At 74.6% G+C, this 55,594-nt stretch carries 55 protein-coding genes (2 of these 55 running past the window's edge); 23 read left to right on the forward strand and 32 right to left on the reverse strand.

The window, feature by feature from the left end; translation table 11 throughout:
- Positions 1-756 carry the 3' portion of a carboxyl transferase domain-containing protein gene (locus tag GQ466_RS21055; RefSeq protein ID WP_161104705.1) on the forward strand. It extends 672 nt beyond the left edge of the window, so only the last 756 of its 1,428 coding nucleotides appear in the window; the start codon falls outside the window, past its left edge; the stop codon is at positions 754-756.
- Positions 757-817: 61 nt separating this feature from the next.
- Here GQ466_RS21055 and GQ466_RS21060 read toward each other — a convergent pair whose 3' ends face one another.
- Positions 818-1,312 (reverse strand): DUF3145 family protein, encoded by a 495-nt coding sequence (locus GQ466_RS21060; protein ID WP_161104706.1) that lies wholly within the window; start codon positions 1,310-1,312, stop codon positions 818-820.
- 416 nt (positions 1,313-1,728) lie between these two features.
- Here GQ466_RS21060 and GQ466_RS21065 point away from each other — a divergent pair, with 416 nt between their 5' ends.
- Genes GQ466_RS21065 through GQ466_RS21075 form a run of 3 tightly spaced genes read left to right on the forward strand, consistent with a single transcriptional unit; the run spans position 1,729 to position 4,936 of the window.
- A complete protein-coding gene (locus GQ466_RS21065) occupies positions 1,729-2,232 on the forward strand; it encodes an RNA polymerase sigma factor (RefSeq protein WP_337193564.1) in 504 nt (167 codons plus the stop codon).
- Positions 2,229-2,648 (forward strand): hypothetical protein, encoded by a 420-nt coding sequence (locus GQ466_RS21070; RefSeq protein ID WP_161104708.1) that lies wholly within the window; start codon positions 2,229-2,231, stop codon positions 2,646-2,648. Before GQ466_RS21065 ends, GQ466_RS21070 begins: the two co-directional genes overlap by 4 nt.
- Positions 2,648-4,936 (forward strand): CHAT domain-containing protein, encoded by a 2,289-nt coding sequence (locus GQ466_RS21075; protein ID WP_161104709.1) that lies wholly within the window; start codon positions 2,648-2,650, stop codon positions 4,934-4,936. The genes GQ466_RS21070 and GQ466_RS21075 overlap by 1 nt, the downstream gene beginning before the upstream one ends.
- Positions 4,937-5,063: 127 nt before the next feature.
- On the opposite strand, the gene GQ466_RS21080 is transcribed toward GQ466_RS21075, so the two are convergent.
- Both GQ466_RS21080 and GQ466_RS21085 read right to left on the reverse strand, forming a co-directional pair.
- On the reverse strand, positions 5,064-5,888 hold the full coding sequence (locus GQ466_RS21080; protein ID WP_161104710.1) for a rhodanese-like domain-containing protein: 825 nt from the start codon (positions 5,886-5,888) through the stop codon (positions 5,064-5,066).
- Between the two features lie 87 nt (positions 5,889-5,975).
- On the reverse strand, positions 5,976-6,968 hold the full coding sequence (locus GQ466_RS21085) for a saccharopine dehydrogenase family protein (protein WP_161104711.1): 993 nt from the start codon (positions 6,966-6,968) through the stop codon (positions 5,976-5,978).
- Between the two features lie 103 nt (positions 6,969-7,071).
- On the opposite strand from GQ466_RS21085, the gene GQ466_RS21090 reads away from it, so the two are divergent.
- A complete protein-coding gene (locus GQ466_RS21090) occupies positions 7,072-7,896 on the forward strand; it encodes a helix-turn-helix transcriptional regulator (protein ID WP_161104712.1) in 825 nt (274 codons plus the stop codon).
- Here GQ466_RS21090 and GQ466_RS21095 read toward each other — a convergent pair.
- From GQ466_RS21095 to GQ466_RS21105, 3 genes are all read right to left on the reverse strand, one after another.
- Complete coding sequence (locus GQ466_RS21095; protein WP_161104713.1) at positions 7,886-9,007, reverse strand: alkaline phosphatase family protein; 1,122 nt, start codon at positions 9,005-9,007, stop codon at positions 7,886-7,888. The two genes, GQ466_RS21090 and GQ466_RS21095, sit on opposite strands and share 11 nt — an antisense overlap.
- Positions 9,004-9,594, reverse strand: a complete 591-nt coding sequence (locus tag GQ466_RS21100) for a DUF5998 family protein (RefSeq protein ID WP_161104714.1) — start codon at positions 9,592-9,594, stop codon at positions 9,004-9,006. The genes GQ466_RS21095 and GQ466_RS21100 overlap by 4 nt, the downstream gene beginning before the upstream one ends.
- 354 nt (positions 9,595-9,948) lie before the next feature.
- Positions 9,949-12,390 (reverse strand): bifunctional acetate--CoA ligase family protein/GNAT family N-acetyltransferase, encoded by a 2,442-nt coding sequence (locus GQ466_RS21105; protein WP_337193565.1) that lies wholly within the window; start codon positions 12,388-12,390, stop codon positions 9,949-9,951.
- Positions 12,391-12,559: 169 nt separating this feature from the next.
- Between GQ466_RS21105 and GQ466_RS21110 the strand changes: the two genes are divergently transcribed.
- On the forward strand, positions 12,560-13,483 hold the full coding sequence (locus tag GQ466_RS21110) for a carbohydrate kinase family protein (RefSeq protein ID WP_161104716.1): 924 nt from the start codon (positions 12,560-12,562) through the stop codon (positions 13,481-13,483).
- 209 nt (positions 13,484-13,692) lie between these two features.
- Here the strand turns inward: GQ466_RS21110 and GQ466_RS21115 are convergent, their stop codons facing one another.
- Positions 13,693-14,484, reverse strand: coding sequence for an SDR family NAD(P)-dependent oxidoreductase (locus GQ466_RS21115; RefSeq protein WP_161104717.1), 792 nt, complete (start codon positions 14,482-14,484; stop codon positions 13,693-13,695).
- Positions 14,485-14,583: 99 nt separating this feature from the next.
- Here GQ466_RS21115 and GQ466_RS21120 point away from each other — a divergent pair, with 99 nt between their 5' ends.
- The gene (locus GQ466_RS21120; protein ID WP_161104718.1) at positions 14,584-15,225 is read left to right on the forward strand and encodes a TetR/AcrR family transcriptional regulator; all 642 of its coding nucleotides are present in this window, start codon (positions 14,584-14,586) and stop codon (positions 15,223-15,225) included.
- A gap of 6 nt (positions 15,226-15,231) precedes the next feature.
- On the opposite strand, the gene GQ466_RS21125 is transcribed toward GQ466_RS21120, so the two are convergent.
- On the reverse strand, positions 15,232-17,364 hold the full coding sequence (locus GQ466_RS21125; protein WP_337193566.1) for a RecQ family ATP-dependent DNA helicase: 2,133 nt from the start codon (positions 17,362-17,364) through the stop codon (positions 15,232-15,234).
- Positions 17,365-17,545: 181 nt separating this feature from the next.
- Between GQ466_RS21125 and GQ466_RS21130 the strand changes: the two genes are divergently transcribed.
- The 4 genes from GQ466_RS21130 (at position 17,546) to GQ466_RS21145 (ending at position 21,546) form a co-directional block, all read left to right on the forward strand.
- Positions 17,546-18,874 (forward strand): threonine/serine exporter family protein, encoded by a 1,329-nt coding sequence (locus GQ466_RS21130; RefSeq protein ID WP_237418189.1) that lies wholly within the window; start codon positions 17,546-17,548, stop codon positions 18,872-18,874.
- A gap of 46 nt (positions 18,875-18,920) precedes the next feature.
- A complete protein-coding gene (locus GQ466_RS21135) occupies positions 18,921-19,247 on the forward strand; it encodes a hypothetical protein (RefSeq protein WP_161104720.1) in 327 nt (108 codons plus the stop codon).
- The gene (locus tag GQ466_RS21140; RefSeq protein ID WP_161104721.1) at positions 19,247-20,314 is read left to right on the forward strand and encodes a DUF6745 domain-containing protein; all 1,068 of its coding nucleotides are present in this window, start codon (positions 19,247-19,249) and stop codon (positions 20,312-20,314) included. Before GQ466_RS21135 ends, GQ466_RS21140 begins: the two co-directional genes overlap by 1 nt.
- A 140-nt stretch (positions 20,315-20,454) precedes the next feature.
- Positions 20,455-21,546: an AI-2E family transporter gene (locus tag GQ466_RS21145; protein ID WP_161104722.1), complete on the forward strand. Its 1,092-nt coding sequence runs from the start codon at positions 20,455-20,457 to the stop codon at positions 21,544-21,546.
- A 90-nt stretch (positions 21,547-21,636) separates the two neighbouring features.
- On the opposite strand, the gene GQ466_RS21150 is transcribed toward GQ466_RS21145, so the two are convergent.
- Entirely contained in the window at positions 21,637-22,164 is a 528-nt protein-coding gene (locus GQ466_RS21150; protein ID WP_161104723.1) for an ATP-binding protein, read from the reverse strand.
- Between the two features lie 237 nt (positions 22,165-22,401).
- On the opposite strand from GQ466_RS21150, the gene GQ466_RS21155 reads away from it, so the two are divergent.
- Positions 22,402-23,247 carry a helix-turn-helix domain-containing protein gene (locus tag GQ466_RS21155; RefSeq protein ID WP_161104724.1) on the forward strand — a complete coding sequence of 282 codons (846 nt, stop codon included), beginning with the start codon at positions 22,402-22,404 and terminating at the stop codon, positions 23,245-23,247.
- 18 nt (positions 23,248-23,265) lie between these two features.
- Positions 23,266-23,469 carry a DUF397 domain-containing protein gene (locus GQ466_RS21160; protein WP_161104725.1) on the forward strand — a complete coding sequence of 68 codons (204 nt, stop codon included), beginning with the start codon at positions 23,266-23,268 and terminating at the stop codon, positions 23,467-23,469.
- A gap of 317 nt (positions 23,470-23,786) precedes the next feature.
- Here the strand turns inward: GQ466_RS21160 and GQ466_RS21165 are convergent, their stop codons facing one another.
- From GQ466_RS21165 to GQ466_RS21225, 13 genes are all read right to left on the reverse strand, one after another.
- Entirely contained in the window at positions 23,787-24,629 is an 843-nt protein-coding gene (locus tag GQ466_RS21165; protein ID WP_161104726.1) for an STM4011 family radical SAM protein, read from the reverse strand.
- Entirely contained in the window at positions 24,629-25,924 is a 1,296-nt protein-coding gene (locus tag GQ466_RS21170; protein WP_161104727.1) for an STM4012 family radical SAM protein, read from the reverse strand. Before GQ466_RS21170 ends, GQ466_RS21165 begins: the two co-directional genes overlap by 1 nt.
- The gene (locus GQ466_RS21175) at positions 25,921-26,712 is read right to left on the reverse strand and encodes an STM4013/SEN3800 family hydrolase (RefSeq protein ID WP_202420909.1); all 792 of its coding nucleotides are present in this window, start codon (positions 26,710-26,712) and stop codon (positions 25,921-25,923) included. The genes GQ466_RS21170 and GQ466_RS21175 overlap by 4 nt, the downstream gene beginning before the upstream one ends.
- Positions 26,709-27,782 (reverse strand): STM4014 family protein, encoded by a 1,074-nt coding sequence (locus GQ466_RS21180; protein ID WP_161104729.1) that lies wholly within the window; start codon positions 27,780-27,782, stop codon positions 26,709-26,711. Before GQ466_RS21180 ends, GQ466_RS21175 begins: the two co-directional genes overlap by 4 nt.
- Positions 27,779-28,702: an STM4015 family protein gene (locus GQ466_RS21185; RefSeq protein WP_161104730.1), complete on the reverse strand. Its 924-nt coding sequence runs from the start codon at positions 28,700-28,702 to the stop codon at positions 27,779-27,781. Before GQ466_RS21185 ends, GQ466_RS21180 begins: the two co-directional genes overlap by 4 nt.
- A 9-nt stretch (positions 28,703-28,711) precedes the next feature.
- The gene (locus GQ466_RS21190; protein WP_161104731.1) at positions 28,712-29,653 is read right to left on the reverse strand and encodes an STM4015 family protein; all 942 of its coding nucleotides are present in this window, start codon (positions 29,651-29,653) and stop codon (positions 28,712-28,714) included.
- Between the two features lie 24 nt (positions 29,654-29,677).
- Complete coding sequence (locus GQ466_RS21195; RefSeq protein WP_161104732.1) at positions 29,678-30,628, reverse strand: STM4015 family protein; 951 nt, start codon at positions 30,626-30,628, stop codon at positions 29,678-29,680.
- A gap of 123 nt (positions 30,629-30,751) precedes the next feature.
- Entirely contained in the window at positions 30,752-31,555 is an 804-nt protein-coding gene (locus tag GQ466_RS21200) for a MetQ/NlpA family ABC transporter substrate-binding protein (protein ID WP_161104733.1), read from the reverse strand.
- Positions 31,556-31,588: 33 nt separating this feature from the next.
- Entirely contained in the window at positions 31,589-32,245 is a 657-nt protein-coding gene (locus tag GQ466_RS21205; protein ID WP_161104734.1) for a methionine ABC transporter permease, read from the reverse strand.
- Complete coding sequence (locus GQ466_RS21210; protein ID WP_161104735.1) at positions 32,242-33,225, reverse strand: ATP-binding cassette domain-containing protein; 984 nt, start codon at positions 33,223-33,225, stop codon at positions 32,242-32,244. Before GQ466_RS21210 ends, GQ466_RS21205 begins: the two co-directional genes overlap by 4 nt.
- Positions 33,226-33,456: 231 nt before the next feature.
- Complete coding sequence (locus GQ466_RS21215) at positions 33,457-34,254, reverse strand: DUF4097 family beta strand repeat-containing protein (protein WP_161104736.1); 798 nt, start codon at positions 34,252-34,254, stop codon at positions 33,457-33,459.
- Positions 34,251-34,898, reverse strand: a complete 648-nt coding sequence (locus tag GQ466_RS21220) for a response regulator (protein WP_103565405.1) — start codon at positions 34,896-34,898, stop codon at positions 34,251-34,253. The genes GQ466_RS21215 and GQ466_RS21220 overlap by 4 nt, the downstream gene beginning before the upstream one ends.
- On the reverse strand, positions 34,886-36,118 hold the full coding sequence (locus GQ466_RS21225; protein WP_161104737.1) for a sensor histidine kinase: 1,233 nt from the start codon (positions 36,116-36,118) through the stop codon (positions 34,886-34,888). Before GQ466_RS21225 ends, GQ466_RS21220 begins: the two co-directional genes overlap by 13 nt.
- 155 nt (positions 36,119-36,273) lie before the next feature.
- On the opposite strand from GQ466_RS21225, the gene GQ466_RS21230 reads away from it, so the two are divergent.
- Entirely contained in the window at positions 36,274-36,717 is a 444-nt protein-coding gene (locus GQ466_RS21230; protein WP_161104738.1) for a hypothetical protein, read from the forward strand.
- A 128-nt stretch (positions 36,718-36,845) separates the two neighbouring features.
- Entirely contained in the window at positions 36,846-37,424 is a 579-nt protein-coding gene (locus GQ466_RS21235) for a hypothetical protein (protein ID WP_202420823.1), read from the forward strand.
- Between the two features lie 15 nt (positions 37,425-37,439).
- Here the strand turns inward: GQ466_RS21235 and GQ466_RS21240 are convergent, their stop codons facing one another.
- From GQ466_RS21240 to GQ466_RS21260, 5 genes are all read right to left on the reverse strand, one after another.
- Entirely contained in the window at positions 37,440-38,045 is a 606-nt protein-coding gene (locus GQ466_RS21240) for a response regulator transcription factor (protein ID WP_161104739.1), read from the reverse strand.
- A complete protein-coding gene (locus GQ466_RS21245) occupies positions 38,042-39,163 on the reverse strand; it encodes a histidine kinase (RefSeq protein WP_161104740.1) in 1,122 nt (373 codons plus the stop codon). The genes GQ466_RS21240 and GQ466_RS21245 overlap by 4 nt, the downstream gene beginning before the upstream one ends.
- Before the next feature lie 71 nt (positions 39,164-39,234).
- Positions 39,235-39,822: an ATP-binding cassette domain-containing protein gene (locus GQ466_RS21250; protein WP_202420824.1), complete on the reverse strand. Its 588-nt coding sequence runs from the start codon at positions 39,820-39,822 to the stop codon at positions 39,235-39,237.
- A gap of 91 nt (positions 39,823-39,913) precedes the next feature.
- Positions 39,914-41,074, reverse strand: coding sequence for an alpha-hydroxy-acid oxidizing protein (locus GQ466_RS21255; protein ID WP_161104741.1), 1,161 nt, complete (start codon positions 41,072-41,074; stop codon positions 39,914-39,916).
- A 112-nt stretch (positions 41,075-41,186) separates the two neighbouring features.
- Positions 41,187-41,846 (reverse strand): GntR family transcriptional regulator, encoded by a 660-nt coding sequence (locus tag GQ466_RS21260; RefSeq protein WP_161104742.1) that lies wholly within the window; start codon positions 41,844-41,846, stop codon positions 41,187-41,189.
- A gap of 59 nt (positions 41,847-41,905) precedes the next feature.
- Between GQ466_RS21260 and GQ466_RS21265 the strand changes: the two genes are divergently transcribed.
- From GQ466_RS21265 to GQ466_RS21280, 4 genes are all read left to right on the forward strand, one after another.
- Positions 41,906-43,060, forward strand: coding sequence for a CaiB/BaiF CoA transferase family protein (locus GQ466_RS21265; protein WP_202420825.1), 1,155 nt, complete (start codon positions 41,906-41,908; stop codon positions 43,058-43,060).
- The gene (locus GQ466_RS21270; protein ID WP_161104744.1) at positions 43,057-44,232 is read left to right on the forward strand and encodes an acyl-CoA dehydrogenase family protein; all 1,176 of its coding nucleotides are present in this window, start codon (positions 43,057-43,059) and stop codon (positions 44,230-44,232) included. The genes GQ466_RS21265 and GQ466_RS21270 overlap by 4 nt, the downstream gene beginning before the upstream one ends.
- A 45-nt stretch (positions 44,233-44,277) precedes the next feature.
- Positions 44,278-46,758 (forward strand): DNA gyrase/topoisomerase IV subunit A, encoded by a 2,481-nt coding sequence (locus GQ466_RS21275; RefSeq protein WP_161104745.1) that lies wholly within the window; start codon positions 44,278-44,280, stop codon positions 46,756-46,758.
- A 278-nt stretch (positions 46,759-47,036) separates the two neighbouring features.
- Positions 47,037-47,606, forward strand: a complete 570-nt coding sequence (locus GQ466_RS21280; protein ID WP_161104746.1) for a thioredoxin family protein — start codon at positions 47,037-47,039, stop codon at positions 47,604-47,606.
- 10 nt (positions 47,607-47,616) lie between these two features.
- Here the strand turns inward: GQ466_RS21280 and GQ466_RS21285 are convergent, their stop codons facing one another.
- From GQ466_RS21285 to GQ466_RS21305, 5 genes are all read right to left on the reverse strand, one after another.
- On the reverse strand, positions 47,617-48,273 hold the full coding sequence (locus GQ466_RS21285) for a response regulator (RefSeq protein ID WP_161104747.1): 657 nt from the start codon (positions 48,271-48,273) through the stop codon (positions 47,617-47,619).
- Complete coding sequence (locus GQ466_RS21290; protein WP_202420826.1) at positions 48,270-49,421, reverse strand: sensor histidine kinase; 1,152 nt, start codon at positions 49,419-49,421, stop codon at positions 48,270-48,272. Before GQ466_RS21290 ends, GQ466_RS21285 begins: the two co-directional genes overlap by 4 nt.
- On the reverse strand, positions 49,421-49,909 hold the full coding sequence (locus GQ466_RS21295; protein ID WP_161104748.1) for a DUF1453 domain-containing protein: 489 nt from the start codon (positions 49,907-49,909) through the stop codon (positions 49,421-49,423). Before GQ466_RS21295 ends, GQ466_RS21290 begins: the two co-directional genes overlap by 1 nt.
- A gap of 82 nt (positions 49,910-49,991) precedes the next feature.
- Positions 49,992-50,603 carry a TetR family transcriptional regulator gene (locus GQ466_RS21300; RefSeq protein ID WP_161104749.1) on the reverse strand — a complete coding sequence of 204 codons (612 nt, stop codon included), beginning with the start codon at positions 50,601-50,603 and terminating at the stop codon, positions 49,992-49,994.
- Between the two features lie 45 nt (positions 50,604-50,648).
- Complete coding sequence (locus GQ466_RS21305; RefSeq protein ID WP_161104750.1) at positions 50,649-52,739, reverse strand: DNA gyrase/topoisomerase IV subunit B; 2,091 nt, start codon at positions 52,737-52,739, stop codon at positions 50,649-50,651.
- A gap of 197 nt (positions 52,740-52,936) precedes the next feature.
- On the opposite strand from GQ466_RS21305, the gene GQ466_RS21310 reads away from it, so the two are divergent.
- The 4 genes from GQ466_RS21310 to GQ466_RS21325 all read left to right on the forward strand — a co-directional run.
- Positions 52,937-53,839: an ABC transporter ATP-binding protein gene (locus tag GQ466_RS21310; RefSeq protein ID WP_161104751.1), complete on the forward strand. Its 903-nt coding sequence runs from the start codon at positions 52,937-52,939 to the stop codon at positions 53,837-53,839.
- Entirely contained in the window at positions 53,836-54,906 is a 1,071-nt protein-coding gene (locus GQ466_RS21315) for an ABC transporter permease (RefSeq protein WP_161104752.1), read from the forward strand. Before GQ466_RS21310 ends, GQ466_RS21315 begins: the two co-directional genes overlap by 4 nt.
- 138 nt (positions 54,907-55,044) lie before the next feature.
- On the forward strand, positions 55,045-55,275 hold the full coding sequence (locus GQ466_RS21320) for a DUF7455 domain-containing protein (protein WP_161104753.1): 231 nt from the start codon (positions 55,045-55,047) through the stop codon (positions 55,273-55,275).
- Positions 55,276-55,377: 102 nt separating this feature from the next.
- Positions 55,378-55,594, forward strand: partial view of a peroxide stress protein YaaA gene (locus tag GQ466_RS21325; protein ID WP_161104754.1) — the 5' portion only. It continues 551 nt past the right edge of the window; only the first 217 of its 768 coding nucleotides appear in the window; its start codon is at positions 55,378-55,380; its stop codon lies off the right edge, out of view.

Genomic DNA, 55,594 nt, shown 5'->3' on the forward strand with positions numbered 1-55,594 from the left:
GCCGTGGAGGAACGTGACTTTTCGGGCCTGCTGCCGGAGAGCGCGCGGCGGGCTTACAGCGTCCATCCGCTGGTGCACGGGATCGTGGACGACGCGGCCGAGGACTATGTCGAGCTGCACCCCAAGTGGGCGCCGAACATCGTGACGTCCCTCGGGCGGCTCGGCGGGCGGACGGTCGGCGTCATCGCCAACAACCCGCTGCGGCTCGGCGGGTGCCTGGACTCGACGTCCGCCGAGAAGGCCGCCCGGTTCGTCCGGATGTGCGATGCCTTCGGGGTGCCGCTGGTCGTCCTGGTCGACGTGCCCGGCTACCTGCCCGGCGTGGGCCAGGAGCACGAGGGCGTGGTGCGGCGGGGCGCCAAGCTGCTGCACGCGTTCGCGGCGGCGACCGTCCCGCGCGTGACGCTGGTGACCCGCAAGGCGTACGGCGGCGCCTACATCGCCATGAACTCCCGCTCCCTCGGCGCCACCCGCGTCTTCGCCTGGCCGACCGCCGAACTGGCCGTGATGGGCGCCCTGGCGGCGGTGCGCGTCCTGCACCGGCGCAAGATCGCCGCCGTGCCGGAGGCCGACCGTCCGGCGCTCGAGGCCGAACTCGCCGCCGAACACGAGAAGATCGCCGGCGGCCTCGACCGCGCCCGCGCCCTCGGCGTCGTGGACGAGGTCATCAGCCCGTCCACGACCCGCCACGCCCTCGCCCGCGCCATCGCCGAAGCCATCCCGGCCCGAGGCGCCCACGGCAACATCCCGCTGTAACGAACTCCGAAGGCCCGGCGCTCCCCAAGGGGGCCGCCGGGCCTTCTGCCGTCGGCGCGGGTCAGACGGCGGCGTGGAGCCAGCGGACGGGCGCGCCGTCGCCCGCGCGGCGGAAGGGTTCCAGTTCGTTGTCCCAGGGGGTGCCGAGCAGGCGGTCCAGCTCGGCCTCCAGGGTCGTCTTGCCGAGGGCCGCGCCGGCCATGACCGAGCGCAGCCGGTCCTCGGGGATCATGATGTCGCCGTTGGCGCCGATGACGCCGGTGAAGACGCCGAGGGACGGCGTGAAGCTGTACCGCACCCCGTCGCAGCCCGGCGTGGGGTCCTCCGTGCACTCGAAGCGCGCGAGCTTCCAGTTGCGCAGGGCCGAGGTGATCCCGGCGGCGGTGCCCGGCTTCCCCTCCCAGTGCAGTTCGGCGCGCAGAGTCCCGGGGGCGGCGGGCTGGTCGGCCCACTCAAGGGACACGGGCACGCCGAGGACACCTGCGGCGGCCCACTCGATGTGCGGGCTCAGCGCAGGTGGCGCGGAGTGGACGTAGAAAACGCCACGTGCGGTCACCGGACCTCCTGGATCTGTACCGAGGCTCGTCTTCCCCTACGGCCTCGTTCGCACCACGGGCGGCGTCCGCGTTGCTCATTCTGCATCATCGGCACGGGTCGCACCACTGCGCGAGCCCTGTTTGCCGAACCCTTGCCGCGTTCTTCCGATCCGCGTGGCGTCATTCCACCCGGCCAACCGGCATGTTCGTCAATATCCCCATTTCCAGATGTCGATCATGGTGAAAAGCACCGCGCCCGCACGGAAGCCGCAAGAACGACCACCGGGCCATTGCCGTGCGGCCGGTACCCATCTCGCCGGATTTCAATCATCGAGACTCGGCCACGACCCGGCCGCGACTCGATAACCGCCCCAGCGCGATGCGTGCCCGCCCGACTACGTTCGGCGACCGGGCAGGGGACGGCGAGGGGACCCGCGTGAGAGAACTCGTGCTCCGCGCGCGCGACGGCGACGCGGCGGCGTGGACGGCGCTCGTGGAGCGGCACGCCGAGACGCTGTGGGCGGTGGCGCGCTCATGGCGGCTCGGCGACGCCGACTGCGCGGACGTCGTCCAGCTCACCTGGCTGCGGCTGGTCGAACGGCTCGACACGATCCAGGACCCCGACGCCGTCGGCGCCTGGCTCGTCGTCACCGCCCGCCGCGAGGCCGCCCGCACGGCCCGCGAGCGCGGCTACGAACCGCTCGGCGCCACCACGGCCGCACTGCCGCCCCCGCACGACGTCGTCGCCGCCCGCGAACAAGTCTGCGCCGTCGGCACCGCCCTGCGCACCCTCCCCCGCCGCTGCCGGGACCTCCTCCGCCTGGCCGCCCTCGCACCCGGCCAGGCCGAACTGGCGGCGGCCCTCGACATGCCCGTCGGCGGCCTCGGCCCCACCCGCGCCCGCTGCCTCCAAAAACTCCGCCGAAAGCTGACCCCATGAACGATGACGAGCTGGTGGCGGCTGTGGTGCGGGCGTTTCGGGCGATGGATCCTGTGCCGGGCCGGGTGCTCGATGCTTCGCGGGCGGCGTTCGGACGGCGGATGGTCGGGGCCGTCGTCGCCGGTGAGGTTCCGGCGCCAGAGCCGGTCGGGATGCGCGGGGGCGAGGTGCGGCGGGTGGCGTTCGAGGCGCCGGGGGCTCTGGTCGAGATGGAGGTCGCGGGGCGGGAGGTGGCCGGGCGGCTGCGGCCTGCGGTAGCCGTGCCGGTCGTTGTGCGGCGTGCGGGCGGCGACGGTGAGCGGACGCGGACGGATGCGGGCGGGCGGTTCGCGTTTCCTGAGCTTGCTCGGGGGCCGTTGAGTCTGGTGTTCGAGTTGGGCGCGGGCACGGTCGTGACGAGCTGGATCCGGGTCTGATGGAGACGCGTCCCGGTGCGGGCCCGGACGACCGCGCGGCGGCTCTGCTGCGCATCGAGCTGATGGACGTCCTCGCGGCGCGCGGGGACGTGGCGGGGGCGCTGGCGGAGGCGGAGCTGGCGCGTCCGGTCGTCACGGGCGCGGACGCCGACCGGCTCGACGCGGCCGTCGCCCGCGCCCTCGCCCACGCCGGACGGCTTCCCGAGGCGACCGCGCTCGCGATGGACACGCTGCGGCGGCTGCGGCGCGGCGGCGATCCGGTGACGCGCGTGGACCTGCTGACCGCGCTCGGCACCGCGCAGGCGCTGCGCGGGTCGGCCGGGTGCGCGCGGGCGGCGCTGGCCGAGGCCGTCGCGACGGCGGCGGACGCGGGGCTCGCGGCCCGCGCGGCGGCGGCCCGCGCCGATCTGGCGCTCGCCGCCGCGCGGGGCGGCGACCTGCCGGACGCGCTGGCGCTGTTCGCCGCCGCCGAGCCCGGCCTGTCCGGGGAGCTTCTGGCGCGGTGCCGCCTCGGCCGCGCCGAGACGCTGCTGCGCGCCGGGCTGCCCGCCGAGGCGCGCGGGCTGCTGGCCCGCACCTTGGCCGAGTCCGGGGGCCATCGCGCCGCCGTCGCCGACGGCCTGCTGCTGCTCGGGCACGCCGAGCTGGCCGACGGCGCGCCGGACGCGGCGGCGAGCACGGCCGAGCGCGCCCGCGCGGCGTTCGCGGCGCAGGGCCGGACGGGCTGGACGCGCCCCGCCGAGCACCTGCTGCTGCGCGCCCGGTACGCGGCGGGCGACCGGTCGCCGCTGCTGCTGGCGACCGCGCGGGCCGTCGCGGCCCGGCTGGACGCGGGCGGCTGGACGACCGCCGCCGCGCAGGCCCGCGTGATCGCCGCGCGGGTCGCGCTGCACCTGGGCCGCCCGGACGCCGTGCCGCCCGCGGTGCCGGTGCGGGCGGGTCCGGCGGCGCTGCGGGCGGCGTCCTGGCACCTGGCCGCGCTGGAGCGGTGCGGGCGCGGGGACCGGACGGGCGCGCGGGCGGCCGTCGAGACGGGCCTGACGATCCTCGCCGCGCACGCCGACGCGCTCGCCGCCCACGAGCCCCGCGCCCTCGCGGCCGGGACGGGCGCGGACCTGGCGGCGCTCGGGCTGGAACTCGCCGACACGCCGCACGACCTGCTGGCGGCCGAGGAGCGGCGGCGGACGCTGGCGCGGCGCCCGGCGGCGGTGCGTCCGCCGCGCGACCCGGCGCGGGCGGCGGCGCTGACGGAGATCCGGACGCTCAGCGCTCGGCAGGCCGCCGCGACCGCCGAGACCGCGGCGTGCCCGATCCTGGCCCGGCGCCTGCTGCGGCTGGAGGCGACCCTGCGGATGGACGCGCTGCGCCGGACACCCGAGCGGACGCCCGCCCCGCCCTCATTGCACGAATTGTCCGCCGCCCTGGATGGACGGGTCCTGGTCGAACTCGTCCGGATCGGCGACGAACTGCACGCGGTGACCGTCCGGGACGGGCGGGCGCGCCGCCACGTCCTCGGCCCCTACGCGGCGGCGGCCCGGGAGACGGCCCTGCTCCGGACGTCCGTCGACCACGCCGACGCGCCGCCCCGCTCACTCCTGCTGACGCCGCTGCGAACCGTGCTCGAAGACCGCGAACTCGTCCTCGCCCCGACGGGCGCGCTGCACGGCCTCCCGTGGGCGACGCTGCCCGAGCTGGCCGGACGCCCGTTCACCGTGACGCCGTCGGCGGCGGCTTGGCTGCGCGCCCACCGCGTCCCCCGACGCACCGGACGCACCGTCCTCGCCGCAGGCCCCGGCCTCGACCACGCCGAGGACGAGATCACCCGCGTCGCAACCGCCCACCCCGGCGCCGACCGCCTGACCGGCCCGGCGGCGACGGCCGAGGCCGTCCGCGACGCCCTGGACGGCGCCGCCGTCGCCCACGTGGCCGCCCACGGCGCCTTCCGCCCCGGGAACCCGCTGTTCTCCGGCCTCCGGATGGCGGACGGCCCCCTGCTCGCCCACGACCTGGAGGACATCGCGGCCGTCCCCCCGCTCATCGTCCTGTCCGCGTGCGACGCGGGCCGCTCGACGGGCGGCGCGGCGATGCTCGGCCTGCCCGGCGTCCTGCTGGCCCTGGGCGCCCGGACCGTGATCGCCCCGGTCACCCGCGTCGCCGACGCCGAGTCCGCCCCGTTCATGGAAGCCCTGTACCAGGCGCTCGCGACTGGCACTCCACCCGCCCACGCCCTGGCGGAGGCACCCGTGACCCCGGGCACGGCGGGATTCCTCTGCTTCGGCGCAAGCTGACCCGACACCGAGACCGCCGCCGTCACCGCCAACCTTCACCGGGCCCTCGCGAAAGGAACCCCGCCCGCCCGGGCGCAGACGACGCCGGGCGGGGCGGGGTTCCCCTGCTTCGGTGCGGGCGGAACCGTCAGCCGGTCGCGATCGGGCGGGACGGGTCGGTGATCCACTCGGACCATGAGCCGACGTACAGGGCGGCGGGCACGCCCGCGATCGTCAGGGCCAGCACCTCGTGCGCGGCGGTGACGCCCGAGCCGCAGTAGGCGCCCACGTGCTGCGCGTCGGTCGCGCCGAGGGCGGCGAACCGTTCCCGCAGCGCCAGCGACGGCAGGAAGAAGCCTGATTCGTCCACGTTCTCTGACGTGGGCGCGTTCACGGCGCCCGGGATGTGGCCCGCCACCGGGTCCACCGGCTCCTTCTCGCCCCGGTAGCGCTCGGCGGCGCGGGCGTCGAGCAGCACGCCGTCGCGGGCCAGGGCCGCCGCGCCCGCCGCGTCCAGGACGGGCAGCCCGCCCGGACGGGCCGTGAAGTCGCCGGGCGCCGGGTCCGGTTCGTCCGTCGCGACCGGACGGCCCGCGCCCGCCCACGCCCGGAACCCGCCGTCCAGCACGCGGACGTCCGGGTGGCCGTAGTAGCGCAGCGTCCACCACAGCCGGGCGGCGGCGGACGCGTCCGACTCGTCGTACACCACGACGGGCCGCGCCGCCGACACCCCGGCGCGGCGCATGGCCTCCTGGAACGCGTCGGCGGACGGCAAGGGATGACGGCCGCCCGCGCCGGGCGAGGACGCCACGTCGCGGTCCAGGTCCACGAACACGGCGCCGGGCAGGTGGCCGCGCCGGTAGGCCTCGATGCCGGGCGGCCCGGCGAGGTTCCAGCGGACGTCCAGCAGGACGGGGGCGGGATCGCGATAAAGCTGACGCGCGAGGGCGCTCACGTCGACGAGAGGATGCACGGCGTCAGTCTGACCGGCGTGCCCCGGGGTCGTGAAGGGCGGATCGACAGGCGTCACGGACCGTAGCCTAGCGGGTACGACACGCGGTCATTCCACCCGCCAGGCGACGCCGTGCGGGACGAGCGCGTCCAGGAATCCGGCGGGCTCGAACGCCTGCGCGGGCGTCAACGCGCCGGGCCGAGCGTCGCCGCGCGCGAGCCGCAGCGCGCCCTCGACCGCGATGACGGCGGTCAGCCCGTACGGGTCCGGCCCGGTGACGACGCCCGTCGCGGTCGCGCCGGATCCGGTCGCGCGGGCGAGCATGCACCAGCGTCCGGCGCGGCGCGTCGCCTCGTCCAGGACGGCCGGCGCCAGCTCGGCGGCCCCGGGGTCGAACGACGCGAACAGCTTGACGACGTCCGCGCGCATCGCCGCCCGCACCCGCGCGGCCGGAACGTGGCGCGGCACCGTCGCGACGCCCGGCAGCGGGAACGGCGCCACCTCGACCCGCTCGCCGGGCAGGTCGACCGGAGCATGGCCGCCGGTGTCGGGACGCCAGCCGCCGTCGGCGTACTCCAGCGGGCCGCGCCCGACGATCGACGCCATCGAGCGGGCGGTGCCGCGCGACGCGCCGCCCGGCAGCCGCAGGTCCGCGACCAGGATCTCGCGCGCCGGGGCGACGCGCGCCGCCGTCAGCGCCGCGATCAGGTCGCCGGGGCCGCCGTCGTCGGCGAGCGCGGGCACGACGGTCACCCCGGCGCGCTCGGCGTCCGGCCCGGCCGTCGCGAGGACGTCGTGGATCTGCCCCTGCTCGCCCGAGGTGTCGACGTAGTGGACGCGGGCGGCGAGCGCCGCGCGCAGCACCGGCCCGCCCCAGCGCGTGAACGGCCCCGCCGTGTTGACCACGGCCGCGCAGCCGGCGAAGGCGGCGGCGAGCGCGTCCGGGTCGTCCAGCGTCGCGACGCGGACCTCCGCGTCGGCGACCGCGCGCAGCCGTTCCCTGGACCGTCCGACGAGCACCGCCTCGACGCCCCGCCGCGCCAGCTCCGCGACGACCAGCCCGCCGGTGAACCCGCTCGCCCCGTGCACCGCGATCTTCATGTCCGATCTCCTCTCGTTCAGGAACGACGCTAGGAAGCCCGGACGAGACGAACAATGTGCGCGAGCCGCGCCCCGATGTCCGATCGTCTCTACACTGGACGGCATGGACGTGCTCGGAGACGTCGTCCAGGTCATGCGCACCGGCCGTCCGCACGCGAACCGGACGGTCCTGGACGCCCCCTGGCGGCGGAGCTTCCCCGCCCGCGAGGCCGCCGGGTTCCACGTCGTGCTGCGCGGCGGCTGCGAGATCGTCCCGACCGGCGGCGCCCCGCTGAGCCTGACGCAGGGCGACGTGGCGTTCCTCCCGCGCGGCACCGGCCACACGATCACCGGCGACGCCGCGACCGTCCTGCTGTGCGGCGCCTACGACCTGGACCTGGCCCGTCCGCACCCGCTGCTCGCCGAACTGCCCCGCGTCGTCCGGCTCCCGGCGGACGCGCCGTGCCCGTCGGTGCGCGCCGCCGTCGGCCTGCTGGACCGCGAACTGGACGGCGCGGGCCGTCCCGGCGCCCCCGCCGCGCTCACCGCCCTCCTCGACCTGCTCCTGCTCTACCTGCTGCGGGCCTGGCACGACGCGCACGCGGGCACCGGCTGGAGCGCGGCCCTGCGGGACCCGGCGGTCGGGGCGGCGCTGCGGGCCGTCCACGCCGACCCGGCCCGGGACTGGACGGTCGCGGCGCTCGGCGCGGAGGCCGGCCTGTCCCGCGCCGCGTTCGCGCGCCGCTTCACCGGCCTGGTCGGACGCCCGCCGCTCGGCTACCTCACCTGGTGGCGGATGAGCGTCGCGGCACGGCTGCTGCGCGGCTCGGACCTGCCGCTGCGCGCCGTCGCGGCCCGCGTCGGGTACACGTCGGAGTACGCGTTCGGCAAAGCCTTCAAGCGGGAGCTGGGCGTGCCGCCGGGCGCGTACCGGGCGGTCAGTCCTTGACGGTCCGCACCAGCGGGACGAGCTGCTCGGCGGTCACCAGCGACCCGTGCATCCCGACCATCCCGGCGAGCCACGGCTCCCGCGCGGACGCCGTGATCGCCACGTCCGCGTACGGCACCGCGATGACGTCGCCGACGCGCTCGGCCATATCCGGCGTGATGGCCCCGAACCACCCCTCCGCGACGGCCTCGGCGCGGGAGCGGACCCAGCACGTCCCGGCCAGCCGCTCCCGCCACGCCGCGAGGACGTCGCCGTGCGCGCCCGGCAGCGCGTACACATAGCGGGACCTGGCGTCGCCGCCGAGCCGCGCCACTCCGGCCGACAGCGCCGGATCGGTGTCGGCGTCGATCCGCGCCGACGGGTCGGTCATGCCGTGGTCGGCCGTGACGTACAGGGCCGTCCCGGACGGCAGGGCGTCCGCGAGGCGTTCGGCGAGCAGGTCCACGAAGCGGAGCTGCTGCCGCCAGTCCGCCGAGGCGACGCCGAACCGGTGGCCGGTGGAGTCCAGGTCCGGGTGGTAGACGGTCGCGTAGGCGCGATCGCTCGCGCTCAGCGCCCGCTGCGCCGCCGCGACGAGCTGGCCGAGCGCGTCGGCCCCGGCGTAGTCCGCGCCGCGCGCCGTCGCCCGGGTGAGCGGGCTGTCGCGGTAGAGGCTCGCGCCGACGTAGGACGCCGCGACGCCCGCCGCCCGCGCCCGCTCGTAGACGGTCGGGGCGGGCTGGACGACGACCGGGTCCGCGCCGTCCGGCGCCCAGCGCAGCAGGTTGGCCAGCTCGTCCCGGCCGGGCAGCGCGATCTGGAGGCCGAGCAGGCCGTGCCCGCCGGGCGGCAGGCCGGTGCCGAGCGAACCGAGGCTGGTGACGGTCGTCGCGGGGAAGCCCGCCGTGAGGGGACCGCCGCCGAGCGACGTCAGGAACGGCGCGTCGCCGGGATGGGCGCGCAGCTGCTCCCAGCCGAGGCCGTCCACGAGCAGCACGCAGACCCGCCGCGTCTCCGGCAGGCCGAGGACGTTCACCGCGCCCGGCACGCCGAGCGCCGCCAGCGCCGATTCGGGCAGGTCCGCCAGCGCCGCGCGCCCGTACGCCGGGACGGGCGGCGCGGGCCGGGTCACCCCGCCGCCGCCGACGTGGCCGACGACAGCGCCTCGGCGAACGCCAGCACCTGCCCGACCGCCTCCGCGCCGTCGGCGGCCTCGCTGACCCGCAGCGACAGGTCGTCGGCGGTCACGCTGCCGGTGTAGCCGTGGTCGGCCTCGCAGTTCTCGTCGCCGCAGGTCGCGGGCTCCAGGTCGATGTGCGCGATCGCGCCCCACCCGATCGTCAGCACGACCTCGGTGGGCGCGGTGCCCGGCACGTACGACGCCGGGTCCGGGACGACGCGCGTCACGGCCACCGACTGGACGCGCTCGATCTTCACCGCCTCGGTCGTCGTGGACGCGTGCGGCTGGGCGACGCCCTCCCCCGGCGGATGCTCGTCGGTGTGGCAGACCAGCAGCCGCGTCGGCGACAGGACCAGCACGGTCACATGGCGCCGCACCTCCATCGCCGGATCGAACGTCGCCTCGTGGTGGATCACGTAGGCGAGCACCCGCTCGTCGCCGATCGCCGACTGGACCGCGTCCGCGACCAGGGCCGGGTAGTAACCGCTGCGCTCGATGGCCGTGCGCAACCCGTCAGACGTCGCTCGGGTTTCCCTCATGGTCCCATCCTGCCCTGTCGGCGGCGGGCCGCGCACATGAGCCCGATGGCCGCCGCTCCGGCCCGCATGGTCGTTTCGTCCCACACGGGGTAACAGATCCGCATGAGTACCCGCACAGCCAGGAACGCAATCATCGGCCCGGACGACCGCGAACCGCTCCCGGGGCCGCCGCCGATCCCCCCGCCGGGGCCGGATCCGGCACCGCCGCCGCCCTCCCCCGTCCCGCCGGGGCCCGAGCCGCCGCCACCGTCGCCGCAACCGCCCGTGCCGGGGCCGGGGCCGGCGCCCGAGCCGAGCCCGATCCCGCCCGTCCCGCCGACGCCGGAGCCCGCACCGCCGCCGCCACCGTCCTGATCAACGGAGGCGGCGGGGGGCGAGTTCCTGGCGCGGGCCGGGCGGACGGCAGAGCGTCAGCGTCACGTCGCGGACGACCGTGCCGGACGCGCCCGCCAGCACCGGCGACAGGTCCAGGCGCGCCACCTCCGGCAGGTCGTCGGCCAGCCGGGACGCCCGCAGCAGCAACGTCTCCAGCGCCGCGACGTCCACCGGCTCCGCGCCCCGGTGGCCGAGCAGCAGCGGCGCGGCGCGGATCGCGCGGACCATGTCGGCGGCCTCGACGTCGGTGAGCGGCGCCAGCCGGTAGGCGCGGTCGTCCAGCAGGGCGGCGGTCTCGTCGGCGAGCCCGAACGAGACGACGGCGCCGAACGAGGCGTCCTCGCGGACGGTGATCTGCGTCGGGACGCCGCCGCCCGCGTCGCCGAGCGCGATCCCATAGCAGGCCAGCAGCTCGGCGGCCTGGGCGCGGGCCACGGTGACCGGGCCGCCGCCGGACAGCCACCGCTCGACCAGGGCGCGGGCGCGGCGGCGGTCCGCGCCGACGATCTCCGGGAGCCGTCCGGGCGGGCGCCGCCGCCACTGCGCGTACCGGACGACGTAGGCCAGCGCCCGCACCGCGTCCTCCGGCGCCGCGTAGGACGGCACCGACCCGGCGGCGGGCGACCCGTCCGGGCCGGGGACGCGCAGGTCGGCGGGCATGCCCTCGGAACCCAGGTACGTCGCGACGATCGGCTTGTCCGCGCCCGCCGCCAGCCGCAGGATCTTCGCCGGGACCGACAGGTCGTACCCGCCGATGGTCGGGGGCGTGAACAGCGCGACGACCGCGTCCACGCCCGGGTCGGCCAGCGCTTCGGCGAGCGCGGCCTCGTACTCGGCGGCGCCGGCGGCCGGGCCGAGGTCCGCCGGCGGACGCGCCCGCAGGCCGAACGCCGCCGCCGCGTCCTGCGCCAGCAGGCCCAGCGAGTCGGAGTTGTCGATGATCGCGAGCCGGTCCCCGGCGGGCAGCGGCTGGTAGGCCAGGAGCTGGGCGACGTCGAACAGCTCCGACAGGTCCTCCACCCGGATCACCCCCGCCTGCGCGAACAGCGCGCTGACCGCGTGGTCGGGCAGGCTCAGCGCGGCTGCCGCGTGCCCGAGCGGGACGCCCTGCGTGCTGCGTCCGCTTTTCACCGCGACGATCGGTTTGCGGCGCGACAGTCGGCGGGCCAGGCGGGCGAACTTGCGCGGGTTGCCCAGGGACTCCAGGTACAGAAGGACGGCCTTGGTGTCCGGGTCCTCCTCCCAGTACTGCATGAGGTCGTTTCCGGAGACGTCCGCTCGGTTGCCCGCCGATACGAACGTCGACAGACCGAGCCCGCGTTCCGCCGTGCGCTGGAGGATCGCGATGCCCAGCGCGCCGGACTGGGAGAAGAAGCCGACGGGGCCGCGTCCGGGCATCGTCGGCGCGAGCGTGGCGTTCAGGCGGACGGCCGGGTCGTTGTTCGCGATGCCCAGGCAGTTGGGGCCGACGACCCGCATCCCGTAGGCGCGGGCCAGGCGGACCAGTTCCTCCTGGCGTTCGCGGCCGTCCGGGCCGGTCTCGCCGAACCCCGACGACACCACGACCAGCCCGTGGACGCCCTTGCCCGCGCACTGCTCCACGACGTCCTGCACGACGGGGGCGCGGACGGCGACGATCGCGAGGTCCACGTCGTCCGGAATCTCCAGCACCGACCGGTACGCCCGGACGCCCCCGACCGCCGTCGCCGTGGGATGCACCGGGTAGACCGGGCCGGTGAAGTCGCCCGCGAGCAGGTTGCGCAGGACCGTCCGGCCGACCGAGTGCTCCGACCGGCTCGCGCCGATCACCGCGACCGACCGGGGCGTCAGCAGCCGCTGGATCGACCGGGACTCGGCGCGGTGCTCGCGCGCGATCATGACCTCCACCGACGTCTCGGTCGGCTCCAAGTCGAGGACGAGTTCGATGACGCCGTCCTCGAACGTCTGCTCCGCGCGGTAGCCGACCTCGCGGAACACCCGCGTCATCCGCCGGTTGTCGGGCAGGACGCTCGCCACGAACCGCGTCAGGCCGCGCTCGCGGGCCGCCGCCGCGATGTGCTCCAGCAGGACCGGGCCGAGGCCGCGGCCCTGGTGCTCGTCCTCCACGAGGAACGCCACCTCGGCCGTCCCGGGACGGTCCTTCAGCCGCTCGTAACGGACGACCGCGACCATCCGCCCGCCGATCGTCGCGATCAGCGCCACCCGGTCCACGTGGTCCACGGTGGTGAAGTGAGCGATCTCACGTTCGCTCAGCCGGGGGCGCGCGGAGAAGAACCGGTAATAGATCGACTCGGGCGAGAGGCGGGTGTAGAACTCGCGGAGCAGGTCCGCGTCCGCGCTCCGGATGGGGCGCAGATGCGCCGTCCCGCCGTCGGTCAGCAGGACGTCGGCCTCCCAATGATCCGGATACGCCTCGGTCACACCACCGAGCGTAGGACACCGGCGCCGACATCCCGCACGCGGGAATTCCCCCCTGCTCCCCGTTTTCGCTGCGCGTTCGAGACCTAATCGCGCCTCGATAGCTGTTACGGTCGAGCACACGCCCAGTACGCCGCTCACGCGGGCCGTGTTGATCGAGGTGATGACTCCCATGACGCGCGTGGTCGTGGTTGGCGACTTGATGAGTGACACCGTGGCGCGTGCCGCGTTCCCCCTCGCCAAGGGCAGTGACACGCCCGCGGCCGTGACGACCCACGGCGGCGGCTCGGGCGCCAACGTGGCGTCCTGGCTCGCCCTGGAGGGCGTCGAGGCCGCGTTCGTCGGCCGCCGCGGGTCCGACATCGCGGGACGCAACCGCGACATGGAGCTGATGGGCTACGGCGTGGACGCCCGTCTCGTCATGGACTCCGAGCGGCCCACCGGCACCTGCGTCGTCCTCGTCACCCACAAGGGCGACCGGACGATGCTCTCGGACCCGGGCGCCAACGCCGCGCTCCTCGTCGAGGACATCGAGCGCTGCCGCGACCTGTTCCGCCAGGGCACCCACCTGCACCTGTCGGGGTACTCGCTGCTCAACGAGGGGTCGCGCAAGGCCGCGATCTTCGCGCTGGACACCGCCCGCAAGGCGAAGATGTCGATCTCGGTGGACGCCGGGTCGTCCTCGCCGCTCCAGCGCATCGGCGCCGAGCCGTTCCTGGAGTGGACGCAAGGGGCGCGGCTGCTCATCCTGAACGCCAAGGAGGCCGAGGTCCTCACCGGCCGCGACGTGCCCGAGCAGGCCGCCAAGGTCCTGACCGCCTGGTACCCGCAGGTCGTGATCACCTCCGGCGCGGACGGCGCCCTCTGGTACACCAACGGCCGTCCCGAGCCGGTCACCGTGAAGGCCGAGCCGATCGACAAGATCGTCGACGGCACCGGCGCGGGCGACGCCTTCGTGGCGGGCTTCCTGCCGCCCTGGCTGGACGGCAAGTCGCCCGCCGACGCCCTGACCGCGGGCTCCCGCCTCGCCGTCAAGGCGATGCGCCACCTGGGCGCCCGCCCGTCCCTGGACGTCATGGACAACCCGATTAATTAGGTCTTTCCACCACGGCGCTCGCCTGGCGGCTCGCACCGTGCCGGCAGGACGTGCGAGTGCGGCATCGCTTCGCGATCTTCGCGCCCGGGGACTCGCCTTCGGCGTCGTCCCCGGGCGCTCAGTTCACGCACTCGCGCGACGCTTGAACTCGTCGCGCGGCGAACCCTGCCGAGGCCGCCGCACCCTCGCGGGCGTGTCGCACGGTGGGGTCAGGTGAGGAACTCGCCGCCGTCGACGGTGATGACCTGGCCCGTCACGTAGTTGTTGGCCATCAGGAACAGGGCCGAGGCGGCGGCCTCCTCGGCGGTGCCGAAGCGGCCGAGCGGCGTCGGCGCGCCGGCGGCGGCCATCGCCTCGTCGGTGTCCAGGCCCGGCGCCGCGCGCAGCAGCGGGGTGTCGACGCGGCCGTACCGGACGGCGTTCACCCGCTGCCGCGCGGGCGCGAACTCCACGGCCAGCGCCCGCGTGACGGCCTCCACCGCGCCCGCCGCCGCCACCAGCGCGGACATGCCGGGACGCGGGCTGATCACGAGGGCTCCCGAACTGAACGTGAGCGAGCCGCCCGCCGGGAGCCGGGTCGCCGCCGCGCGGGCGACGGTGAACGCCGTCCGGACGCGTCCGTCGAGGTTCACGGTGATGGCGTCGTCGGACAGTTCGGCCGCGAGGCCCATGCCGCTGATGCCGCCCGCGGTGAGAAGCACGTGGTCGACCCGGCCCGCCCGGTCGAACGCCTCGGTGATGGTCTGCTCGCTGCCGGCGTCACCGGCGACGCCGAGGACGTCGTCCGGCGCCGTGTCCGGGCTCGCGGCGCGGACGCGGGCGACGGCGGCGTCCAGCCGGGACGGGTCGCGGCCGACCAGCACGACGCGGGCGCCGACCGAGCGCAGCAGGACGCCCGCCGCCAGGCCGATGCCCGACGTCCCGCCGATGAGGAGGGCGGTGGCGCCGGAGAGGCCGCTCGGCAGCGGGGAACGGACGGGGATGGGAGCGGCAGTGCTCATGTGCGGGCCTTCCGAAATAAACCATCTGGTTGTTTTACTGTCCCGGCCGATCCTGCCCGCTCCCGGGGAACGGAGTCAACCAGATGGTTTAATCCGTGCATGGGCTATGACGCGGAGGACACCCGGCGGCGGATCTTCGCCGCCGCCGCCGCCGAGTTCGCCGAGCACGGCCTCGCGGGCGCCCGGGTCGACCGGATCGCGACCGCCGCCAAGGCCAACAAGCAGGCCATCTACCTGTACTTCGGCGGCAAGGAGAAGCTGTTCGCCGCGATCCTGCGCGCGAAGCTGGAGGCGGTGGCCGTCTCGGTCACCATCGACCCCGAGGCGGTGGGCGAGTCCGCCGGGCAGATCTTCGACTGGTACCACGAGCACCCGGAACTGATCAGGCTGGTGCTCTGGGAGTCCCTGGAGGCGTGCGACACCCCCGCCGCCGAGGACCACGAACGCCGGGACGGCTACCGCGCCAAGGTCCGCTCGCTGGTGGACGCCGGAATGGCCTGCCACCTGCCCGAGGAGGCCCGCGTCCCCGCCGTCCAGGACCTGGTGTTCACGGTGATGGGCCTGATCGCCTGGAACTTCGCCGTCCCCCGCATGTGCCGCATGCTCCTGGACGAGGAGACGAGCGAAGCCGCCCTGGCCCGCCGCCGCGCGGCCGTCGTCGAGGCCGCCCGCACCCTGGCCGCCGACTTCGCCCCGTCCCGCTGCGCCCCCGAGCAGCCAGGCGCCACAACCGGCGACTGAACACAGCTAGTTCGGGACGGCGAGGACCAGGGGGAGGACGGCGGGGGCTCCGGCGGAGCGCAGGGCGCGGGCGGCGACGGTCATCGTCCAGCCCGTGTCGATCCGGTCGTCCACCAGCAGGATCGGGCCGCCCGCCGCGGCGGCGGCGGCGGACGCGACCTGCGGCGGCAGTGTCTGGGCGTTCCAGACCGAGCGCAGTCGCTGGGCGCTGTTGTGGCGGCGCGGCACCGGTTCGGCGGGGGGCTCGAACGCGCCGGTGAACGGCAGGCGGCCGATCTCGGCGATGCGGCGCGCGAGCGATCCCACCAGGCGGGGACGGGTCAGCGATCCGAGGGCGACCACGCCCGCCGGTCGCTGATCCCAGTCCCAGGCGGCCAGCACGCGGACGACCGCGTCCACCAGGTCGGCGGGGACGTCGGCGTCCGGGGCGCCGGGGGCCAGCAGGTCGCGCAGCCGGTTGCCCCAGCCGGTGTCGGTGAGGCGGCCGAGGGCGCGGCCCGGCTCGGCCAGGTCGGCGGGGGCGATCCGGCCGCCGACGCCGAGGTCGTCCTTCACGCCGGTCGGCCACATGCGGCGCGGCGCCACGTCCACGCCGGGCCGGTGCAGCCGGTCGCGGGCGCGCGCCGTGCCCTCCGCGCTCACCGTCGCGGGGCGCCGCCGGCCGGTGCAGTTGTCGCAGCGTCCGCACGGCACGGCGGTCTCGTCGTCCAGCAGGCGGCGCAGGAACTCCTCGCGGCAGCCCTCGGTGACGATGTACTCCAGCATCGCCCGCTGTTCGCGCTCGCGCGCCTCCCGCACGCGGGCGTACCGCTCGCGGTCGTAGGACCACGGCTCGCCGGTGGACGTCCAGCCGCCCTTGACGCGGCGGACCGCGCCGTCCACGTCGAGGACCTTGAGCATCATCTCCAGCCGCGACCGGCTGAGGTCGACGCGCGGTTCGAGCGCGCCGGTGGACAGCGGGCGGCCCGCCGCGTCCAGGACGTCCAGCGTCGCCCGCACGACCGGTTCGGGCGGGAACGCCAGGCTCGCGAAGTACTCCCAGATCCGCCGGTCCTCCGCGCCGGGCAGCAGGACGACCTCCGCGCGGTCCACCCCGCGGCCCGCGCGGCCGATCTGCTGGTAGTACGCGACCGGGGACTGCGGCGCGCCGACATGGACGATGAAGCCGAGGTCGGGCTTGTCGAAGCCCATCCCGAGCGCGCTCGTCGCGACCAGGGCCTTCAGCTTGTTGTCGCGCAGGTCGCGTTCGGCCTGGAGGCGTTCGGCGGGCTCGGTCTGCCCGGAGTACGCGGCGACCTCGTGGCCCCGGTCGCGCAGGTAGCCGGTGATCTCGTGCGCCGCCGCGACCGTCAGCGTGTAGACGATGCCCGAGCCGGGCAGCGCGTCGAGGTTCTCGCCGAGCCAGGCGATCCGCTGCTCGGCCTCGGGCAGCCGGACGACCGACAGGTGCAGCGAGTCGCGCTCCAGCGGACCGCGCAGCACGAGTGTGTCGCCCTCGGCGAGCTGTTCGGCGACGTCGGCGGTGACGCGCGCGTTGGCGGTGGCGGTCGTGGCGAGGACGGGGATGCCCGGCGGCAGGTCGGCGAGCAGGGTGCGCAGCCGCCGGTAGTCCGGACGGAAGTCGTGCCCCCAGTCGGAGATGCAATGGGCCTCGTCCACCACGACGAGGCCCGCGCCCGCCGCGAGCTTGGGCAGGACCAGGTCGCGGAAGTCGGGGTTGTTGAGCCGCTCGGGACTGACGAGCAGGACGTCCACCGCGCCCCGCTCCACGTCGGCGAAGACGCCGTCCCAGTCGTCGGTGTTGGCGGAGTTGACCGTCGCGGCGCGGATCCCGGCGCGCTCGGCCGCGTCGATCTGGTTGCGCATCAGCGCGAGCAGCGGCGACACGATCACGGTCGGCCCGGCGCCGCGCGTGCGCAGCAGCCGGGTCGCGACGAAGTACACCGCCGACTTGCCCCAGCCGGTGCGCTGCACGACGAGCGCGCGCCGCCGGTCGACGACGAGCGCGCGGATCGCCGTCCACTGGTCCTCGCGCAGGCGCGCGCCCGCGCCGGCCAGGGCGCGCAGGCAGGCTTCGGCCTCGTCGCGCAGCGCGTCGACGGTCTCGGGGGCGGCGCCGGGCCGCTCGGAAATGCTCACCCGTCCTTGCTACCAGCCGCCGCCGACGTCCCGCATCCGGACGGCCGGCCTGTGGATAACCCGCCCGCCGGGCCCCGGACGCCGGAAGGTAGCCTGCGAACAAGATCAACCGACGGGACGGGAGGATTTGCACGGAATGGGCCGGGCGACCGAGCGCGTGCGACGGGGCTGGCAGGCATTGATGAACAACCCTCCGCCCGAACCGCCCGAGGACGAACCCGGTCCCGTCTTCGACCCCCGCGCCATCGACCTCGTGCTGCGGGTCGGGGAGCTGCTGCTGGCGTCCGGCGAGTCCACCGAGCGGGTCAACGAGGCGATGCTGAGCGTCGCGGTCGCCTACGAGATCCCGCGCTGCGAGGTGGAGGTCACCTTCACGAGCCTGCTCGTGTCGGCCCATCCCGGCCAGGGTGCTCCCCCGGTGACCGGATCCCGCGCGATACGACGCCGCACCCCCGCGTACTGGCGGCTCACCGCGCTGCACGAACTCGTCCAGCAGGCGTCCATCGGCATGCTCGGCGTGGACGAGGCCCGCACCGAACTCGCGCGGATCAAACGCGGCCGGGGCCCGTTCCCGCCGTGGCTGCTCGTGGTGGGGCTCGGGCTCATCGCCGCGTCGGCGGGCGTCCTCGGCGGCGGCGGGCCGATCGTGGCGGTGACGGCGTTCGTCGCGACCGTCCTCGGCGACCGCACCGCCGCCGCGCTCGCCCGGCGCGGCATCGCCGAGTTCTTCCAGCTCGCGGTGGCCGCCGCGATCGGCGCGTCGGCGGCCGTGATCGTCGTCGCGCTCGGCAGCCCCGGCCGCGCCCCGACGATCGTGACGGGCGCGATCCTCGCGCTCCTGCCCGGACGTCCGCTGGTGGCGAGCATCCAGGACGGGATCACCGGCGACCTGCTCAGCGCGGCGGCCCGCCTGCTGGAGGTCTTCCTCATCATCGCGGCGATCGTGGCCGGGCTCGGCGCGGTCGTTTACCTGGCCGTCTATGCCGGGGTCCGGGTGGACGTCGGGGACCTGCCGCCCTCACCGGCCCTGCTCGAACCCGTCCGCGTCCTCGCGGCGGCGGGTGTCGCGGTGACGTTCGCCATCACGCTGGCGGTACCGCGCTCGGTGCTCATTCCGGCGGCGATCGGTGGCGCCCTGATCTGGATGATCTACGTGTCGCTGCTGCACCTGGAAGTGGCGCCCGTGCTGGCGGCCGGAGTGTCCGCGGTTGTCATCGGCCTCGCCGGGAGCGCGTACGCGCGACGTAAACAGGCGCCGTCGTTGCCGTTCGTCGTCCCGTCCATCTCGCCGCTGCTGCCCGGTATGACGCTCTACCGATCCATGGTCGAATTGAACAGCGGGGACGCCGCCACCGGGGCGCTCAGCTTGGTCGGGGCGCTGTCGATCGCGCTCGCGCTCGCGGCGGGCGTCAACCTCGGCGGCGAGCTGGTGCGGGCGTTCCAGCACGTCGGGCTGAGCGTGTCCGGACGCGGCGCCCGCCCCGCCGCGCGCCGGACGCGTGGCTTCTGACCTGCGGAAACGGATTCTGTCGGTGGCGCCGGTTACGTTGCGGAGCATGTACCGACAGGGAGACATCCTCATCGTTCCCGTGGCCGAGGACGCCGTGCCCGCGTCCGTCCGCGCGCTGCCGCCGACGGCCCGCGACGGACGCGGCCGGATGGTCCTCGCGCTCGGCGAGGCGACCGGCCACGCGCACGCGCTCACCGCCCCCGGCGAGCTGCGCCGCGACCCGAACCCCCTCGCGCCCGACCACCTCTGGCTGCCGTCGGGCGGACGCCTCGTCCACGAGGAGCACGCCGCGATCTCGCTGCCCAAGGGCTGGTACCGGGTGATCCGGCAGCGCGAGTACGTGCCGGGCGCCGTGCGGGTGGTGGCGGACTGATGGAGACCGTCGACCGCGCGAGCCTCCTGCTGTCCTGGCAGGCCGTCGCCTTCGCCACCGGCGCCGCCGACCGTCCGGCCGCCGAGGCGGGCGTCGCCGCCGCGTACGCCGCCGCCGGGCTGCCCGCCCCCGAGCGGTTCGTCTGGGTGGGCTCGCCCGCCGCGGGGGCGGTCGCCGCCGCCGCGCTCGGCGGGCACGCGGACGCGCTGCGCGCCGCCGGGCTGGACGTCCCGGACCTGCCCGCCGCCGGGGCGTCGGTGCGCGACGCCGTCCGGACCCGGCCGTGGGAGCAGGTCCGCGCGCAGGCTCACGCCGCGCTCGGCACGGACGGCTGGCCGCGCGCCTGGGCCGACACCGGCGCGCTGCTGTGGGACCCGGTGAACAGCGTGGTCACGCGCGTGCGCGCCGCGATCGGCGGGCTCGCCGAGCCGGTCGAGACGGTGCTGCGCGCCGCGACGCTCGACGCCGTCCTCGGCCAGCAGGACGCGCCGTGGCTCGCCCAGTTCGACGCGCTCGACCTGCTCGAACCGCTGCGCGGCCTCGCCGGCGCGGCCCGGTCGGCGGGCTGGTGGTGGCCGTACGAGAACCTGGTGATCATCGCCGAGCGGCCCGTCGAGCTGCACCGCGACGAGCCCGGCCGCCTGCACCGCGGCGACGGCCCGGCCGTGGCCTGGCCGGACGGCTTCGCGCTGCACGCCTGGCGCGGCATGCCGATCCCGGCCGACTTCGTCCGCACGCTGGACGGCCTCACCCCCGAGCGCATCCGCGCCGAGGACAACGCCGAGCTGCGCCGCGTCATGCTGGAGATCTACGGCTACGACCGGTACCTCGCCGAGTCGAACGCCACGCCGCTGCACCGCGACGAGACGGGCGTGCTGTGGCGGATCGACCTGCCCGATGACGAACCCGTCGTCATGGTGGAGGTGGTGAACTCGACGCCCGAACCCGACGGCACGAGCCGCACGTACTACCTGCGCGTCCCGCCCGCCACCCGCACCGCCCGCGAGGGCGTGGCCTGGACGTTCGGCGTGGACGCCGCCGACTACCACCCGCAAGCCCAGACCTGACCCCGCTCGGGGGCGAACGCGCCCACCCGCGTCCGCCCCCGACGCGCACGTCCCGTCACCCCCGATCGCGGCTCGTCCTTCGTCGGGAGGCGGTGCGGTGATCATGCGTTGTGGGAGGTGAACGTGGGTAGTGCGTCGGTGTGACGACGGGTGACGGGCCGGGGGCGTTCGGTGATGTTCCGCGAGGTCTGCGCGCCTCGACGGCCATCGTCGCGTGCCTCATCGTCCTGGCCGTCGGCGGGTGGCTCGTGGCGACCGTGCTGGCGCGGCTCGCGTCGCTGACGCTGTCGCTGGCCGCCACGCTGCTGCTCGCGGCGCTGATCATGCCGGTCGCGCGGGGGCTGCGGCGGCTGCACGCGCCGCCCTGGCTCGCCGCGCTCGGCGGTGTGCTGTCGATCGTGGTGATCGTCGCCGGGCCGCTCGCGCTGATCGGGAACGAGACGGTCCATCAGTGGCCGCAGCTGCAGCAGGGGATCGGGCAGGGCGTCGACCGGATCCGCGAGTGGCTGCTGCACGGGCCGATGCCGATCACTTCACGGCGCATCGACGCCATCGGGGCCGAGATCCGGCACCGCATCACCGCGTCCGCGCCCGACCCGGCGGCCGGGGCGAGCGCCGCCGCGCAGGTCGCCGCCGCCGCCGTGCTCGCGCTGCTGCTGGTGTTCTTCGTGCTCAAGGACGGCGCGTCGATGTGGGCGTGGACGCTGCGGATGACGCCCGAGCACCTGCGTCCCCGGGTGGACGCCGCCGCCCGCGCCGGGTGGGACTCCCTTGTCGCCTATGTGCGCGGCACCGTCGTCATCGCGGCCGTGGACGCCACCGGGATCGGGATCGGGCTCGTGATCATCGGGGTGCCGCTGGCCGCGCCGCTCGCGCTGCTGACGTTCATCGCGGCGTTCGTCCCGATCGTCGGGGCGGCCGTCGCGGGCGCCGCGGCGGTGATCATCGCGTTCGTCAGCAAGGGGATCACCGCCGCGCTGCTCGTCATCGCGGTCGTCGTCGGGGTGCAGCAGTCGGAGGGGAATCTGCTGCAGCCGCTGATCATGGGACGGGCGCTGCGGCTGCATCCGGCGGTCATCCTCATCACCGTCACCGCCGGGACGCTGCTGGCCGGGATCGCCGGGGCGGTGGTCGCCGTGCCGATCACGGCGGTCGCCTACCGGGTCTTCCTCACGCTCCGCGCGCCGCTGCCGATCGCCGCGCCCGAGGCCGACGACGCCGACGCGCCCTGACCGGCGCCTCGACCGGCGCCTCGACCGGCGTTCTCGCAGTCGTTGGTGCAGACGTCCGACGGTGTTCCGACGGGTCTCGGGGGCGGGGGGTCAGGGGGTGCCGAAGGTCGCCCAGATGCACTTGCCGGACGGTTCGACGGGGCGCCAGCCCCAGCCCGCGGCGAGGGCGGCCACGATGATCAGGCCGCGTCCGCTGGTGCCGAGCGGGTCGGGGTCGGCGGTGCAGGGCGGGGCCGGGTCGTCGTCGGTGACCTCCAGGACGACGGTGTCCGGACGGCGCGTCACCGCGACCGTCGCCGTCCCCGCGTGCCGGAGGGCGTTGGTGACCAGTTCGCTCGCGACCAGCTCGGCGTCGTCGGCGAGGCCGTCCAGGCCCCAGGCCCGCAGCGCCGCCCCCACGGTCTCGCGGGCGACGCGGGCCCCCGGCGTCGCGGACGTGAAGGTGAGCGCGAACCCGTCCGGCGGCGCGGCCGGGCGCGGGACGACGCGGCCCGGCGGATCGGCGCGCCGCCGCTCGGCGGGGAACTCGGCGGGGAACGCGACGCCGCCGGGCCCCGGCCGCCCGAAGGCGCACTTCGGCTCGGCCACGGGCGGTCCCGCCGGTGGTGTCTCGATCATCGTTCCCCCGTCTCGGGCCGGCCGTCCCCCTCGACCGGCCGGCCCGCAATCCTCCGACGGCGTGCGCGCGTCCACGTTCCCCCCGATCTCCGGCCGTCCAGGCCGGAGGAACCTTGCGCAATCATGTGATCTCTCTCCGTGACCGTGCGAAGCTGAGCCAAGCGTGCCCCCACCGCGCCGAAAATGCAAGGTATGCAGAAACATTCATTGCAACTTCCCCCCGAAGGAGGGACGGCCATGTCCGCCCGCAAGCCCGCGCCGACCGTCCGGCTGCGGCGCCTGACCGCCGAGCTGCGCCGCCACCGCCAGGCCGCCGGCCTGACGCGCGAGGACGTCGTGGAGCGGACCGGGATCAACGCCGCGACCCTGTACCGGATCGAGTCGGCGCGCGTCCGCCCGCAGCCCCGCACGCTGGCCGCCCTCCTGGAGGCGTACGCGGTGGACGAGCCCGTCCGCGCCGAGCTGACGACACTGCTCAAGGCGGCCGGACAGCGGAGCTGGCTGCACACGCTGGCGTCCGAACTGCCCGAACGCTACGCCTCCTACATCGAGTTCGAGAGCGAGGCGCAGGAACTCCTCACCTATCAGAGCCTCCACATTCCGGGTCTGCTGCAGACAGCGGACTATGCCCGTGCGGTGACACGCGGATCCCTGCCGGACGCGGGCGCCGAGGACGTCGAGCGTCGCGTCGAGGCCCGGCTCAAGCGGCAGGCGGCGCTCACCGGAGCCAAGCCGCTCCGGCTGTGGGCGATCGTGGACGAGGCCGCACTGCGCCGCTCGGTGGGCGGATCCACGGTCATGGCGGCACAACTCGCCCACCTGCGCGAAACGGCCGAATCCCCATCCGTCACCCTTCAGGTGATTCCGTTCGACGCCGGTGCGCATCCGGGACTTGTCGGCTCATTCACGCTGATGCGCTTTCCCGAGGCGGTCGGCCCGGAGGTCGTCTACATCGAGAGCCAGGCGGGCGACCTGTTCCTCGAAGAGCCCGAGGACGTTGACAGGTATAGGGTTTCGTTCGAACATTTGCGGGCAGTGGCGCTGAGCCCGACGGCGAGCGCCGCGGCGACGTATCGGAATTGACCGGAAAGAGGAAGCACAATGGCCGAAGTGCCCAACCCCAGCCGCCGGTGGCGGAAGAGTTCCGTGAGCGGGGCGACGGAGTGCGTGGAGATCGCCCCGGACGCGGCGGGCGTCCTGATCCGTGACAGCAAGCGTCCCGAGGGCGGCCTGATCCCCGTGGCCACCGGCGCGTGGACGGCCCTGATCGGTGACATCAAGACCGGGCGGATCACCCCCGCCTGATCCCCCGTGGAGCGGTCCCCGTCCCGCTCCGGCTTCCCTCCCGATTCATTTTGCGGCGCGGTGGCATATTTTCAGGAGATCCCTTTGGCCACCGCTCACGGAATCGCCCTGACGTTCGGCGAATGAGAAACACCCCGCACTTTTGAAGAACTGGGAAGATTGTCCGGTTCACTGCACGTCTCAGTTGAACCGGAATCAACCTTCCGGTCGGCGCGGTCGTTCATTCCCCGCCGATCCGGAAAACGTCCGGCCGGGCCGGGCGCACGACGGAGAAGCCGCGGAACCCGCACCTCCTCACGGCACGGGTTCCGCGGCGGTCACCGCGCGGGGATGCGCTCCAGAACGCCCCCGGCGAACACGTCGTACAGGCCGAGCGGCTCCAGGTGGACGTAGCCGATGTGGCAGTCGCACACCGCCAGCGGGCACGGACGGGGCCGCAGCGCCGCGCGGAACGACCCGTCGTAGAGGTTGCCGAGCACGTCCGGCACGAAGTGGCAGCGCCGGACCGTCCCGTCGCCGTCCACCGAGACCACGCTGTCGCCCGTCCGGCAGGGCAGGCCGCGGCTCGGGTGCGCGCGGCGGCTGTGCCCGAACAGCGGGTCCAGGGCCGTCCAGTCGGCCGCCTCGGCGTCGGTGTAGGTACGCCCCTCGGCGGCGTTGACCCACAGGTAGACGCCCGACGGCAGGTCGGCGCGCAGGCGGCGCGCGGCGTCCAGGTGCTCGGGCTGCCCGACGATCCCGACGCTGAACCGCACCCCGCGCTCGTCCAGCTCGCGGCACCGCCCGAGGAAGCGCTCGTAGGGCACCTGGCCGGGATGGTAGGTGGCCCACAGCGCGAGCCGGGACCGATCGGCGTCGTCCGTCCAACCGACGCGGTGGCTGAGGTTGGTCTGGATCGCGACGCGCTCGACGTGCGGCAGCAGGCTCAGCTCCACCAGCGCCCGCCGGTACCAGGACCGGACGAGCCCCTCCCCCCACGGCGTGAACAGCACCGACACCGGATGCCCGCACCCGGCGACCCACGCGGTGAAGCGCTCCAGCGCGGCGCGGTCGGCGCGAAGCTGCTCGGGCGTGTCGCGGCGCTTGGCGAACGGGCAGTACGGGCAGTCGTAGTCGCAGCTCGCGAGCGGACCCCGGTACAGGATCGTGAGGTGGTCCATCAGCGGGCCTCGTAGGCGTCCATGAGCGCGCGGACGCGTGGGGAGAACAGCGCGGGCCCGATCGCGTCGGAGTGCGCGAGCCCTTCGGGCGTGAGCCGCAGGACGTCCGGGGTCTCGGTCAGCCAGCCCCGCTCGGCGAACGGCGCGAGGTCCAGGTGGTCGGCCGCGTCGCCGCCGAACCGGGCGCGGTAGGCGGCGCGGTCCAGGCCGGCGGCCTGCAGCAGGGACTGGACGGCGTGCCGGCGGCGCCGCTCGTCCTCGTCCAGCGCGAACCCGACGCGGGCGGTGGTGAAGTCGCGGGCGGCCACGTAGTCGTCGATGATCGCCCGGACGTGCCGCGCCTCGACCGCGTACTCGAACGAGTAGTGCAGCGCGGCCGTGTAGGAGCGCGCGCCGGCGCCGAGGCCGACCATCCCGTCGGTCTGGCAGCAGTACTCGGTGCCGCCGCCGGTGCCGGGACGGCGGAACATCCGCATCGACACCTGTTCGTATCCGGCGGCGAGCAGGTGGTCGCGGCCGAGCCGGTACAGCTCCAGGCGGTGGTCGTCCCAGTCGCGGGCGCAGCGGCCGAGCCCGGTCAGCGGCCGGACGTACAGCGGGTACAGGTACAGCTCCTCCGGCTCCCAGGCCAGCGCGGCGTCCAGCGACTGACGCCAGGTCGCCGGGGTCTGGCCGTCGATGCCGTAGATGAGGTCGATGTTGAGGACGTCGAACCCGGCCGCGCGGATCCGGCCGAGGGCGGCCTCCACCTCGGCGCGCTTCTGCGGACGGACGGCCGCGCGCGCCTCCTCGTCCAGGAAGCTCTGCACGCCGATGGAGATCCGGGTGGCGCCGTGCTCGGCGAGGACGGCGAGCCGGTCCGTGGTGGCCGTCGCCGGGGACGTCTCGACGCCGAGCGGCACGCCCGGGGCGAACCGTCCGGCGATCCGGCAGAGCCGGTCCAGCTCGGGCGCGGTGAGGTAGGTGGGGGTGCCGCCGCCGAACGCGGCCGTCGCGAACGTGGCCGGGCCGAGCGCGGCGGCGACCGCGTCGGCCTGCCGGTCGAGCGCGTCGAGGTAGGCGCGGGTCAGCTCGTCCGGCGCGCCCGTGCGGGTGAACAGGTTGCAGAAGCCGCAGCGCATCTCGCAGAACGGGACGTGCAGGTAGAGGAAGAGGGCGTCGCGGGCCTCGTCCGCCCAGACGTCGGCGAGCGACGGCGCGGGGTCGAGCGGCCGGTACGCCGTCTTGTGCGGGTAGGCGTAGACGTAGGAGCGGTAGACGTCGCTCGTCGTCCGGTCGATCAGTTCAGCGGTCATGTCAGGAGGAACTCCCCGTACGGAACGGTCCAGACGACCTCGTGGCCGATCCGGTGCCCGGTGTGGCCGTCCTCCCCGTAGGCGGTGCCGTGGTCGGAGCAGACGATCACCAGGCTGGGCCGCCGCAGCAGGCCGAACAGGCGGCCGAGGTCGGCGTCGGCGTGGCGGAGCGCGGCGGCGTGGCTGGCGCGGGTGTCGCCGTCCGCGCGGGTCGCGCCGGGCAGGTAGAACCAGTTGGGCTGGTGCAGCGCGGCGACGTTGAGCAGCAGGAACAGCCGCCGGGACGCGGGCAGCCCGGCGAGGACGGCCGCGATCCGGTCGACCTGGTGGCGCAGCGAATCGGGGTCGGTCACGCCGAACTCCGGCTCCCAGTGCGCCTCGGCGAACAGCGACGGCAGCGCCGAGCCGAGCGCGGTCCGGTTGTTGAAGAACCCGACGCCGCCGACGCAGACCGTGTGATACCCGGCGGCGGCCAGGCCCGTGGGCAGGTCGGCGGCGTCGAACGTCCAGGTGCCCGGCGCGGTGGTCTCGCTGCCGGGGAACGCGGCGGCGAACAGGCGCGGGTGCGGGCCGGGCGCGGCCGGGGTGGGCAGGAACCCGGCGAGCATCGCGGCGTGCGCGGCGTAGGTGAAGCTGCCGGGGGTGTGCCGCCTCTCCCAGCGTCCGCCGGGCAGGACGGCCGCCAGGTTCGGCGTCTCCCCCGCCGCGCACAGTTCCTCGGCGACGTCGTGGCGCAGCGTGTCCAGGGTGATCAGGACGATGTCGTGCGTCCCGACGATCCGGTTCATGTCGAGCACAGCGCCTCCCGCGCGGCGGCGATCTGCGCGGCGTAGGCGTCGCGGCCTTCGGCGGGGCCGCCGGGCAGGCCGGTGAGGTTCGGCAGCAGGTCGCCGAACGCGTTGACCTCGCCGACCGCGACGCGGCGTCCGCCGAGCCCGACCAGCAGGTCCACGCCGACCATGAGCGTGCCGGGGAAGCACGCCGCCGCCCGAACGCAGACGTCGAGGGCGGCGGCGAACCCGTCCGGGCCGAGCAGGGCGCGGACGGCGCCGAGGTCCCCGCGCGTCCCGCCGAGGTGCAGGTTGGTGAGCGGGCCGGTGCCGACGCGGGCGACGGCGTGGGTCGGGACGCCGCCGACGACGACCACGCGCAGGTCGAACGGACGGCCGTCCAGCGACGCCTTCGGCAGCCACCGCTCGACGTGCAGCCCGTCCGGGGCGAGCGCGCCGATCAGCGCCGCGACCTCGTCCTCGGTCTCGTAGGAGCGCAGCCGCAGCGAGTTGAGGAGCCCGCCGGGGCCGAACGCGGCGGGCGTCATGGCCTTGACGCGTCCCGGCGCGGTCTGCAGCGCGACCACGCCGGAGCCGGACGACCCGTGCGCGGGCTTGACGAACACGCGCGGCTCGCCCGCGTCCGCCATTGCCGCGCGCAGCTCCGCGTACCCGGTGACCTGCGGCAACGCGGGCGGCACCGGCACCCCGGCGGCGGCGAGCCGGGCGTGGCAGCGGCGCTTGTCGAACATGACCGCGATCTCGTCGGCGTCGCAGGTGCGGCGGAGCCCGGCCGCGTCCGCCGCCGCGACGACCCGGCGCAGCGCGGCGGTGAACGCCGCGTACCAGGCCGCGCCGCCGCCGACGCGCGCCGGGTCGCCGGGGCCGCGCAGCAGCGCGTCGGTCTCTGGGCTCTCGCCGGGCGAGTCGACCCGCAGCACGGTGCCCGGGTCGAGGACGAGCGGGGCGCCGCGCAGCACGTCCGGCCAGCCGACGACGTCCGGGTCGGGCAGCCCGGCCGCCCGGCAGGCCGCGCCGAACAGCGCGACCCGCCGGTCGCCGGGCGACCCGACGACGGTGTACCTCACTCGGCGACCGCCACGAAGCGCCAGTCCTCGTCCGGGTCCTCCTGCTCGGCGAGGTCGACGTCGACGCCGGGCAGCGCGGCGCGCACCCGCTCGATCATCGGGTCGGTGACGAAGTGGTGGTGCAGGTCGAGTTTCCGCAGGTGGGTGAGCGGCTGCCCGGCCAGCAAAGCTTCGGCGCCCTCGTCGCCGAGCGCGCCGAGCGCGAGGCTCAGCGACTCCAGCCGCGCCACGACCGGCGCGCCCGCGAGCGCCGCCGCGATCTCGTCGGCGATCTCGGCGTTCTCCAGCCCGAGGTGCCTCAGCGCGGGGAACCGCTCGCCGCCGAGGACGGGCGCGAGATCCGCGACGGTCGCGCTCCCGCCGTACTCGTCGGTGCCGAGCCACAGGTCCAGGTGCTCCAGCGCGGGCAGCTCGGACGCGCCGACCGCGCGCACGACGTCCGCGGGCAGCCCGCCGGTCTCGAACCGCAGCGTCTTCAGCGCGTCGCTCTTGAGCGGTTCGAGCCGCAGGCCCTCCGAGCCCCGGACGTCGAAGCGCTCCAGGTCGGGGAACGCGGCGAGGAGCGGGCCGATGTCGCCGTGCTCGATCCACGACACCTCCGACTCCTCCAGCACGATCTCGCCGAAGAACAGCGACCGCAGGTTCGGGAAGCGGTCGGCGGCGTCGGCCACCAGGGAGACGGGGTAGTTGGCGTTGCCGCGCTCGCTCGGCCCCCAGTACCCGACGACCAGCGCCGTGACCTCGGCGGTGTCGACCGTGTCGAGGAAGCGCGCCCACAGCTTCGCGAACGCGCCCTCCTTGTAGCCCTCGGCGCGCACCCGCCACGCGTGCCCGGCGGCCGGGACGTCCGGCGTGGAGCGGGACGTGAACTCGGCGATCGGCAGGCCCGCGTACTCGGTGATGTGCCGGCTGATGGTCATGGGTTCCCTTTACTCGGAGACGGTGATGAAACGGTTCTCGCGTCCGGCGGCGCCCTGGTCGCCCGCGTCGATCTCGACGCCGGGCAGCGCCGCGCGGAGCCGCTCGACCAGCGCGTCGCCGACGAAGTGGTGGTGCAGGTCGAGTTTCCGCAGGTGGGTGAGCGGCTGCCCGGCCAGCAGCGCTTCGGCGCCCTCGTCGCCGAGCGTGCCGTGGGCGAGGCTCAGCGACTCCAGCCGCGCCACGACCGGCGCGCCCGCCAGCGCGGACGCGAGCCAGTCGGCGATCTCGGAGTTCTCCAGCCCGAGGTGCTTGAGCGCCGGGAACCGCTCGCCGCCGAGGACGGGCGCCAGCTCGTCCGGCGTGACGTCCCCGCCGTACATGCGGGTGCCGAGCCACAGGTCCAGGTGCTCCAGCGCGGGCAGCTCGGACGCGGCGAGCGCGCGGACGACCGTCGCGGGCAGCCCGCCGGTCTCGAACCGCAGCGTCTTCAGCGCGTCGCTCTTGACCGGCTCGAACACCAGGCCCTCCGAGCCGCGCACGTCGAGCCGTTCCAGCCCGGGGAACGCGGCGAAGATCGGCCCGATGTCGGTGTGCTCGATCCAGGACACCTCCGACTCCTCCAGCACGATGTCGCCGAGGAACAGCGACCGCAGCTTCGGGAAGCGGGACGCCGCGCCGGTCAGCAGCGCCACGGGGTCGGCCGTGTGCTCGTCGTACTCCGCGCCCCAGTAGCCGATCACCAGCGCGCTGATCTGCGTGGTGTCGACGGTGTCGAGGAACAGGTTCCAGACCTCGTTGAACGGGGTCTCGTCGAACTCGGTGCGGACGCGCCAGGCGTGGTCGCCGGCCGGGGGCAGCGGCGGCGCGCCCTCGGCGTCGATCACGTACTCGTTGGTGAACTCCGCGACGAGCTGACCCGCGTAGGTGTCCAGGTGGTCGTTGATGGTCATCGGGGGGATGCGCCTTTCAGGGGGTTATTCGGCGACGGCGATGAAGCGGAACGCGCGGTCGCCGACGAGGGACGGGCTCCGGGGGCGGCTCAGGTCCACGTCGGTGCCGGGGAGCGCGGCGCGGAGCTTGGCAGTCAGCGGTTCGCCGATGTAGTGGTGGTGCAGGTTGAGTTTCCGCAGGTGGGTGAGGGGCTGGCCGGTCAGGAGGGCTTCGGCGCCGGGGTCGGACAGGGCGCCGAGGGCGAGGCTCAGCGACTCCAGGTGCGCGACGAGCGGGGCGCTCGCGAGGGCCGCCGCCAGGTCGTCGGCGATCTCGGCGTCCTCCAGGCCGAGGTGGCGCAGGGCGGGCAGGCGCGTGCCGTCCAGCAGGCCGGCGAGGTCGGCGGGCGTGGCGTCGCCGCTCTGGTTCGCGGTGCCGAGCCACAGGTCCAGGTGCTCCAGCGCGGGCAGGTCGGACGCGGCGACCGCCCGGACGACCCCGGCGGGCAGTCCGGCGCTCTCGAAGCGCAGCGTCCGGAGCGCGTCGTGCCGGACGGGGTCGAGACGCAGCCCGGCCCCGCCGCGCACCTCCAGGCGCTCCAGCGCGGGGAACACGGTCAGCAGCGGCGTGATGTCGTCGTGCTCGATCCACGACATCTCGCTCATCTCGGGCGGGATCTCGCCGAGGAACAGCGCGCGCAGCGCCGGGAAGCGGTCGGCGGCCTCGGCCAGCAGCGGGACGGGGTAGTCCTCCTCGCCGTCGCCGGGCAGCCCCCACGCGCCGAAGATCAGCGCCCGGACGCGGGAGGTGTCGACCTGGTCGAGGAAGGCTGTCCAGACGTCCCGGAAGCGTTCCTCGTCGGAGACCCGCCAGGCGAGGTCGGCGGCCTCCCGCGGCGGCACGGGCGCGGGGTCGCCGTGCTCGGGCAGCCGCCCGGCGTCGAAGTCGGCGACGATCTGTCCCGCGAACTCCGTGCGCATGTCGTAGTGGTTCATCGGCCCTTCCGGATCTTCGTCCGGACTGTCCTACCAGCCGCGAGCGACATTTCCGGCCAAGACCTAAAAACGGCCCCGTTCCCGGTGCGCGAACACCGGGAGCGGGGCCATCGGCCCGGACGGTCAGGACGGAAGCACCGAGCCCTGGTACTTGTCCTGGATGAACTTGCGGACCTCGGGGCCGGTCAGCAGCGCGACCAGCTTCTTGATCTTCGGGTCGTCCTTGTCCTCGGGACGGGTGACGATCCCGTTGACGTACGGGTTGCCCGCCGCCTTCTCGCTCACCAGCGCGTCCTTGGCCGGGTTCAGCCGGGCCTCCAGCGCGTAGTTGCCGTTGATGACGGACGCGTCGACGTCGCCGAGCTGGCGCGGCAGCGACGCGGCGTCGGTCGGCCGGAACCTGATCCCCTTGGGGTTGCCCGCGACGTCCTTCTCGGTCGCGGTCTGCCCCGCGCCCGGCTTCAGCGTGATCAGGCCGTTGTCGGCGAGCAGCTTCAGCGCGCGGCCCTCGTTGGTCGGGTCGCTCGGCAGCGAGACCGTCGCGCCCTGCCGCAGCTCCTGGAGGCTCTTGACCTTCTTGGAGTAGACGCCGAGCGGTTCCAGGTGGACGCCCGCGACGAACACCAGGTGCTCGCCGGTCTTCTGGTTCGACTCCTCCAGGTACGGCTTGTGCTGGAAGTAGTTGGCGTCGAGCTGCTTGGACGCGAGCGCGGGGTTGAGCTGCTCGTACTCGCTGAACTCCTTGACCTCGATCTTGAGGCCGGCCTTGGCGGCGAGGTTGTCCTTGACGTAGGTGAGGATCTCGGCGTGCGGGACGGACGTGGCGCCGATCGTGAGCGTGTCGTCGTCGTCCGCCGATCCGCCGCACGCGGCCAGGCCGAACAGGAGCCCGGCGGACGCGACGGCGGCGGTGAGCTTGCGGAGCACGGGTCGTGCCTTTCTCTTCGGGTGGGAAGCGGCTCAGCGGTGGCTGAGCCTGCGGGCGAGGTGGTCGCCGAGCATCTGGACGAGCGCCACCAGCACGACGAGCAGGACGACGATGACGAGCATCATCCCGGTCTCGAACCGCTGGTAGCCGTAGCGTTTGGCGAGGTCGCCGAGCCCGCCGCCGCCGATCGCGCCCGCCATGGCCGAGTAGCCGATGAGCGCGATGACCGTCACCGTCAGGCCCGCGACGATGCCGGGCCACGCCTCGCGCAGCAGCACCTTCACGACGATCTGGCGGCGCGACGCGCCGAGCGCGAGCGCCGCCGCGATCGTCCCGGGCTCCACCTCGCGCAGCGACGTTTCGACCAGCCGCGCGTAGAACGGGATCGCGGCGATGGTGAGCGGCGGGATCGCGGCGGTCGTGCCGATGGACGTGCCGACCATCGCCGTCGTGACGGGGATCAGCGCCATCAGCAGGATGATGAACGGCACCGCGCGGCCGACGTTGACTACGAGGCCGACGAGCTTGTTGACGGGCGCGAGCGGCAGCAGCCCGTCCCGGTCGGTGACGACGAGCACGACGCCGAGCAGGACGCCGCCGAGCGCGGTGAACAGCGTCGACCACAGCGTCATCTGCAGCGTCTCGATCGTGCCCTGCCGCAGCAGCGGGAACATTTCATCCCAGGTCATGACCGCACCTCCACCACCAGGCCGGACGAGCGCAGGAACTCCAGCGGCGCCGCGTTGGCGGACGGGTCGCCGGGCAACTCGATCCGGAGCCGTCCGATCCGGGTTCCGCCCGCCTCCTCGACGGACCCGCCGACGATGTTGACGTCGATGTCATGGGTGCGGGCGAGCGCGGACACGAACGGGCGGTCCGCGCCGTCGCCCTCGAACGTGACGTCCACGAGCGTCGTGCCGGGACGCGGGTCGGGCGGCGGCAGCGGGAACAGCCCGCGCGCCAGCTCCGACCCGGGCCGCAGCAGCAGGTCGCGGACGGGCCCGGACTCGGTGAACCGCCCGTCCCGCATCACCGACGCGGCGTCGCAGATGCGCCGGACGACGTCCATCTCGTGCGTGATCAGCAGGATCGTCAGGCCGAGCCGCCGGTTCAGGTCGCGCAGCAGCTCCAGGATCGACGCGGTGGTCTCGGGGTCGAGCGCGGACGTGGCCTCGTCCGACAGCAGGACGTTCGGGCGTCCGGCGAGCGCGCGGGCGATGCCGACGCGCTGCTTCTGCCCGCCGGAGATCCGCGCCGGGTGGGCGCGGGCGTGCTCGGTGAGGCCGACGAGGTCCAGCAGTTCGGCGACGCGGGCGGCGCGCTCGGCGCGCGGGACGCCCATGACCTCCAGCGGGAACGCGACGTTCCCTGCGACGGTCCGGCTGGACAGCAGCCCGAAGTGCTGGTGGATCATCCCGATCCGCTGCCGGGCGCGGCGCAGCTCGCCGCCGGGCAGGGCGAGCAGGTCCCGGCCGTCCACGACGACGCGGCCGGAGTCGGGGCGTTCCAGCAGGTTGACGCAGCGCAGGAGGGTGCTCTTTCCGGCGCCGCTGCGGCCGAGGACGCCGTGGACGGTCCCGGCGTCCACCGTGAGGTCGACGCCGTCGACGGCGGTCACCGTCCGGCCGCGGGCCTTGTAGGCCTTACGAAGTTTTTCGATCTGGATCACAGGAAATAGGTCCCGGGAGAGATGCGGGTTCAGGTCGATGGACGCGGACCGGCCCGGCGGATCAGGGGGAGGAGGTCGCCCTCAGGGGCGCGCGCACATGCCCGCGCGGCTCCCCGGGACCGGGGGACGGCACGGCGGACAGGGGCGGGCGACGGTCATGTCACGAGTTAACACGCTCGACACAAATGTCGTCAAACGCTCAAGCGTCCCGACCTGCGACTATGGCGCGATTCACAGCCGTCCGGACCCGTATCCGGCGGTCACCGAGCCCGAACCGGTCGTGAGGTCCAGCAGGCCCGCCGCCCGGTCGTCGGGCAGCGCCGGGTCGATCGCGCGGTCCCCGGACCCGGTGCCGCCCGCGACCCGGTAGTGCGTGCCGGGCGGGACGGTCACCGCCACCTCCCCCGACCCGGCCCGCGCCGACACCGAGCCGGGCGCGTCCGCGAACGCCAGCCGCACCGTCCCGGACCCGACGCGCGCGACGACCCGTCCGGCCAGCAGGCCCGTCGCGGCCAGTTCGCCGGAGTTCGCCTCGAAGTCCACCGGCCCGGACGTGCCCGCGAGGTCGAGCGTGCCGCTGTGCGTCCGCATCGTCACGGCCCCGGTCAGGCCGCGCACCGCGACCTCGCCCGACGACGAGGTGGACGTCACGGCGGTGCCGGGCGGGACGCGGAAGTCCAGGTCGGCGCCGCAGTCCAGCACCGGGACGATCTCCGTCCGCCGCCCGCAGTCGACCTTGACCCACAGGACGTCGCCCGACCAGGTCGTCCGCACGACCGGCCGGGCGAGCGTCCAGGACAGCCGCTCGCGGATCCCGACCCGCCCGGCCGGGCCCGCGCTGAACGCCGCCCGCGTGTCGCCCGCGTCGACCCGCACCTCCCGGACGGGACGGGTGAACGTCACCGGCACGTCCGCCGTCCGCCGCAGCGCACGGCTCGCGACCTCGCCGCCGACCGGCACGACCACCACGGCCGCCGTGAGCGCGGCGAGCGCGACCCAGCGGCCCCGGCGGCGCGGACGGCCGGTCACGCGTCGCCGTCCAGGAAGCGCAGCACGGCCAGCACGCGCCGGTGGTCGCCCTCGGCGTGCGGGAGGTCGAGCTTGGTGAAGATCCCGTTGATGTGCTTGGCGACCGCGCTCTCGCTGACCACCAGCGCCGCCGCGATCCCGGCGTTCGAGCGTCCCTCGGCCATCAGCTCCAGCACCTCGCGCTCGCGCGGCGTCAACCGGCCGAGCGGCCCGCCGCCCCGGCGCAGCAGGAGCTGCGCGACGACCTCGGGGTCCAGCGCGGTGCCCCCGGCGGCGACGCGGCGCAGCGCGTCCAGGAACGTCGAGACGTCGGCGACGCGGTCCTTCAGCAGATAGCCGATGCCGCTCGTGTGCTCGGCGAGCAGGTCGGCGGCGTAGCGCTCCTCGACGTACTGCGACAGCAGCAGCACGGCCACGTCCGGCGACTCGCGGCGGATCACCAGCGCGGCGCGGACGCCCTCGTCGGTGTGTCCCGGCGGCATCCGGACGTCCACGACCGCGAGGTCGGGCCGGTGCTCGGCGACGGCGGCCAGCAGCCCGGCCGCCTCCCCCACCGCCGCGACGACCTCGAACCCGGCCGTCTCCAGCAGCTTGATCAGCCCGGCCCGGAGCAGGACCGAGTCCTCGGCGATCACAACGCGCACGGCAGCTCCACGGTCAGGGCGGTCGGGCCGCCGGGGGGACTCACGACGCGGAACGTCCCGTCCACGGACCGGACGCGGCGGGCGAGACCGGCCAGGCCGGTGCCGCGCGCCGGGTCCGCGCCGCCCGCGCCGTCGTCGGCGACGCGGACGCGCAGCGTGGGGCCGTCGCGGACGACGTCCACCTCCACGCTCGCCGCGCCCGCGTGCTTCACGACGTTGGTCAGCGCCTCGGCGACGACGAAGTACGCGACGGCCTCGACGGTCGAGGCGACGCGTTCGGCGACGTCCACGCGCAGCGTGACGGGCAGCGGCACGCGGGCGGCGACGCCCGACAGCGCGGCGTCCAGGCCCCGGTCCGCGAGGACGGCCGGGTGCAGGCCCCGGATGAGGTCGCGCAGTTCGGCGAGCGCCGCCTTGGCCTCCTCGTGCGCCTCGACGATCACGCGCCGGGCGGGCTCGGGGACGTCCGTCAGCGTCTCGCGGGCCAGGCCGAGGTTCATCGCGAGCGCGACCAGGCGCTGCTGGGCGCCGTCGTGCAGGTCGCGCTCGATGCGGCGGCGCTCCAGGTCGGCGGCGTCCACGACGTCGGCGCGCTTGCCCGCCAGGTCCTCGACGCGGCGCTCCAGCTCGCGGGCGCGGTCGGGGCCGAGCAGCGCCGCCATCGCCCGGACGTCCAGCCGCCGCGTCCCGGCCGCCAGCCACGGCGCGGCGATCAGCAGGGCGAGCCCGGCCAAGGTGAGCCCGGCGAGCAGGACGGCCAGGCCCTTGGACGGCGGCAGCCAGAAGGCGAAGGCGGCGGAGCAGGCGAGCGCGGCCCCGCCCGCCCAGGCCAGCGCGACGGCCGCCGCCGCGCCGCCGAGCAGCGGCCCGACGACGAGGTGGTAGAGCAGTTCGCGGCCGAGGTCGCGGCGCGCGTCCTCCGAGCGCAGGGCGCGCAGGAGCTTGCGCCGGGGCGGCGGGGCGGGCAGGTCGGCGCCGAGCACCGCCCACGCCCGCTCCCGGTGCGCGCGGCCGAGCGGGCGGACGAGCGCGAGGACCGCCGCGCACGACAGCAGCAGCAACGACAGCACCGACCCGGTGCGGTAGGGCGCCCAGAACGCCCAGGGCAGCGCGACCAGCGTCCAGCAGACGGCCTGGAGCGGCGCGCCGGACAGGACGAAGAGCGTGTCGCGCCACGCCCCCCGCGACCACGGCAGGCGCTCCGCGGCGGGGAGGACCATGTCCGGAACCCTACGGTTCGCGGCGCGGCGGGCACCATGCGGCGTGCACCCGGTCCGGGGCTGTACCTGGTGCCACCCCCGGCCGGAACGCCGCGCTACCGACAGGCGCGCCGCGCCCCGCGAGGCTGGAGGGACCCACCCGAGGGGAGCTCCCGATGACCATGATCACCAGCCTGCCGCGCGTCCGGACCGCGCGCCGCACCGGCCATCTGCCCCGGCTGCTGCTGGCGGCGGGCGCGGCGCTCGTCCCGTGGGCGTGCGCCCTCGCGGCGCGGCTCCCGGCGACCGCCGAGGCGGCGCACTGGGCGACGGCCTGGACGGGCCTGGACCTCATGATCGCCGCCGGTTTCGTCGCCACCGGGACCCTGCTGCGACGGGGTGATCCGCGTCACGCGCTGACCGCCGCCGGGACCGCCGCGCTGCTCGCCGCGGACGCCTGGTTCGACGTCCTGACGGCCGCGCCCGGGGCGGACCGGACGGTCGCGATCACCCTCGCCGCCGTGGCCGAAATTCCCCTTGCGGCACTGTGCTGCGCATTGGCACTCCGGGCCTTCCCACCAGCGACTTCACCGAACCTTTCCGCACCGACAGGAGATTGATACCGGCTGAACGGGAAGAGAACGACCGTCTGCGCAAAACCTCACGAGCCGGACCTTTAGAGTATGTGCGGCGGCGGTTCCGCGCTCGCGGAGGCATTGGCCGGCCCAGCGAAGACAGAGGTCCGATCATGAACGATCACGAGGTGAACGAGGAGTGTCTGCGCCTCCTCCGTGACGGCCTGCCCGACATCCGCACGGAGGTACCCGACGTCGGCCTGACGTTCCTCCCGCTGTGCCTGGACGTGGACGGCGACGTGGCCGTCGTCACCGTCCTGACGTTCGACGAGACCGGGAACGTTCCCGGCGAGAGCTTCATCGACGGCTGGACCTTCCACCGCCGCAACGGCGAGTGGATGGCCCTCGGCGGCGGGGGCGGCGCCGCGCCCGCCGAGCCGCTGGCGCGTCGCTCGGCGGCCGAGCTGGGCCGCCATCTGCGCCGGTACGGCAGCGGCCGGACGGTCCGCAACGCCGACCGCCTCCTGCCCTGGGGCGCGAAATACGTCAACCAGGTGCGACTACGGGTGGCCGCCGAGGCGACCCAGATCCGCGTCGGGCGGCGGGTGATTCCCGTACCGCAGCACGGGCACGTCGCGGTCGTCTGGACGGCCCGCCGGGCGCCGCTCATCGAAGCGCTGGACCCTGCGGGACGGGTTCTTGACGCCCTGGAATTGGAGCGGTCCCAAACGCCGGAGCGCAACTCGGCCTGACCCCGTTTCCGCACGTCAGAGCCATCCGAGGTCGCGGGCGGCCCGCACCGCCGCATGCCGGTTGTCCACCCCCAGCTTGGTGACCGCCGACGACAGGTAGTTGCGGACCGTCCCCTCCGAGAGACCGAGCCCGCGCGCGATCCGCGCCACCGGCGCCCCGTCGGCGGCGGCGCGCAGCGCGTCCAGCTCGCGCGGGGTCAGCGGGCACTCCTCGGCGGCGAGCGCGTCGGCGGCGAGCTGCGGGTCGATGTACCGCGCGCCGGCCGCGACCTGCCGGACGACCTCGGCGAGCCGCGCGCCCGGCGCGTCCTTGCCGAGGAACCCGCGCACCCCGGCGGCCATCGCCCGGCGCAGGTTGCCCGGTCGGCCGTGCGCGGTGACGATCACCAGCCGGCACGCGGGCAGGTCCCGGGCCAGGCGCTCGGCGGCGGCGAGGCCGTCCAGGCCCGGCATGTCGATGTCGAGGACGGCGACGTCCGGTTTGAGGGCGAGCGCCCGGTCCACGGCCTCGTCGCCCCGGCCCGCCTCGGCGACGACCTCGATGCCGTCCTCGGTGCCGAGCAGCAGGACCAGCGCCTCCCGGATGAGCAGGTGGTCGTCGGCCAGCAGCACCCGGATCATGGCTCTCCCCTCGGGACGGCGGCGGCGACGCGGAACGTCCCGTCGCCCGCCGGACCGGCCAGGAACTCCCCGCGCGCCGCCGCGATCCGCTCGGCGAGCCCGGACAGGCCCGAGCCGGTACCGTGCCGGCGGCGGCCCGCGCCGTCGTTGACGATCTCCAGCCGGACGTGCGCGTCGTCCGTCCGGACCGTGATCTGGCACCACGTCGCGCTGGAGTGGCGCAGCACGTTCGTGGCGGCCTCGCGCGCGACCCAGCCGAGCGGTTCGTGGACGTGCGCGGGCAGCCCTTCGCCGACCTCCGGGCGCTCACAGCGGATCCCCGCCGCGCGCAGCACCGCCGACATGCCGTCCAGCTCGGTGCGCAGCGACGTCCTGCGGTGCCCCCGCACGACCTCCCGGACGTCGCGGACCGCGTCCCGCGCCATCGTCTGGATCTCCGCCAGCTCCTTGCGGACGCGCCCCGGATCGCGGTCCAGGAACCGTTCGGCGACCTCGGCGCGCAGCGCGACGGCCTGGAGGCTGTGCCCGAGGACGTCGTGCAGGTCGCGGGCGAACCGCAGCCGCTCCTCCCCGACCGCCGACCGCGCCATCTCGGCGCGCGCCTCGGCCAGTTCCTGCACGACGTGGAAGAACCAGACCGTCACGAAGCCGGAGAACGCGGTGAGAGGGATCGCGACCGCCGCGTACAGGACGGCCAGCGTCGGCTGCCCGAGCGCCAGCCCGTAGACGGGCGCCAGCAGCGTCGCGGCGGTCGTCACGGCGGTCGCCGGGCGCACCGGGAGGACGACCGCGAACAGCCCGGCGGGCGCGATCAGCGCGTTGCCCCAGCCGCCGTGGCCGCGCAGCAGCGCGGGCAGCAGCCAGCACCCGGCCGTGACGACCGCGAGCCCGGCCGCGTGCCACGGGCGGGACCGGCGCATGAGGCTCGCCCACAGCATCCGGCCGTACAGCACGAACACCGCGCCGACGAGCGCCGCGGCGAGCGCGAGGCGGGGCAGGTCGCCGCGGTCGAACATCTCCGACCAGAAGGCGGGCGCGAGCAGGCCGGCCATCGTCACCAGCGTCATCGTCACGGTGATCGCGGCGATGACGGTGGGGCGCGGAATCCTCGGCTGCACCCGGCTGCCCGCCTCTGCTCGCTCTGCCCGCCACCTGCGGGTTCCTCAGCGTATGTCAGATCTCGCGCCGGTCATGCCGCGCGCAGTTCCGCGCGCGCCGCCTCGGCCGGGGCGGTGACCAGGATCGTCACGCCGTGCGCGGCGGCGAACCGCAGCACCGACCAGACGCGGTCGGCGTCGCCGCGTGCGAGGCCGTGCGCGGGGTCCTCAAGGAACAGGACGTCCGAGCGGCCCACCAGCGCGAGCGCCAGGTCCAGCAGCCGCCGCTGGACGGCCGTCAGCCGCTCGAACGGCACGTCCGCGAGGCCGGTGAGCCCGGTGAGGCGCAGCGCCTCGGCGCGGCCGAGCGGGTCCAGCGTCCAGCGGCGCCAGGTGTCGACCACCTCGGCGACGGTCAGGCCGGGGAACAGCCCGCCCTCGCGCCACACCGCCCCCGACCGGACGGCGCCGGGCCGCTCGTAGGGGTCGGTTCCGGCGACGCGCACCGTCCCCGCCGCGGGCCGCCGGACGCCCGCCGCCGCCTCCAGCACCGCCGTCGCGCCCGTCCCGCGCAGCACGCCGATCTCCCCGGCCGCCAGCGCGAACGAGACGCCCCGGACATTCTCGTCCTCGCCCGCACGGACGTGCAGGTCGCGTACCTCGATCACATGTGCCGTCATGGGTTCGATCGTGCCCGTCGTGGGGCATTTCGGGCAGTCACGGCCGTCAGGAACCGGGCGTGAGGATCGCGGGGGCGACCCGTGACGAATGTCAGGCCCGGACGAGCGTGTCCGGCCCGAGGTCGGCGGGGCCGGTGAGCCCGGCGAGCGCCAGCGTGAGGTCCAGGTCGGCCAGCAGCGACCGCAGCACGTGCCGGACGCCCGTCTCCCCGCCGAGCGCGAGCCCGTAGGCGAACGGGCGGCCCACCAGCACGGCGCGCGCGCCGAGCGCCAGCGCCTTGATCACGTCCGAGCCGGTGCGGATCCCGCTGTCGAACAGGACGGTCAGGCCGTCCGCCGCCGAGACGACGGCGGGCAGCGCGTCCAGCGACGCGACCGCGCCGTCCACCTGCCGTCCGCCGTGGTTGGAGACGACGACGCCGTCCATGCCCGCGTCGGCCGCGCGCCGGGCGTCGTCGGCGTGCTGGACGCCCTTGAGCAGGATCGGGCCGTTCCAGCGCTCGCGCAGCCACGCCAGGTCGTCCCAGGTCAGCGCGGGGTTCCCGAACTGCGCGACCCAGGTGAGCAGGGCCGCGTCGCGGTTGGCGTCGGTGACGGGCCCGCCGACCATCTCCTGGAAGACGGGGTCGCTGAAGTAGTTCTGCACGCCGACGGCCCGCAGGAACGGCAGGTACGCGCCGTCCAGGTCGCGGGGACGCCAGGCCAGCGTGAACGTGTCCAGCGTGACGACCAGCGCCTCGTACCCGGCGGCCTCGGCGCGGGCGAGGAAGCTCGCGGCCAGCTCGCGGCTCTTGGGCCAGTACAGCTGGTACCAGCGCGGACCCGTCCCGGCGGCCTCGGCGACGTCCTCCAGCGCGGTCGACGACGCGGTGCTCAGCACGCTCGTCAGGCCGAGCTCTGCGGCGGCGCGGGCGGTCGCGCGCTCGCCGTCGGCGTGCAGGATGCCCTGGACGCCGAGCGGGGCCAGCAACACCGGCGCGGGCATCCGCCGCCCGAACACCTCGACCGAGAGGTCGCGGACGGAGACGTCGCGCAGCAGGCGCGGAACGATCCGCCACCGGTCGAACGCCTCGCGGTTGAACCGGGCCGTCCGCTCGCTGCCCGCCGACCCCGCCACGTACCCGAACGCCCGCGCGCTCAGGACGTCCCGCGCCGCGTCCTCCAGCTTCGTGAGATCCGTCGGGAACCCGGGCAGCACGTCCCCGAGCCCCGCCAGGTAGATCTCGTTCTGGAAGTCGGCCGGAGTACTCACTGTGTTTCCCGCTCGCCTACGGCGCGCTTTGAGCCGCGCGCTTCCCTCGTCGCTCTGGTCGCAAGCTCCCGACGCTCCTCAGTCCAGCGCGCGGCGCGCGCCTTCGGCTCGCTCAAGGGCGCTCCCGTTCGTCGGAGATGATCGTGCTCAGTGCCGCCACCGCGTGGTCGCGGTGCTCGGCGAGCAGCGCGACCAGCCGGGCGGCGTCGCGTTCGCGCAGGGCGGCGACGATGGCCGCGTGCTCCCGTTCGACCGTCTCCCGGTGGGTGGGCGCATTGTAGTAAACCGATCGGTACGTATCGGTGGCGTCCCACAGCGAGCGGACCACCCGCAACAGACGCGGCAGCTGGGACGCGCCGAGGATCGCGAAGTGGAAGCGCCGGTTCGCCTCGGTCATCGCCGCGAGGTCGCCCGCCGCCGACGCCGCCGCCACGTCCCGCTGCGCGGCCACGACCCGCTCGATCTCGGCGTCGGTGATGTGGACGACGGCCGTCCGCGCCGCCTCCGACTCCAGCAGCGCGCGCATCAGGTACACCTCGCGCAGGTCCGCGAGCGACAGCTCGGCGACCGCGTAGCCGTGGTGCGGCCGGTGGACGACCTGCCCCTCGCCCTCCAGCACCTTCAGCGCCTCGCGGACCGGCACCCGGCTCACCCCGAGCGACGCGGCCAGGCTCTCCTGCCGGATCGGGCGGCCGGGCCGCAGCTCGCCCGCGACGATCGCCCGGCGCAGCTCGGCGAGCACGTAGTCCTGCACGGTCGGCGGCCGGGCCATGGGCCTCCCTGGACGAAATGTATATTGGATCCAACTTTACCCCGGAGAGGATGTCTCGCATGCGGCCTCTGGACGGCGTGCTCGTCGCCGACTTCAGCCGCGTCCTCGCGGGCCCGCTCGCGACGATGACGCTGGCCGACCTCGGCGCGACCGTCGTCAAGGTCGAGCGTCCCGGCACCGGCGACGACACCCGCCGCTGGGGACCGCCCTGGACCGACCGCTCCAGCACCTACTTCGCGGGCCTCAACCGGGGCAAGCACAGCGTCGCCCTCGACCTGGACGACCCCGCCGACCGGGCCGCCGCCGTCGAACTCGTCCGGCGGGCCGACGTGCTCGTGCAGAACTTCCGTCCGGGCGTCCTCGCCCGCTGCGGGCTCGACCCCGACGGCGCGCTGGAGCTGAACCCGCGGCTGGTCTACACGTCGGTCTCGGGGTTCGGCGCCCGCGCCGACCTGCCCGGCTACGACTTCGTGGTGCAGGCGGCGGGCGGGCTGATGAGCGTCACCGGCGCCGCCGACGGCGAGCCCACCAAGGCGGGGGTCGCGCTCGTGGACGTCCTGACCGGCAAGGACGCCCTCGTCGGCATCCTCGCGGCCCTGCGCCAGCGCGAACGCACCGGACACGGGCAGCACGTCGAGGTGAACCTGATGTCCAGCCTGCTGGCCGGGCTCGTCAACCAGGTCTCCGGCTACCTCGCGACCGGCGAGGCCCCCGCCCGGATGGGCAACCGGCACCCCAGCATCGCCCCCTACGAGACGCTGCGCTGCGCGGACGGGCTGCTCGCCGTCGCCGTCGGCAACGACGCCCAGTTCCGCCGGTTCACCGCCGCGCTGGACCGTCCCGCGCTCGCCGACGACCCCCGGTTCGCCGCCAACGCCGACCGCGTCGCGCACCGGGACGCCCTCGTCGCGCTGCTGGAGGACGCGCTGTCAGCCCGCCGCGCGGACGCGTGGGAGCCCGTCCTGCACGCCGCCGGGATCGCGTGCGCCCGCGTCAACGACGTCGGCGCGGCCGTCCGGTACGCCGAGTCGCTCGGCCTGGACCCGGTGCTCGACCTCGGCCCGGACCACCCCGGCCAGATCCGGCCGCCGGTGACGTTCTCCGCCGCCCCCGCCGGGACGGCGCTGCCGCCGCCCGGCCTCGACGAGCACGGCGACCGCGTCCGCGCGTGGCTGCGCGGCCCGGCCGTCCCGTTCCCCGAAGGAGAAGCATGAGCGTCCCGTTCGACCCGCGCGACCCGCTCGCCGTCGATTCCCTGCTGTCGGCCGAGGAGATCGACATCCGTGACACCGTGCGGGGCTTCTGCGCGGAGAACATCACGCCGCACGTCGGGGAGTGGTTCGAGCGCGGCGAGCTGCCCGGCGTCCGCGACCTGGCCCGGGAGATGGGCAAGCTGGGCCTGCTCGGGATGCATCTGCACGGTTACGGCTGCGCCGGGACGAGCGCCGTCGCCTACGGGCTGGCCTGCCTGGAGCTGGAGGCGTGCGACTCCGGCATCCGCTCGCTCGTGTCCGTCCAGGGCTCGCTGGCCATGTACGCGATCTGGCGGTGGGGGTCGGAGGAGCAGAAACGCGCGTGGCTTCCGCGCATGGCCGCCGGGGAGGCGATCGGCTGCTTCGGTCTCACCGAGCCCGACCACGGCTCCGACCCGGGCTCGATGCGCACGTCCGCGCGCCGCGACGGCACCGACTGGGTGCTGAACGGCCGCAAGATGTGGATCACCAACGGGTCCGTCGCGGACGTCGCCGTCGTGTGGGCGCGCGCCGAGGACGGCATCCGGGGCTTCGTCGTCCCCACGTCCGCGCCTGGGTTCTCGGCGCCGCTGATGCACCGCAAGATGTCGCTGCGCGCGTCGGTGACCAGCGAACTCGTCCTGGACGACGTCCGGCTGCCCGCCGACGCCGCGCTGCCGGAGGGCGTCGGGCTCAAGGCGCCGCTGAGCTGCCTCAACGAGGCCCGCTACGGCATCGTGTGGGGCGCGGTCGGCGCGGGCCGCTCCGCGCTGGAGGCCGCGCTCGACTACGCCGGGACGCGCGTGCAGTTCGGCCGTCCCATCGCCGGGTTCCAGCTCACCCAGGCCAAGCTCGCCGACATGGCGCTGGAGATCCACAAGGCGCTGCTGCTCGCGCTGCACCTCGGCCGGCTCAAGGACGACGGCCGGCTGCGTCCCGAACAGGTCAGTTTCGGCAAGCTCAACAACGTCCGCGAGGCGCTGGACGTGTGCCGGACGGCCCGGACGATCCTCGGCGCCAACGGCATCTCGCTCGAATACCCGGTGATCCGGCACATGAACAACCTGGAGTCCGTCCTCACCTACGAGGGCACCGCCGAGATGCACGCGCTGGTGATCGGGCAGGCGCTCACCGGGATCCCCGCGTTCCGCTGAGCGCGCCGTGCGCAACTGTCACCGGGAGCGGTCACAATTGTGCGCATGGCACGACGCGGATCCCAGGCCCCTCCCCCGCCGGACTTCGACGAGAACATCGTCGACATCGACGTCTCCGAGGAGATGCGCGGCAGCTACCTCGAGTACGCCTACTCGGTCATCTACCAGCGGGCGCTGCCCGACGCACGGGACGGGCTGAAGCCCGTCCAGCGCCGGATCCTGTACTCGATGAGCGAGATGGGCCTGCGGCCCGACCGGGGGCACGTCAAGTGCGCCCGCGTCGTGGGCGAGGTGATGGGCAAGCTGCACCCGCACGGCGACAGCCCCATCTACGACGCGATGGTCCGCATGGCCCAGCCGTGGGCGATGCGGATGCCGCTGGTGGACGGGCACGGCAACTTCGGGTCGCTCGGCGGCGACGACATGCCCGCCGCGATGCGGTACACCGAGGCGCGGCTGTCCCGCGAGGCGATGCTGATGGTCGCCTCGATCGACGAGGAGACCGTCGACTTCCGGCCCAACTACGACGGGCAGGAGCAGGAGCCGGAGATCCTTCCGGCGGCGTTCCCGAACCTGCTCGTCAACGGGACGTCCGGCATCGCGGTCGGCATGGCCACCAACATGGCCCCGCACAACCTCGGCGAGGTCATCGCGGCGGCGCGGCACCTCATCGACCACCCCGACGCCACGCTGGACGACCTCATGCGGTTCGTCCCCGGCCCCGACCTGCCGACGGGCGGGCGGATCGTCGGGCTGGACGGCGTCCGCGACGCCTACGCCACCGGGCGCGGCACGTTCCGCACCCGCGCGACCGTCCGGATCGAGAACGTGACGCCGCGCCGCAAGGGCATCGTCGTCACCGAACTGCCGTACGCGGTCGGTCCCGAGCGCGTCAAGGCCAAGATCAAGGAACTGGTCAACGCCAAGAAGCTCAACGGCATCGCCGACCTGAAGGACCTCACCGACCGGACGGTCGGGCTCCAGCTCGTCATCGAGATCAAGAACGGCTTCCACCCGGAGGCGGTGCTGGCGGAGCTGTACCGCCTCACGCCGATGGAGGAGACGTTCGGGATCAACAACGTCGCGCTGGTGGACGGCCAGCCCCGCACGCTCGGCCTGCGCGACCTGCTCGGCGTGTACGTCAACCACCGCATCGACGTCGTGCGGCGCCGCTCGGAGTTCCGCCGCCGCAAGCGCGCCGACCGCCTGCACCTGGTCGACGGGCTGCTCGTCGCGCTGCTCAACATCGACGAGGTCATCCAGGTCATCCGGCAGAGCGACGACGCCGGGCAGGCCCGCCAGCGGCTCATGCAGATCTTCGAGCTGTCGGAGATCCAGGCGCAGTACATCCTGGACACGCCGCTGCGCCGCCTCACCCGCTTCGACCGGCTGGAGCTGGAGAAGGAGAAGGAGCAGCTCGCCAAGGAGATCGCCGAGCTGACCGCGATCCTGGAGTCGGAGACCAAGCTGCGCAAGGTCGTGTCGCGCGAGCTGGCCGACGTCGCCAAGGAGTTCGCGACCCCGCGCCGGACCGTGCTGCTGGAGGCGTCCGGCGAGGCCCGCACCGCGGACGTGCCGCTGGAGGTCGCCGACGACCCGGTGCTCGTCCTGCTGTCGGCGACGGGCCAGCTCGCCCGGACGCAGGGCGCCGCACCCCTGCCCGCGGACGGCGGACGCTCCGCGCACGACGTGCTGCTGTCGGTCGTCCCGGCGACGGCGCGCGGCGAGTTCGGCGCGGTGACCTCGGCGGGCCGGATGATCCGCGTGGCCGTCCTGGACCTGCCCGCCCTGCCGCCCTCAGCGTCGCCGCCGTCGCTGGCGGGCGGCGCGCCCGTCACCGAGTACGTCGACCTCGAACCGGACGAAACGGTCGTCGGCCTGGGCTCCCTCACCGGCGCCGGAGGCGGTCTGGCGCTCGGCACGGCACAGGGCGTCGTCAAGCGGGTCGTCCCGGACTTCCCGGCCAACCGCGACGAGTTCGAGGTCATCACCCTGAAGGACGGCGACCGCGTGGTCGGCGCCGCCCAACTCCTCTCCGAGGACCACGACCTGGTCTTCATCACCACCGACGCGCAACTCCTGCGCTACAAGGCGTCGATCGTCCGGCCGCAGGGCCGCACCGCGGGCGGCGTGGCGGGCATCAAGCTGGGCCCGGACGCGCGCGTGCTCTGGTTCGGCGCGGTCGACCCGTCCCGCCCGTCCCGCGTCCTCACGGTCGCAGGCTCGTCAGCGGCACTCCCCGGCACCCAGACGGGCGCGGTGAAGCTAGCGGACTACGCCGACTTCCCGCCGAAGGGCCGCGCGACCGGCGGCGTCCGCTCCCACCGCTTCCTCAAGGGCGAGGACGCCCTGATCCTCGCCTGGGCCGGCCCCACCCCGCTCCGCGCCGCCACCCCGGACGGCAAACCGGTCTCCCTGGACATCGAACTGGGCCGCCGCGACGGCTCCGGCGAACGCCTCCCCACCGCCCTCGGCATGATCGGCGGCCCCATCGGCCCACCCGCCCCGGAAACCCCCGAGGAATAACCCGAACGCCCGGCCACGCGGCCGAAAGCATGACGCGCGGTCCGCCCGCGCCCGCCGTGAGACGGCGGGCGCGGGCGGACCGCGCGTGGGGGCCGCCTCGCGGCGGGCGGGTGGAGGGGCCTGGGGGCGACGGATGCGTTGATCTTTGTGGGGTGGGCGGGCGGACGAGGGGTCGGGACGCGTTCCCGGGGCGTCGGGGGCCGGTCGTGATCGTTCCAGTTCCGCCGATCTGAGGGCGGTGGGCGGGCGGCTGGCCGGGCGTCGGTCACAATGGCCGCATGGCGATCAACTCGTTCATGGTTCCGCTGGGCACGCCCGCTCCCGACTTCACGCTGCCCGCCGCCGACGGCGGCAAGCCGTTCTCGCTCGCCGACACCGGGGACGCGGCGGCCGTGCTGGTGGTGTTCCTGTCCAACCACTGCCCGTACGTCCGGCGCATCGAGACGGCGCTCGGCGCGGTGACGGCCGAGTACGCGGCGCGGGGCGTCGCCACGGTCGGCATCGGCAGCAACGACATCGACCGCTACCCCGACGACGACGCCGAGCACCTCGTCGAGCAGGCCGGGCGCGCGGGCTTCACGTTCCCCTACCTGGTGGACGAGACGCAGGAGGTCGCGCTCGCCTACCGCGCCGCCTGCACCCCCGACTTCTTCCTCTACGACGCGGCGCGGCGGCTGGCCTACCGGGGCGAGTTCGACGGCGCGCGGCCCCGCAACGACGTCCCGTCCAACGGGGCGACACTGCGCGCCGCGCTCGACCTCGTCCTCGCGGGCGAGCCGGTGCCCGAGCCGCACACGCCGTCGCTCGGCTGCGGCGTCAAGTGGCGGCCCGGCAACGAGCCCGGCTGAGCGGACGCCGTCAGTCCGCCATCCCGTTCCGGTACGCGTAGGTGACGGCCTGGGCGCGGTCGCGCAGCCCCGCCTTGGCGAACAGGTTGTTGATGTGGGACTTCACCGTCGCCTCGGAGATGAACAGGTCCCGGGCGATCTCGGCGTTGGACAGGCCCCGCGCGATGAGCCGCAGCACCTCGGCCTCGCGCGGGGTCAGCCCGTCGGGCAGCCCGTCCGGCGCCGCCGAAGGCCGCTCCCCCGACGCGACCGCCTCCACGAGCCGCCGCTGCACGGCCGGGTCGAGCTGGGCCGCGCCGCCGCGCACCGCCGCGACGGCGCGGGCGATCTCGTCGGCGCCGGCGTCCTTGGTGAGGTAGCCGCGGGCGCCCGCGCGCAGCGCCGCGAAGATCGACTCGTCGTCGGCGTAGGTGGTGAGGACGACGACCTCCACCTCGGGATGGTCGGCCTTGATCCGCCGGGTGGCCTCCGCGCCGTCCACGCGCGGCATCCGCAGGTCCATCAGGACGACCTCGGGCCGCAGCTCGGCGACCAGTTCCACGGCCCGCTCCCCGTCCCCCGCCGACCCGACGACCTCGATGTCGGGCAGCAGGTTCAGCAGGAGGATCAGGCCCTCCCGCACGACCGTCTGGTCGTCCACGACCAGGATCCTCGTCCGGTCCGTCATGCCGGCACCCGTAGCGACACTGTGAAGCCTTTCTCGTCCGGTCCGGTCTCCAGGGTCCCACCGATCAGCGCCGCGCGTTCGCGCATGCCGACCAGGCCGTAGCCGCCGCTCGCCAGGTCCAGCGGCGGCCCGGTCGCGCCGGTGTCGGCGACCTCCAGGACGATCTCCCGCTCGGTGTAGCGCAGCGCGATCCGCGCGTCGGCGCCGGGGGCGTGCTTGCGGGTGTTGGTCAGCGCCTCCTGCGCCGTCCGGACGACCGCGAGCGCGACCGGCGGCGGCACCTCCCGCGCCTCCCCGGTCACCTCGACGGAGCAGGCGCGGCCGGTGCCGCCCCGGAAGTCGGCGGCCAGGCTCTCCAGCGCCTCGTCCAGCGGGGGCGCGTCGCCGCGCAGCGCCGCGAGCGCCCGCCGGGTCTCCTCCAACCCGGACCGCGCGAGCCGCCCGGCCCGTTCGACCTGTTCAAGGGCCTGGCCGTCGCCGTCGCGCGCCAGCAGCAGCCGCGCCGCCTCCAGGTGGACGATCTGCGCCGACAGCGAGTGGGCGAGGATGTCGTGGATCTCCCGCGCCATCCGGGACCGCTCGGCCAGCGCGATCGTCTCGTTCTCGGCGCGGCGCGCGGCGGTCTCGGCGAGCCGCCGCTGCCGGGTGGCGATGGCGCCGACGAGCACGCCGAGCCCGGCGGCGAGCAGGCCGAGGTCGGGACCGTCCGGCCGGGTGGCCTCGCTGATCGCGGCGGTCGCCAGCAGCGTCGCGCCGCCCGCCGCCACCGCCCACGCCAGGCCGAGCCGCAGCACGAGGAACCACAGCGCGACCATCGCGAACGTGAACCCGCCGCCCGACCGGGACGCCACGCCGTACAGGACGAGCGCGAGCACGAGCGCCAGCCCCGTCACGGCGATCGCGGCGCGGGCCGCACGCGTCCCGGCGTCGCCGGCGCGGTTCGCCCGCCACGACAGCCGGAGCCCCGCCGCGAGCAGCGCGACGATCGCCGCGTTCAGCACGACGACGACGAGGCCCGCCCCGTGCAGGGCGGGCTTCGGCGAGGTGTGCCAGAACGAGCGGAGGTAGGAGTAGCCCGCCCAGCCGAGGCCGGCGGTCAGCAGCGCCCTGCGGAGCCACCGGTCCCCGGCCGGGCGTCGCGGCTGCATCAGACGGCCACGCCCTTGGCGGCGGGCGCCGGGACGGTCAGCGTCCGCGCCCGGTAGACGACCAGCGCGTTCTGCACGAGCAGCGTCAGCCCGAGGAACAGCAGCAGCCCGCTGCCCTCCGACGCCGCGCCGGTGAGGTGGCCGACGACGACGAGGCCCACGCGCAGCAGGACCGAACCGACCCAGGCGGCGAGCGTCCAGGGCGTCCCGCCGCGCCACAGGACGCCGTCCTGGTCACGCCAGACCCGGACGGTCAGCGCCCGCACGACGCCCGACCCGAGCGCGACGACGACGCCCGCAACGAGCAGGACCACGCTCACGGCGATGTGGTCGCGGTCGACCAGGCCGCCGCTGAACAGGCCGACGGCGGCGAGGATCAGCGGCACCCGGAAGGACGACTTCTCCTCCAGGGGGCGGGCGGTGAGCTGGCGGCTCAGGACGTAGCCGAGCGCGATGACGACGAGAACGATCTCTGCTGCGGTGCTCATGGGTTCCACGCTAGGCAGGACGGGCCCGGCGGGCATCGGAGCGGAGACGGGTCCCGCGCCTCCACCCGCGGGTGGAGCGGCCTCAGCAGGGCGCGACCATCCGCCTGGTCAGCACGTGGAGGTAGTTCCGGAACCGCTCGATCTCGTCGGCGTCGGGGTGGTGCCGGGACGGCAGGCCCTGCGTCGGCCGGCCGCCCGCGAGGAACCCGAAGACCGTCCAGATGACCGTCGCGACGAGGTAGTAGGCGTCGACGTCCGGCGGGACCAGCTCCCGCGTCCGCTCCATGACGTGCTGTGTCTGCGACAGCACGTACTCGGCCTCCAGCCGCTCGGTGTCGGCCGCGTCGGCCAGCCACCGGTGCATCCAGAGCGCGCGGAACTGCGGGTTCGCGGCGTAGAAGTCCAGCACCGCGTCCACCAGCGCGACGGCGCCCTCGACGGTCGGGGTGAACGCGTCCGTCGCGGCGACCAGCATCTCCTGCTCCGCCTCGTACGCCCGTCGCATGACCTCCAGATACAGCGCCTGCTTGCCGCCCACCAGCTCGGTGACCATGCCGGTGCCGGTCCCTGCGGTATCGGCGATCAGGTCCAGCGGGGTGGCGTCGTAGCCGAGCTCGGCGAACAGTCGCGTCGCGGCCCGCAGGATCCGCTCGCGGAGGTCGTCGTCCGGCGGAGCACCGGTTCCATCGCTCACCGTCACCACTCTAGACGGAAAGTGATCACCGCACGCGCACCCGGGTCAGGTGTCGATGCGGTCCATGTCCAGCTCGGACGCGCCCGCCGTGATGAACGCCCGGCGCGGCGCGACGTCGCTGCCCATGAGCAGGTCGAACGTCGCGGCGGCGCTCTCGGCGTCCGCCACCTTGATGCGGCGCAGCACGCGGTGGCGCGGGTCGAGCGTGGTCTCGGCGAGCTGGTCGGCGTCCATCTCGCCGAGGCCCTTGTACCGCTGGATCGGCTCCTTCCAGCGCTGCCCGCGCCGCTCCAGCTCCACCAGCCGCTGGCGCAGCTCGCCGTCGGAGTAGGTGTAGATGTACTTGTCCTGGCCCTTGCGCGGCTTGATCAGCTCGATCCGGTGCAGCGGCGGGACGGCGGAGAACACCCGTCCGGCCTCCAGCATCGGCCGCATGTACTTGTAGAACAGCGTGAGCAGCAGGCAGCGGATGTGCGCGCCGTCCACGTCGGCGTCGGCGAGCAGGCAGACCCGGCCGTACCGGGCGGCGTTCAGGTCGAACGTGCGGCCCGAGCCCGCGCCGAGCACCTGGATGATCGACGCGCACTCGGCGTTCTTCAGCATGTCCGCCACGGACGCCTTGTGGACGTTCAGGATCTTGCCCCGGATCGGCAGCAGCGCCTGGAACTCGGAGTTGCGGGCCAGCTTGGCGGTGCCGAGCGCCGAGTCGCCCTCGACGATGAACAGCTCGCTGCGGTCGTCGGCGGACCGGCAGTCGACCAGCTTGGCGGGCAGCGCCGAGTTCTCCAGCGCGTTCTTGCGGCGCTGGTTGTCGCGCTGGGTGCGGGCCGCGATGCGGGTCTTGGCCGCGCCGACGACCTTCTCCAGGACGGTCCTGAGCTGCTGCTTCTGGCCGCGCCCCGGGTTGTCGAAGACGGCCTTCAGCTCGCGCGTCACGACCTGCGCCACGATGCGGGTCGCGGCGGACGTCCCGAGGATCTCCTTGGTCTGGCCCTCGAACTGCGGCTCGGGCAGCCGGACCGTCACGACGGCCGTCAGGCCCTCCAGGCAGTCCTCCTTGAGGACGTCCTCGTCGTTGTTCTTCAGCAGCTTGGTGGCGCGCAGCTGCTCGTTCAGCACGCGCACCAGCGCCCGCTCGAACCCGCGCACGTGCGTCCCGCCCTTGGGCGTGGCGATCACGTTGACGAACGACCGGGTGACCGTGTCGTAGCCGGTGCCCCAGCGCAGCGCGACGTCGACCTCCAGCTCCCGCTCGACGTCGGTGGGCGTCAGGTGGCCCTGGTCGTCCAGGACGGGGACGGTCTCGGTGAACCCGCCCTTGCCCTCCAGCCGCAGGACCTCCACGATCGCGGGGTCCTTGGCGAGGTAGGTGCAGAACTCGCCGATGCCGCCGTCGAAGCGGAACGTCTCGTCGACCGGCTCGTCGCCGCGCTCGTCGCGGACGTCGATGGTCAGGCCCGGGATGAGGAACGCGGTCTGGCGCATCCGGTCCATGACGAGGGCGCCGTCGACCGTGGCGTCCTTGAGGAAGATCTGCAGGTCCGGCCAGAAGCGGGTGCGGGTGCCGGTGACGTTCTTGCCGACCCGCGCGATCTCGTGGACGCCCGAGCGCTTCTTGAACCGGGCGTTCGGCCGTCCGGCGTCGGCGAACTCGCCGGGCAGGCCGCGCTTGAAGCTCATCGCCCAGGTGCGGCCGTCGCGGTCGATCTCGACGTCCAGCCGGGCCGACAGCGCGTTGACGACCGACGCGCCGACGCCGTGCAGGCCGCCGGACGCGGTGTAGGACACGCCGCCGAACTTGCCGCCCGCGTGCAGGCGCGTCATCACCAGCTCGACGCCGGGCAGCCCGGTGCGGGGCTCGACGTCCACCGGGATGCCGCGCCCGTCGTCGGCGACCTCGAACGAGCCGTCGGCGTGCAGGGTCACCTGGATGTGCGAGCAGTGGCCCGCCAGCGCCTCGTCGACGGAGTTGTCGACGATCTCCCAGAGGCAGTGGGCCAGGCCCCGGCTGTCGGTGGACCCGATGTACATGCCGGGGCGCTTGCGCACGGCCTCCAGCCCCTCCAGCACCGAGAGGTGCCGGGCGGAGTAGCCCTGCGGGTCGTCGGTCGTGGGTTCGGCGGTCGCGGCGGTCAACGTGCGTGCGCTCCTCGGGGGCGAGCCGGGTCAGGCGGGCGATCTCCGTCCGCCGGGGACGAGAGTACCCCCGGGATCCGACATTCCTCCGCCAGGCTCGCCGCCGTCCGCCTCCGGCCGCGCGACCGGGGGTGGAGACGCCGGATCCACCTCCGGGCGGGTGCTCCCGGGGCCGTCTCGGCCCTAAGGTCCCGATCATGGCACACACGATCAACGCGGACGGGCTCCGCAAGCGGTACGGCGACGTCCGTGCCGTGGACGGGGTCTCGTTCGCCGTCGAGGAGGGCGAGTTCTTCGGCATCCTCGGCCCGAACGGCGCGGGCAAGACCACGGCACTGGAGATCATCGAGGGTCTCCGGGAGGCGGACGAGGGGACGGTCACCGTCCTCGGCCTGCCGCCGTGGCCGCGCAACCCCAAGCTCCTGCCCCGCATCGGCGTCCAGTTGCAGGCGTCGGCGTTCTTCGAGCGGCTGACGGCGCGCGAGCAGTTGCAGACGTTCGCGTCCCTGTACGGCGTGCCGGCGCGCAAGGCCGACGCGATGCTGGAGGCCGTCGGGCTCACCGGCAAGGCGGGCGAGCGGGTGGAGAAGCTGTCGGGCGGGCAGGCGCAGCGGCTGTCGATCGCGTGCGCGCTCGTCCACGACCCCGAACTGGTCTTCCTGGACGAGCCCACCGCCGCCCTGGACCCGCAGGCGCGCCGCAACCTGTGGGACGTCCTGCGCCAGATCAACACGGCGGGCCGCACGATCGTGCTGACCACGCACTACATGGACGAGGCCGAATCCCTCTGCGACCGCGTCGCCATCATGGACGGCGGCAAGATCCTGCGGATGGGGCCGCCCGCGACGCTGGTGCGGGGCCTGGACGCGCCCGCGCGGATCAGCGTGGCCAGCGGCGTCCTGCCGCTGGACGACGCCCGCGCGCTGCCCGGCGCCGACGAGGCCGCCGACGACGGCGTGTCGCTGACCGTCGAGACCCGCGACCCGTCGGCCGTCGTGGCGGCCCTGGCGGCGCGGGACGCGCTGACGGGCGTCCAGATCCGCGGCGCGACGCTGGAGGACGTGTTCCTCGACCTGACCGGACGGGAGTACCGCGCGTGAGCACCTGGCAGAGTTTCCGGAGCCTGGCGCGCGCGATGTTCCTCGGCTTCCGCCGGGACCGGGGCGCGCTGTTCTTCACCGTCCTGTTCCCGCTGATGTTCCTCGTGGTGTTCGGCGGCGTGTTCGGACACCAGACGTCGTCCAAGGTCGACATCGTCGAGATCGGCGCGGCCCCCCTGATCGACGGGGCGCTCGCGCACGACGCGGACCTGCGCAAGACGATGAAGGTCACCCGGTACGCCACGTCGGCGGCGGCGCTGCGCAAGGTCGAGAAGGGCGACGCCTCGGCGGCCGTGGAGCAGCGGGACGGGACGCTCGTCGTCCACTACTCGGCGGCCGACCAGGTCAAGGCCGGGACGGTGCGGGGCCTGCTCGGCGCGGTCGTCCAGGCGGCGAACCAGGAGGCGTCCGGCAAGCCGCCCACGTACCGCATGTCGGACGTCCAGGTGGAGGACGACTCCCTCAAGGCGATCCAGTTCTTCACGCCGAGCCTGCTCGGCTGGGCGCTGGCGTCGGCGGGCGTGTTCGGGGCCTCGCAGACGCTCGTGACCTGGCGGACCAAGGGGATGCTGCGGCGGCTGCGGCTGTCGCCCGCGCCGATCGCGACCGTGTTCGGCGCGCGGGTGGCCGTCAGCCTCGCCGTCGCGATGGTGCAGCTCGGGTTGTTCCTCGCGGTGGCCCAGCTCCCGGTCTTCGGCCTGAAGCTGGTGGGCGCGTGGTGGATGGCCATCCCCACGGTCGTGGCGGGCGTGCTGGCGTTCCTCGGGATCGGGATGCTGATCGGGGCGTGGGCCAAGACCCAGGAGACCGCCCAGTCGGTGACCCAGCTCGTCGTGCTGCCGATGGCGTTCCTCGGCGGTTCGTTCTTCCCCCTGGACGATGCGCCGGTGTGGATGCGGACCCTGTCCTACGTTTTTCCGCTCCGTTACCTGAACGAGGCGATGCTCAACGTGATGGGCCGCGGGCTCGGCCCCGGATCGGCGTTGCCGCAGATCGGAGTGCTCCTCGGGGTGGCCGTGGTGACCGCGTTCATCGCCTCCCGGCTGTTCCGCTGGGACGCTTCGTGACGCAGCGTGACCGATCCAATGTGACCTCGGTCACTAAGGCCGCCATTCTGCTCTCGGCGTACCTGGAAACCGGTTGGGAACGTTCACGTCGGGTTAGATGTTGTCTTAAGTACCGACCCCGAGCATGAGGAAGGTGCCGTGACTGGAGCCCTTGCCCCGACCAAGCCGTTGACCGTCGCCGACCGGTGCGACCGCTGCGGCGCCCAGGCCTACGTCCGTGCGGTCCTTGTAGGCGGCGGCGACCTTCTCTTCTGCGCCCACCACGGGCGCAAGTACGCGGAGGCGCTCCGATCCAACGGGGCCGACATTCAGGACGAGTCCGCCCGACTCACCGAAACGCCCGCCACCGCCGTCGACGACGATCGGTAGGTCGGACCAGACCCGCATGCGGCGGCCACCGAGCCACGGGGGCCGCCGTTTCCGGTGCCCGCGACCGGTCCGGCGCGCGGGCCGCGCCGTTCCGGGGGGAACGTGTTCATCCTGCTGCCGCCGTCGGAGAAGAAGGCCGCCGGCGGGGACGGCCCGCCGCTCGACCTCGCCGCGCTGGCGTTCCCCGGGCTGACCCCGGTCCGCAAGCGCCTGCTGACGGCCCTGCGCCGCGTCTCGGCCCGGCCGTCGGGCGCGGACGTCCTCGGGCTGCCCGCCGGGCAGGCGGCGGACGCGCTCGCCCGCAACCGCGCCCTGGCCG

Source organism: Actinomadura rayongensis, from assembly GCF_009831215.1.
Classification (GTDB): Bacteria; Actinomycetota; Actinomycetes; order Streptosporangiales; family Streptosporangiaceae; genus Spirillospora; species Spirillospora rayongensis.

What these genes read in the sequence shown, in the direction of transcription:
- GQ466_RS21240 (WP_161104739.1), bottom strand. Translation starts at nt 38,045, where the DNA reads ATGATCCGGGTGCTGCTGGCCGACGACCACCTGCTCATCCGGGAGGCG.
- GQ466_RS21090 (WP_161104712.1), top strand. Translation starts at nt 7,072, where the DNA reads ATGGACGTGCTCGGAGACGTCGTCCAGGTCATGCGCACCGGCCGTCCG.
- GQ466_RS21285 (WP_161104747.1), bottom strand. Translation starts at nt 48,273, where the DNA reads ATGACGGACCGGACGAGGATCCTGGTCGTGGACGACCAGACGGTCGTG.
- GQ466_RS21135 (WP_161104720.1), top strand. Translation starts at nt 18,921, where the DNA reads ATGTACCGACAGGGAGACATCCTCATCGTTCCCGTGGCCGAGGACGCC.
- GQ466_RS21230 (WP_161104738.1), top strand. Translation starts at nt 36,274, where the DNA reads ATGACCATGATCACCAGCCTGCCGCGCGTCCGGACCGCGCGCCGCACC.
- GQ466_RS21075 (WP_161104709.1), top strand. Translation starts at nt 2,648, where the DNA reads ATGGAGACGCGTCCCGGTGCGGGCCCGGACGACCGCGCGGCGGCTCTG.
- GQ466_RS21070 (WP_161104708.1), top strand. Translation starts at nt 2,229, where the DNA reads ATGAACGATGACGAGCTGGTGGCGGCTGTGGTGCGGGCGTTTCGGGCG.
- GQ466_RS21115 (WP_161104717.1), bottom strand. Translation starts at nt 14,484, where the DNA reads ATGAGCACTGCCGCTCCCATCCCCGTCCGTTCCCCGCTGCCGAGCGGC.
- GQ466_RS21235 (WP_202420823.1), top strand. Translation starts at nt 36,846, where the DNA reads ATGAACGATCACGAGGTGAACGAGGAGTGTCTGCGCCTCCTCCGTGAC.
- GQ466_RS21170 (WP_161104727.1), bottom strand. Translation starts at nt 25,924, where the DNA reads ATGACCGCTGAACTGATCGACCGGACGACGAGCGACGTCTACCGCTCC.
- GQ466_RS21100 (WP_161104714.1), bottom strand. Translation starts at nt 9,594, where the DNA reads ATGAGGGAAACCCGAGCGACGTCTGACGGGTTGCGCACGGCCATCGAG.
- GQ466_RS21205 (WP_161104734.1), bottom strand. Translation starts at nt 32,245, where the DNA reads ATGACCTGGGATGAAATGTTCCCGCTGCTGCGGCAGGGCACGATCGAG.
- GQ466_RS21270 (WP_161104744.1), top strand. Translation starts at nt 43,057, where the DNA reads ATGAGCGTCCCGTTCGACCCGCGCGACCCGCTCGCCGTCGATTCCCTG.
- GQ466_RS21150 (WP_161104723.1), bottom strand. Translation starts at nt 22,164, where the DNA reads ATGATCGAGACACCACCGGCGGGACCGCCCGTGGCCGAGCCGAAGTGC.
- GQ466_RS21265 (WP_202420825.1), top strand. Translation starts at nt 41,906, where the DNA reads ATGCGGCCTCTGGACGGCGTGCTCGTCGCCGACTTCAGCCGCGTCCTC.
- GQ466_RS21280 (WP_161104746.1), top strand. Translation starts at nt 47,037, where the DNA reads ATGGCGATCAACTCGTTCATGGTTCCGCTGGGCACGCCCGCTCCCGAC.
- GQ466_RS21130 (WP_237418189.1), top strand. Translation starts at nt 17,546, where the DNA reads ATGAACAACCCTCCGCCCGAACCGCCCGAGGACGAACCCGGTCCCGTC.
- GQ466_RS21225 (WP_161104737.1), bottom strand. Translation starts at nt 36,118, where the DNA reads ATGGTCCTCCCCGCCGCGGAGCGCCTGCCGTGGTCGCGGGGGGCGTGG.
- GQ466_RS21275 (WP_161104745.1), top strand. Translation starts at nt 44,278, where the DNA reads ATGGCACGACGCGGATCCCAGGCCCCTCCCCCGCCGGACTTCGACGAG.
- GQ466_RS21260 (WP_161104742.1), bottom strand. Translation starts at nt 41,846, where the DNA reads ATGGCCCGGCCGCCGACCGTGCAGGACTACGTGCTCGCCGAGCTGCGC.
- GQ466_RS21140 (WP_161104721.1), top strand. Translation starts at nt 19,247, where the DNA reads ATGGAGACCGTCGACCGCGCGAGCCTCCTGCTGTCCTGGCAGGCCGTC.
- GQ466_RS21310 (WP_161104751.1), top strand. Translation starts at nt 52,937, where the DNA reads ATGGCACACACGATCAACGCGGACGGGCTCCGCAAGCGGTACGGCGAC.
- GQ466_RS21175 (WP_202420909.1), bottom strand. Translation starts at nt 26,712, where the DNA reads ATGAACCGGATCGTCGGGACGCACGACATCGTCCTGATCACCCTGGAC.
- GQ466_RS21120 (WP_161104718.1), top strand. Translation starts at nt 14,584, where the DNA reads ATGGGCTATGACGCGGAGGACACCCGGCGGCGGATCTTCGCCGCCGCC.
- GQ466_RS21290 (WP_202420826.1), bottom strand. Translation starts at nt 49,421, where the DNA reads ATGCAGCCGCGACGCCCGGCCGGGGACCGGTGGCTCCGCAGGGCGCTG.
- GQ466_RS21160 (WP_161104725.1), top strand. Translation starts at nt 23,266, where the DNA reads ATGGCCGAAGTGCCCAACCCCAGCCGCCGGTGGCGGAAGAGTTCCGTG.
- GQ466_RS21155 (WP_161104724.1), top strand. Translation starts at nt 22,402, where the DNA reads ATGTCCGCCCGCAAGCCCGCGCCGACCGTCCGGCTGCGGCGCCTGACC.
- GQ466_RS21185 (WP_161104730.1), bottom strand. Translation starts at nt 28,702, where the DNA reads ATGACCATCAGCCGGCACATCACCGAGTACGCGGGCCTGCCGATCGCC.
- GQ466_RS21110 (WP_161104716.1), top strand. Translation starts at nt 12,560, where the DNA reads ATGACGCGCGTGGTCGTGGTTGGCGACTTGATGAGTGACACCGTGGCG.
- GQ466_RS21195 (WP_161104732.1), bottom strand. Translation starts at nt 30,628, where the DNA reads ATGAACCACTACGACATGCGCACGGAGTTCGCGGGACAGATCGTCGCC.
- GQ466_RS21250 (WP_202420824.1), bottom strand. Translation starts at nt 39,822, where the DNA reads ATGACGGCACATGTGATCGAGGTACGCGACCTGCACGTCCGTGCGGGC.
- GQ466_RS21165 (WP_161104726.1), bottom strand. Translation starts at nt 24,629, where the DNA reads ATGGACCACCTCACGATCCTGTACCGGGGTCCGCTCGCGAGCTGCGAC.
- GQ466_RS21295 (WP_161104748.1), bottom strand. Translation starts at nt 49,909, where the DNA reads ATGAGCACCGCAGCAGAGATCGTTCTCGTCGTCATCGCGCTCGGCTAC.
- GQ466_RS21085 (WP_161104711.1), bottom strand. Translation starts at nt 6,968, where the DNA reads ATGAAGATCGCGGTGCACGGGGCGAGCGGGTTCACCGGCGGGCTGGTC.
- GQ466_RS21190 (WP_161104731.1), bottom strand. Translation starts at nt 29,653, where the DNA reads ATGACCATCAACGACCACCTGGACACCTACGCGGGTCAGCTCGTCGCG.